61 protein-coding genes and 1 tRNA gene (2 of these 62 cut by a window edge) are annotated in these 54161 nt (G+C 56.7%); 15 read left to right on the plus strand and 47 right to left on the minus strand.

Features of this window, described 5'->3' with window-relative positions; translation table 11 throughout:
• From IEY52_RS10165 to IEY52_RS10185, 5 genes are all read right to left on the minus strand, one after another.
• A protein-coding gene (locus tag IEY52_RS10165) for a DUF58 domain-containing protein (protein WP_189002576.1) crosses the window boundary here: on the minus strand, positions 1-790 show its 5' portion. Its footprint begins 311 nt before the window's first position; the window shows 790 of its 1101 coding nt (coding positions 1-790); its start codon is at positions 788-790; the stop codon falls past the left edge of the window.
• Entirely contained in the window at positions 787-1716 is a 930-nt protein-coding gene (locus tag IEY52_RS10170) for an AAA family ATPase (protein ID WP_189002577.1), read from the minus strand. The genes IEY52_RS10165 and IEY52_RS10170 overlap by 4 nt, the downstream gene beginning before the upstream one ends.
• Positions 1713-3074: a DUF4129 domain-containing protein gene (locus IEY52_RS10175; protein WP_189002578.1), complete on the minus strand. Its 1362-nt coding sequence runs from the start codon at positions 3072-3074 to the stop codon at positions 1713-1715. Before IEY52_RS10175 ends, IEY52_RS10170 begins: the two co-directional genes overlap by 4 nt.
• Before the next feature lie 84 nt (positions 3075-3158).
• The gene (locus IEY52_RS10180) at positions 3159-4082 is read right to left on the minus strand and encodes a phosphotransferase family protein (protein ID WP_189002579.1); all 924 of its coding nucleotides are present in this window, start codon (positions 4080-4082) and stop codon (positions 3159-3161) included.
• Between the two features lie 35 nt (positions 4083-4117).
• Positions 4118-4753: a pentapeptide repeat-containing protein gene (locus IEY52_RS10185; RefSeq protein WP_189002580.1), complete on the minus strand. Its 636-nt coding sequence runs from the start codon at positions 4751-4753 to the stop codon at positions 4118-4120.
• 123 nt (positions 4754-4876) lie between these two features.
• Here IEY52_RS10185 and IEY52_RS10190 point away from each other — a divergent pair, with 123 nt between their 5' ends.
• On the plus strand, positions 4877-5374 hold the full coding sequence (locus tag IEY52_RS10190) for a hypothetical protein (RefSeq protein ID WP_189002581.1): 498 nt from the start codon (positions 4877-4879) through the stop codon (positions 5372-5374).
• A gap of 64 nt (positions 5375-5438) precedes the next feature.
• On the opposite strand, the gene pyrF is transcribed toward IEY52_RS10190, so the two are convergent.
• Entirely contained in the window at positions 5439-6257 is an 819-nt protein-coding gene (gene pyrF, locus IEY52_RS10195) for an orotidine-5'-phosphate decarboxylase (protein ID WP_373289851.1), read from the minus strand.
• A gap of 158 nt (positions 6258-6415) precedes the next feature.
• Between pyrF and IEY52_RS10200 the strand changes: the two genes are divergently transcribed.
• Together IEY52_RS10200 and IEY52_RS10205 are read left to right on the plus strand one after the other, a co-directional pair.
• Positions 6416-7486 carry an oxidoreductase gene (locus tag IEY52_RS10200; RefSeq protein WP_189002582.1) on the plus strand — a complete coding sequence of 357 codons (1071 nt, stop codon included), beginning with the start codon at positions 6416-6418 and terminating at the stop codon, positions 7484-7486.
• Positions 7483-7977, plus strand: a complete 495-nt coding sequence (locus IEY52_RS10205; protein WP_189002583.1) for a heme-degrading domain-containing protein — start codon at positions 7483-7485, stop codon at positions 7975-7977. Before IEY52_RS10200 ends, IEY52_RS10205 begins: the two co-directional genes overlap by 4 nt.
• A gap of 66 nt (positions 7978-8043) precedes the next feature.
• On the opposite strand, the gene rplT is transcribed toward IEY52_RS10205, so the two are convergent.
• Together rplT and rpmI are read right to left on the minus strand one after the other, a co-directional pair.
• Entirely contained in the window at positions 8044-8406 is a 363-nt protein-coding gene (gene rplT, locus IEY52_RS10210) for a 50S ribosomal protein L20 (protein WP_189002584.1), read from the minus strand.
• Positions 8406-8609, minus strand: coding sequence for a 50S ribosomal protein L35 (gene rpmI / locus IEY52_RS10215; protein ID WP_146888349.1), 204 nt, complete (start codon positions 8607-8609; stop codon positions 8406-8408). Before rpmI ends, rplT begins: the two co-directional genes overlap by 1 nt.
• 262 nt (positions 8610-8871) lie before the next feature.
• Between rpmI and IEY52_RS10220 the strand changes: the two genes are divergently transcribed.
• Genes IEY52_RS10220 through IEY52_RS10230 form a run of 3 tightly spaced genes read left to right on the plus strand, consistent with a single transcriptional unit; the run spans position 8872 to position 11139 of the window.
• Positions 8872-9063 carry a hypothetical protein gene (locus IEY52_RS10220; RefSeq protein WP_189002585.1) on the plus strand — a complete coding sequence of 64 codons (192 nt, stop codon included), beginning with the start codon at positions 8872-8874 and terminating at the stop codon, positions 9061-9063.
• Positions 9048-10130: a phosphotransferase family protein gene (locus tag IEY52_RS10225; RefSeq protein WP_189002586.1), complete on the plus strand. Its 1083-nt coding sequence runs from the start codon at positions 9048-9050 to the stop codon at positions 10128-10130. The genes IEY52_RS10220 and IEY52_RS10225 overlap by 16 nt, the downstream gene beginning before the upstream one ends.
• Positions 10131-10140: 10 nt before the next feature.
• Complete coding sequence (locus IEY52_RS10230; protein ID WP_189002587.1) at positions 10141-11139, plus strand: methyltransferase domain-containing protein; 999 nt, start codon at positions 10141-10143, stop codon at positions 11137-11139.
• A 63-nt stretch (positions 11140-11202) separates the two neighbouring features.
• Here the strand turns inward: IEY52_RS10230 and IEY52_RS10235 are convergent, their stop codons facing one another.
• Positions 11203-11607 (minus strand): hypothetical protein, encoded by a 405-nt coding sequence (locus tag IEY52_RS10235; protein WP_189002588.1) that lies wholly within the window; start codon positions 11605-11607, stop codon positions 11203-11205.
• Positions 11608-11731: 124 nt separating this feature from the next.
• Entirely contained in the window at positions 11732-12319 is a 588-nt protein-coding gene (gene infC / locus IEY52_RS10240) for a translation initiation factor IF-3 (protein ID WP_189002717.1), read from the minus strand.
• Between the two features lie 562 nt (positions 12320-12881).
• On the opposite strand from infC, the gene IEY52_RS10245 reads away from it, so the two are divergent.
• From IEY52_RS10245 to recR, 3 genes are all read left to right on the plus strand, one after another.
• Entirely contained in the window at positions 12882-13565 is a 684-nt protein-coding gene (locus tag IEY52_RS10245; RefSeq protein WP_189002589.1) for an NUDIX hydrolase, read from the plus strand.
• A 137-nt stretch (positions 13566-13702) separates the two neighbouring features.
• Positions 13703-14002, plus strand: a complete 300-nt coding sequence (locus IEY52_RS10250; RefSeq protein WP_189002590.1) for a YbaB/EbfC family nucleoid-associated protein — start codon at positions 13703-13705, stop codon at positions 14000-14002.
• 1 nt (position 14003) lies between these two features.
• The gene (recR, locus tag IEY52_RS10255) at positions 14004-14597 is read left to right on the plus strand and encodes a recombination mediator RecR (RefSeq protein WP_189002591.1); all 594 of its coding nucleotides are present in this window, start codon (positions 14004-14006) and stop codon (positions 14595-14597) included.
• Between the two features lie 104 nt (positions 14598-14701).
• Here recR and IEY52_RS10260 read toward each other — a convergent pair whose 3' ends face one another.
• A complete protein-coding gene (locus IEY52_RS10260; RefSeq protein WP_189002592.1) occupies positions 14702-15175 on the minus strand; it encodes an NUDIX hydrolase in 474 nt (157 codons plus the stop codon).
• Positions 15176-15590: 415 nt separating this feature from the next.
• On the minus strand, positions 15591-18047 hold the full coding sequence (locus tag IEY52_RS10265; RefSeq protein WP_189002593.1) for a BamA/OMP85 family outer membrane protein: 2457 nt from the start codon (positions 18045-18047) through the stop codon (positions 15591-15593).
• 342 nt (positions 18048-18389) lie between these two features.
• On the opposite strand from IEY52_RS10265, the gene yedA reads away from it, so the two are divergent.
• Entirely contained in the window at positions 18390-19283 is an 894-nt protein-coding gene (yedA, locus tag IEY52_RS10270) for a drug/metabolite exporter YedA (protein ID WP_189002594.1), read from the plus strand.
• On the opposite strand, the gene IEY52_RS10275 is transcribed toward yedA, so the two are convergent.
• The 14 genes from IEY52_RS10275 to IEY52_RS10340 all read right to left on the minus strand — a co-directional run bounded on the left by IEY52_RS10275 (position 19219) and on the right by IEY52_RS10340 (position 32169).
• The gene (locus IEY52_RS10275) at positions 19219-19779 is read right to left on the minus strand and encodes a Rieske 2Fe-2S domain-containing protein (RefSeq protein ID WP_189002595.1); all 561 of its coding nucleotides are present in this window, start codon (positions 19777-19779) and stop codon (positions 19219-19221) included. The two genes, yedA and IEY52_RS10275, sit on opposite strands and share 65 nt — an antisense overlap.
• Complete coding sequence (locus IEY52_RS10280) at positions 19776-20816, minus strand: c-type cytochrome (RefSeq protein WP_189002596.1); 1041 nt, start codon at positions 20814-20816, stop codon at positions 19776-19778. Before IEY52_RS10280 ends, IEY52_RS10275 begins: the two co-directional genes overlap by 4 nt.
• Positions 20813-21298, minus strand: coding sequence for a cytochrome c-type biogenesis protein (locus IEY52_RS10285; RefSeq protein ID WP_189002597.1), 486 nt, complete (start codon positions 21296-21298; stop codon positions 20813-20815). Before IEY52_RS10285 ends, IEY52_RS10280 begins: the two co-directional genes overlap by 4 nt.
• Entirely contained in the window at positions 21295-21807 is a 513-nt protein-coding gene (locus IEY52_RS10290) for a TlpA family protein disulfide reductase (protein WP_189002598.1), read from the minus strand. Before IEY52_RS10290 ends, IEY52_RS10285 begins: the two co-directional genes overlap by 4 nt.
• Positions 21804-23780, minus strand: a complete 1977-nt coding sequence (locus IEY52_RS10295) for a heme lyase CcmF/NrfE family subunit (protein ID WP_189002599.1) — start codon at positions 23778-23780, stop codon at positions 21804-21806. Before IEY52_RS10295 ends, IEY52_RS10290 begins: the two co-directional genes overlap by 4 nt.
• A complete protein-coding gene (ccmE, locus tag IEY52_RS10300) occupies positions 23777-24238 on the minus strand; it encodes a cytochrome c maturation protein CcmE (protein WP_189002600.1) in 462 nt (153 codons plus the stop codon). The genes IEY52_RS10295 and ccmE overlap by 4 nt, the downstream gene beginning before the upstream one ends.
• Positions 24239-24341: 103 nt before the next feature.
• Positions 24342-25040 (minus strand): cytochrome c biogenesis protein CcsA, encoded by a 699-nt coding sequence (gene ccsA, locus IEY52_RS10305; RefSeq protein ID WP_189002601.1) that lies wholly within the window; start codon positions 25038-25040, stop codon positions 24342-24344.
• A 168-nt stretch (positions 25041-25208) separates the two neighbouring features.
• Positions 25209-25874, minus strand: coding sequence for a heme exporter protein CcmB (locus tag IEY52_RS10310; RefSeq protein WP_189002602.1), 666 nt, complete (start codon positions 25872-25874; stop codon positions 25209-25211).
• Entirely contained in the window at positions 25871-26485 is a 615-nt protein-coding gene (gene ccmA / locus IEY52_RS10315; RefSeq protein ID WP_229684718.1) for a heme ABC exporter ATP-binding protein CcmA, read from the minus strand. Before ccmA ends, IEY52_RS10310 begins: the two co-directional genes overlap by 4 nt.
• Positions 26486-26487: 2 nt before the next feature.
• Positions 26488-27174: a cytochrome c biogenesis CcdA family protein gene (locus IEY52_RS10320; protein WP_189002603.1), complete on the minus strand. Its 687-nt coding sequence runs from the start codon at positions 27172-27174 to the stop codon at positions 26488-26490.
• A 6-nt stretch (positions 27175-27180) separates the two neighbouring features.
• Positions 27181-27591 (minus strand): penicillin-binding protein, encoded by a 411-nt coding sequence (locus tag IEY52_RS10325; RefSeq protein WP_189002604.1) that lies wholly within the window; start codon positions 27589-27591, stop codon positions 27181-27183.
• On the minus strand, positions 27588-29777 hold the full coding sequence (locus IEY52_RS10330; protein WP_189002605.1) for a transglycosylase domain-containing protein: 2190 nt from the start codon (positions 29775-29777) through the stop codon (positions 27588-27590). The genes IEY52_RS10325 and IEY52_RS10330 overlap by 4 nt, the downstream gene beginning before the upstream one ends.
• A 162-nt stretch (positions 29778-29939) precedes the next feature.
• On the minus strand, positions 29940-30338 hold the full coding sequence (locus tag IEY52_RS10335; protein WP_189002606.1) for a response regulator: 399 nt from the start codon (positions 30336-30338) through the stop codon (positions 29940-29942).
• Between the two features lie 142 nt (positions 30339-30480).
• Entirely contained in the window at positions 30481-32169 is a 1689-nt protein-coding gene (locus IEY52_RS10340) for a long-chain-fatty-acid--CoA ligase (protein WP_189002607.1), read from the minus strand.
• A gap of 262 nt (positions 32170-32431) precedes the next feature.
• Here IEY52_RS10340 and IEY52_RS10345 point away from each other — a divergent pair, with 262 nt between their 5' ends.
• On the plus strand, positions 32432-33496 hold the full coding sequence (locus IEY52_RS10345; protein WP_229684720.1) for a zinc-binding dehydrogenase: 1065 nt from the start codon (positions 32432-32434) through the stop codon (positions 33494-33496).
• Between the two features lie 6 nt (positions 33497-33502).
• Here the strand turns inward: IEY52_RS10345 and IEY52_RS10350 are convergent, their stop codons facing one another.
• The 5 genes from IEY52_RS10350 to IEY52_RS10370 form a co-directional block, all read right to left on the minus strand.
• Positions 33503-34396 carry a substrate-binding domain-containing protein gene (locus IEY52_RS10350; protein WP_189002608.1) on the minus strand — a complete coding sequence of 298 codons (894 nt, stop codon included), beginning with the start codon at positions 34394-34396 and terminating at the stop codon, positions 33503-33505.
• Between the two features lie 37 nt (positions 34397-34433).
• Positions 34434-35093: a phosphate signaling complex protein PhoU gene (gene phoU / locus IEY52_RS10355; RefSeq protein WP_189002609.1), complete on the minus strand. Its 660-nt coding sequence runs from the start codon at positions 35091-35093 to the stop codon at positions 34434-34436.
• A gap of 52 nt (positions 35094-35145) precedes the next feature.
• The gene (locus tag IEY52_RS10360; protein ID WP_189002610.1) at positions 35146-36087 is read right to left on the minus strand and encodes a sensor histidine kinase; all 942 of its coding nucleotides are present in this window, start codon (positions 36085-36087) and stop codon (positions 35146-35148) included.
• Between the two features lie 26 nt (positions 36088-36113).
• Positions 36114-36803 carry a winged helix-turn-helix domain-containing protein gene (locus IEY52_RS10365; RefSeq protein WP_189002611.1) on the minus strand — a complete coding sequence of 230 codons (690 nt, stop codon included), beginning with the start codon at positions 36801-36803 and terminating at the stop codon, positions 36114-36116.
• Positions 36804-36864: 61 nt separating this feature from the next.
• A complete protein-coding gene (locus tag IEY52_RS10370) occupies positions 36865-37512 on the minus strand; it encodes an MBL fold metallo-hydrolase (RefSeq protein ID WP_189002612.1) in 648 nt (215 codons plus the stop codon).
• A 39-nt stretch (positions 37513-37551) separates the two neighbouring features.
• Here IEY52_RS10370 and IEY52_RS10375 point away from each other — a divergent pair, with 39 nt between their 5' ends.
• The 3 genes from IEY52_RS10375 (at position 37552) to IEY52_RS10385 (ending at position 39278) form a co-directional block, all read left to right on the plus strand.
• Positions 37552-38304 (plus strand): metallophosphoesterase family protein, encoded by a 753-nt coding sequence (locus IEY52_RS10375; RefSeq protein ID WP_189002613.1) that lies wholly within the window; start codon positions 37552-37554, stop codon positions 38302-38304.
• A 69-nt stretch (positions 38305-38373) separates the two neighbouring features.
• Positions 38374-38553 carry a hypothetical protein gene (locus IEY52_RS10380; protein WP_189002614.1) on the plus strand — a complete coding sequence of 60 codons (180 nt, stop codon included), beginning with the start codon at positions 38374-38376 and terminating at the stop codon, positions 38551-38553.
• A gap of 194 nt (positions 38554-38747) precedes the next feature.
• Positions 38748-39278, plus strand: a complete 531-nt coding sequence (locus tag IEY52_RS10385) for a hypothetical protein (protein ID WP_189002615.1) — start codon at positions 38748-38750, stop codon at positions 39276-39278.
• 10 nt (positions 39279-39288) lie between these two features.
• Here IEY52_RS10385 and IEY52_RS10390 read toward each other — a convergent pair whose 3' ends face one another.
• Positions 39289-40659, minus strand: a complete 1371-nt coding sequence (locus tag IEY52_RS10390; RefSeq protein WP_189002616.1) for a cytochrome P450 — start codon at positions 40657-40659, stop codon at positions 39289-39291.
• A gap of 128 nt (positions 40660-40787) precedes the next feature.
• Between IEY52_RS10390 and IEY52_RS10395 the strand changes: the two genes are divergently transcribed.
• Positions 40788-41444 carry a TetR/AcrR family transcriptional regulator gene (locus IEY52_RS10395; RefSeq protein ID WP_189002617.1) on the plus strand — a complete coding sequence of 219 codons (657 nt, stop codon included), beginning with the start codon at positions 40788-40790 and terminating at the stop codon, positions 41442-41444.
• A 218-nt stretch (positions 41445-41662) separates the two neighbouring features.
• Here the strand turns inward: IEY52_RS10395 and IEY52_RS10400 are convergent.
• The 15 genes from IEY52_RS10400 to IEY52_RS10470 form a co-directional block, all read right to left on the minus strand.
• Positions 41663-41738 (minus strand) — tRNA-Trp (locus IEY52_RS10400).
• Between the two features lie 72 nt (positions 41739-41810).
• Positions 41811-42395, minus strand: a complete 585-nt coding sequence (locus IEY52_RS10405; RefSeq protein ID WP_189002618.1) for a TetR/AcrR family transcriptional regulator — start codon at positions 42393-42395, stop codon at positions 41811-41813.
• A gap of 153 nt (positions 42396-42548) precedes the next feature.
• Positions 42549-43658 carry an ABC transporter permease gene (locus IEY52_RS10410; RefSeq protein WP_189002619.1) on the minus strand — a complete coding sequence of 370 codons (1110 nt, stop codon included), beginning with the start codon at positions 43656-43658 and terminating at the stop codon, positions 42549-42551.
• Entirely contained in the window at positions 43655-44545 is an 891-nt protein-coding gene (locus IEY52_RS10415) for an ABC transporter ATP-binding protein (RefSeq protein ID WP_189002620.1), read from the minus strand. Before IEY52_RS10415 ends, IEY52_RS10410 begins: the two co-directional genes overlap by 4 nt.
• Positions 44546-44671: 126 nt before the next feature.
• Positions 44672-46006, minus strand: a complete 1335-nt coding sequence (locus tag IEY52_RS10420; protein ID WP_189002621.1) for a rhomboid family intramembrane serine protease — start codon at positions 46004-46006, stop codon at positions 44672-44674.
• Entirely contained in the window at positions 46006-46794 is a 789-nt protein-coding gene (locus IEY52_RS10425) for a PSP1 domain-containing protein (RefSeq protein ID WP_189002622.1), read from the minus strand. The genes IEY52_RS10420 and IEY52_RS10425 overlap by 1 nt, the downstream gene beginning before the upstream one ends.
• A 256-nt stretch (positions 46795-47050) precedes the next feature.
• Positions 47051-47785: a YebC/PmpR family DNA-binding transcriptional regulator gene (locus IEY52_RS10430; protein ID WP_189002623.1), complete on the minus strand. Its 735-nt coding sequence runs from the start codon at positions 47783-47785 to the stop codon at positions 47051-47053.
• A gap of 210 nt (positions 47786-47995) precedes the next feature.
• Entirely contained in the window at positions 47996-49186 is a 1191-nt protein-coding gene (locus IEY52_RS10435; RefSeq protein WP_189002624.1) for a low temperature requirement protein A, read from the minus strand.
• On the minus strand, positions 49179-49379 hold the full coding sequence (locus IEY52_RS10440; RefSeq protein WP_189002625.1) for a hypothetical protein: 201 nt from the start codon (positions 49377-49379) through the stop codon (positions 49179-49181). The genes IEY52_RS10435 and IEY52_RS10440 overlap by 8 nt, the downstream gene beginning before the upstream one ends.
• A 68-nt stretch (positions 49380-49447) precedes the next feature.
• On the minus strand, positions 49448-50848 hold the full coding sequence (locus IEY52_RS10445; protein WP_189002626.1) for a cytochrome b: 1401 nt from the start codon (positions 50846-50848) through the stop codon (positions 49448-49450).
• Entirely contained in the window at positions 50848-51492 is a 645-nt protein-coding gene (locus IEY52_RS10450; protein ID WP_189002627.1) for a QcrA and Rieske domain-containing protein, read from the minus strand. The genes IEY52_RS10445 and IEY52_RS10450 overlap by 1 nt, the downstream gene beginning before the upstream one ends.
• 15 nt (positions 51493-51507) lie before the next feature.
• The gene (locus IEY52_RS10455) at positions 51508-52371 is read right to left on the minus strand and encodes a c-type cytochrome (RefSeq protein WP_189002628.1); all 864 of its coding nucleotides are present in this window, start codon (positions 52369-52371) and stop codon (positions 51508-51510) included.
• A 157-nt stretch (positions 52372-52528) separates the two neighbouring features.
• Positions 52529-53350, minus strand: coding sequence for a serine hydrolase (locus IEY52_RS10460; protein ID WP_189002629.1), 822 nt, complete (start codon positions 53348-53350; stop codon positions 52529-52531).
• An 11-nt stretch (positions 53351-53361) separates the two neighbouring features.
• Positions 53362-53586, minus strand: a complete 225-nt coding sequence (locus IEY52_RS10465) for a hypothetical protein (RefSeq protein ID WP_189002630.1) — start codon at positions 53584-53586, stop codon at positions 53362-53364.
• 28 nt (positions 53587-53614) lie between these two features.
• Positions 53615-54161: the 3' portion of a response regulator gene (locus IEY52_RS10470; RefSeq protein WP_189002631.1), read on the minus strand. The gene runs 101 nt beyond the window's last position; only the last 547 of its 648 coding nucleotides appear in the window; its start codon lies beyond the right edge, outside the window; it ends in the stop codon at positions 53615-53617.

Consider the following 54161-nt stretch of genomic DNA (forward strand, 5'->3'; position numbering starts at 1 on the left):
GTTTTTGTTCTTCCGGGTTGTAGCGGGCCAGGAAAAGCAAGCAGGATTCCAGGGTTTTCTCTGAACTGCTCCCATTTCCACTGACACTGACGGTCAGGCCAGACTGCGCAGCTTCCAGCACCAGACTGCTGGCCAGCACCACGGCATGTTCAGTGAAAACCTCACCCACATCTGGGTGCAGATGAATGTGCACATGGCTGGTGGTCATGAATTCCCATTCCCGCACCATGGGGATGCCCCTTTTGGCCGTTTGCAGCCAGTGCAGGCGGTTGATGGGGTCTCCGGGCTGGTAGGGCCGGATGCCCCGCAAACTGGCCACATCTTCCAGTCCCAGCGTGGGGCTGTGTCTGCCATCCAGCAGCAACGGACGGATCAGGTCTGGCAGCAGCAGGGGATGGGGCTGGGGGTAAACCACCACCTCGCTGTGCACAGGAACTTTCAGGGTGCGCCAGAAGAGGCCCAGAGGATCGGCGTAACGCACCGTGACTTCTCCCCAGGAGAAAGATCCCCTTTTCTGGGGCCTGATCTGGGCTTGCAGGTGCACCTGTTCTTTCCCCCAGACCATGCCTTTCCAGTCCAGAAGTCCCTGCAAAACCAGAAAGCGGGGTGGCGCATCCTGAAATTCAATGCGGTAAGGCAGAGTTGCCCCAATGCTGCATTTCAGGGACACCCCAAAAGGAATGCTCAGCCCACTCAAAGGGGCATGTTCCCTCACCATTTCCAGTTGTGGTGGCCTGCGATAAAGCCACCACAGACCAGCCACCAGCAGCAACAGAAACAACAGGGTCATGCTTCTACAGGCACCGGGGTTCTGGAAAGGATGTCTGCAATCACATCCAGCGCCCGGATTCCGCGCAGTCGGGCTTCCAGGCGCACCTGCACCCGGTGGGCCAGCGCAAAAGGAGCCAGCAATTTCAGGTCATCTGGCAAAACAAAACTTCTGCCCTGAATGGCTGCATACGCCTGTGCGCAAGATTGCAAAGCCAGACTGGCCCTTGGGCTGGCCCCCACCTGCAACTCTGGATGCTGGCGGGTGGCCTGCACCAGTTGCACCAGATAATGCCGCAGATCTGCATTGATTTTGATGTGCCGCACTGCTTGCTGGGCCTGCAGCAGTTCCTGGGGTGTGGCCACGGCTGGCAAGGTGTGGATGGGATGCTGGGCCACCAGCTGTTCCAGCATGTGCTGTTCTTCTGCCGCGCTGGGATAACCCACACTGAGCTTCAACAGAAAGCGGTCCAGCTGGGCTTCTGGCAGGCGGTAAGTGCCTTCCTGTTCAATGGGGTTCTGGGTGGCCAGCACATGAAAGGGACTGGGCAGGGCGTGGGTTTTGCCCGATTCTGTGACCTGATGTTCGGCCATGGCTTCCAGCAAGGCGCTCTGGGTTTTGGGGGTGGCCCGGTTGATTTCATCGGCCAGCAGAATCTGGGTGAAGATCGGTCCTGGCTGGAACACAAATTGATGGTCCAGGTACATGCTCACCCCGGTCAGGTCGCTGGGCAGCAAATCGGGTGTGAATTGCACCCGCTTGAAGTCCAGGCCCAGGCTCCGGCTGATGGCACGGGCCAGCATGGTTTTGCCAGTACCGGGAGCATCTTCCAGCAACACATGGCCTCCGGCATAAAGGGCACTCAGGACCAGTTCGGTCACCTGTGCTTTGCCCACCAGTACGGTGCTGACATTGTCCATGATTTTCTGGGAAAACGTTTGAATCATGGTGTTCCTTTCTGGAAATGTTTCTGCAGGTGCATCAGGGCCGTGTGGGCCTGTTCAAAACTGTTCTGATCGGGCAGGTCTCCATAGCGAACCGGCAGGTAGGCTGCGGTGATGGCCTCCACCCAGCCCCGCATTTCAGGGTGCTGCACACCGATCTGAACAGCGTATTCTTTTGGTGTGTTGCTGGGAAGGCGACCCAGACCCTGTGTTGCCATCAGGTCCAGAAAGTCATGGTAAAGCTTGCGCACCCCCTGCAAGGTCACCTGAGCAGGGAGAAGGTGGGCCCTGTGCTGTGCAGGTTCCTGTCTTGCACTTTGACGTCCAGATCGTGCTTTCCACAGGATCCAGCCTGCCAGCCCCACAGGGATCAAAAAAGGCCACCAGGGGAAACCTGCATTGTTTTGCTCAGGCTTGGCAGGAAGGTCAGCAGGTTCTGGGGGTGCTGCCAGCTCTTTTGGTTCAGGTTGCAAATGTTCGGGAGGTCGGAACCTGTCTTCCACAACTGCACCTTCTCCAGAAGCACTTTTGCGGTTGTAGAGCTGGCTGTAGACCACTGCAGCAGCCAGGACGCTCAGCAGGGCCAGCATCAGCAACAGATCTGAAAGGCTGCGATGCCGCTTGCTGGACACGTTTCCCATCAGGAGCAACCCGACAGTGAACAGCAGAAGAAAAGAGAACAGCACAAGCTGCTGGACGCCCCAAAGCCCTGTGATGCGAGGCATGGTGTTTCTGGAAGCAGGAGCATTCTGGGCGTCTGGGCCTGCAGGCGCTTCTGAGGCCTCCACTCCTGATGGTTCAGCTGGTTGGTTCAAGGACTCGGGCTGCCAGATGCGGAAATTCAGTTGCTGGGCCAGCCAGCGTGTGGGAGGAGCAGGCAGCAGGGTGGTCAGGGGAATCAGCATTATGAGCACACCTGCCATCAGCAGGGGAATGCGGCCCGGGCGGCTGTTCATAGTGTTCTTTTCTGAACGGGCAAGGGCAGCACAGAACAGCCCCACTGTGCCCATCATGGAGGGAAAAGCCGCCCACAACAGGGCCAGGCCCACCAGGGAAGGAAGGCTGCCCTGCAAGATGTTGTGGCTCAGCCGGACCAGCAGCCATCCTGAAAACGCAGCAACCAGAAAAGCTCCGCTCATGCGCAGAGGATCCGGGTAAAGCAAAGCAGCGGGCAGGAGGGCAGCCACCACAGGCAGAGAGCCATACAAATGCAGGTGCTCTGGGTGAAACCTCTGCAGAAACAGGCCCACCAGCACCAGCATCCAGGGGAGCCACCAGGGCTCCAGCCAGCCCGCACCCACCAGCGGAACAAGCACAGCCAGATGGGTCCAGGACAGATTCCAGCGCTGTGTGTTTTGCATTCATCCCCCATGATCTTTCAAAAACCAACACATTGGATACAGCATTATGGCATGTGGGTGCAGCAGCGCACAGGTCTGGCTGCCTCAGAGAAATTTTTTCCAGTTTCCAGAAGTCAGCAGATTCACATGGCGCACCATGTCCAGCCAGCGGCTCATGGGCCGTTCGGCCCAGCTCACCTCTTTCAGGGCAGGACGGGGGATCAGGAAGCACAGGTGTTGCAGGTTCATCAGCAAAATGCGGGCTTCGGCGGTTTCATCGTCTGGCAAAGGCTGAATTTTGCGGTAGGCTTCCAGCATGTTCTGGCTGGCTTGCAGCGGCACCCCCACCAGATCGTGGGCAGGATCTCCCCATCCGCAGGCTCCCCAGTCGATCAGGGCAGCAAATTCCCCCTTGCTGTCCACCATCACATTGGTGCCCTGCATGTCCCCATGTCGGAAGGTGTGGTGTTCTGGCGGCAAGACATACGGCTTGAGCCGGGCCACCCAGCTTTGCAACCAGCGGGCTTCTTCCAGCGTGAAATGCCCATCGGTGGCAAAGCCTTCAATCCAGTCTTCGGGAGATCCCACATCTTCAAGGTGCAGCCCCTGGACTGCAGTGGGATCCGGCAGATGATGCACCTTGACCAGTTCACGTCCCACCTGTTCCCAGACCTCAGCATTTTCTGCAGGGGAACGCTGCAGGGATTCCAGATTCACCCCATTCACTTTTTCATAAATGCTGTACGGTACGGGCAGAATCTGCAAAGAGCCATCAAAAAACCGCAGCTCAGGGGTGGTCACTCCGGCAGCAGTCAAGGCGGGGACAGCCACAGATTCCTTGGTCAGGGCCTCAATGAACGGCGGGGCATTTCTGGGAATGCGCAGGATCCACTTTCCTCCCAGGTCGTACACCCGATTGAAAATCCCGGTCTGGGGAAGGGGGGTGATGTCCAGTCCAGCCAGTTGATGCTGCTCCAGCAGAGATTGCAGGATTTCAGGGGTCAGGTCAGGAAAATCAGGCAATTGCAAATGAACCTCCAGAAGTGCAGTTCAAAAGGACTGCTTCAGGTTTCAGGAGCATCATTCACCACCACACCCAGCAAATGGGCCAGTTCGGGAAGCTGGGCGGTTTCAATGATGGCTCCCTGCAGGTTTTGCACCTGCACCCGAAAGCCAGAAAGCGTACTGCCCCTCAGGTCGGTTTCTTCCAGTTTGCATTCCCTGAGGTTGGTTTTGCTGAGGGTGCAGTTCCTGAAAACAGCCTTGCTGAGGTCCACCCGGTCAAAGCTGGCATCTGTGAAGTTGGTGTCCTTGAAGTGGGCCTGCTTGAAATTGCCCTGCCAGAAACTGAGTCGGGCATCACAGCCCTCCAGAATCAGATGGGCAGATTCCAGGCCTGTGAACTGGGCTCCCAGCAGCCTGCACTGGTACATGCGGATGCGAGTCAGGCCGGCTTCATGCCACCTGAGGCCCGACAGATTGCAGTGTTCCATCAGCACATCTTGCATGCGGGTCCATTCCCAGAGGGTTTCACTCAGGTCGCTGTCCTGAAAGAGCACCCCCTGAAAAGTCACCCCATGCACTTCGGTGCCAGACCAGTCGGTTTCCAGCAGCAAAGATGCATAACTGCTTTCTGAGAGCAGGTCGGGGGCATCGGGATTCAGTTTTTTGGGCAATTTGGGGAGGGTCAGTCTGGTCATGGTGGTTTCAGATGAAGCAGAAATGGGGTTCTCTGTTCCACTGTAACTGAATTTTTTGCCGGAGCTGTCAGGTTTGCAGAAGATGAGAGGTTTATACTGAAAGGGCACCAACCGGAGGAAAACATGAAAAAAGCTGTTTTGTTGCTGTCCACTTTTGCTGTTCTGGGGCTGGGATCTGCTCTGGCTGCTGCACCCGAAGACAACCTTGCTGGCACAGAGCTGTGCATCGACAACAACTCCTTCACTGCGCAGGTGGGCAGCCTGGGAACCACCTCCCAGAAAGTGGCGCAGGGACTGTATGACTATTTTGTGGCCACCGCCACTGCCAGCAAGATTCCCTTCAAAGAGATGGGAGACCAGTCTTGTGTGAATTGGGCCGTGAATTTTGCTGTGGAAGCCACCAACGGCAACCCCAGGGCCTGGGTCACCACCCTGACGGTCAGTGATGATGGGGCTTATGCCAGCCTGAACAAGGACGATCTGTACACCTATCCTGTGGTGATCTGGTGGGATTATTACTTCGGATACTCTGCCAGCAACGATGGTCTGGGACAGTACCTCATTGATGGAGGCAAAGAGCTGATTGATGAACTGCTGGAAGCCTACATCAAGGTGAATTGATTCAGCGGCACACCCAGCGGTACACAAGGGAAAGACCCCCAACTGGGGGTCTTTCCCTTGTCTGTTACTTCTGAGCAGCCTGATTCAACTGGTCTTTAAACCTGATGGCCGCCTGCACTGCTGCCTCCACACCCAGGTCTGCACTGGCGTACTGGATGCCTCTGGAGGCACTGACCACGGCACCAGAACCGTCTTCATGGAAAGCATCTACCAGATCTTCTGCTTTTGCCCCCTGAGCCCCCAGGCCGGGCAACAGCAGGGTGGCTCTGGGCATCAGATCCCGGAACTTTTTCAGTTCTGCCGGGTGGGTGGCTCCCACCACTGCCCCCACACTGCTGAGCCCTTCTCCTTCTTCTGCACCCAGGCTGTCCAGGGCTTTTGCCACCACTTCGGCCAGCAGGCCATCCGGGGTGGAAAGGTCCTGCAGGTCTTTTGATCCAGGATTGGAGGTTTTGACCAGCACAAAGACCCCGCCTCCATTTTTGCGCCCTGCATCCACAAAGGGCCTGAGGGTTTCAAAACCCAGGTAGGGATTGACGGTCAGGGCATTTCCGGCGTGCTCTCCGGTCATCCAGGCCTGGGCGTAGGCTTCTGCAGTGCTGCCAATGTCTCCGCGTTTGGCGTCCAGCAGCACAGGCAAGTCCAGGGTGCGGGCCAGTCGCATCAGTTCGATCATGAATTCAATGCCCTGCAGGCCCATGGCTTCATAAAAAGCGGCCTGGGGTTTCACACAGGCCGCGTGGGGAGCAACACCTTCCAGCACCGCCAGCGTTTGCCTTTTCATCTGTTCAAAACTGCCGTGTGCAGCCAGCCTCGGGTCCAGGCCCAGGCACAGGCGGGTGTTCTGTTTTTCGCTTCGTTCCCTCAGTCTCTGCTGAAACACAATGTCCTCCACACTGCTCTGAAAGGTCCAGCCTCTCAGGAATCAACACAGGATAACCCCTGCTGCAGATTTCAGGGCATAAAGTCTAAACGGGTGCAGATCGTTTTTCCTCTGGACAAACTCACCCCCGATCTGGAAATTCGCGTTATAAAGAACGCATGACCTCGAGACCCCTGAATGTGAAGCCCCTGAATGTGGCCCTGCTCGGGTACGGATTTGCAGGCAAGACCTTTCATGCACCCCTGATTGCCAGCGTGCCAGAGCTGAAATTGCATGTGGTGTCCTCCAGTCAACCTGAAAAAGTGCATGTGGATTTCCCGGATGCTGTGGTGGAAACAGATCCCTATGTTGCCCTTGCCAGAGAGGATGTGGATCTGGTGGTGATCGCCACCCCCAACACCACCCACTTTGATCTGGCCAAAGCGGCTTTGCTGGCAGGTAAACACGTGGTCGTGGACAAGCCTTTCACTTTGACCACCGTGGAGGCCAGAGAACTGGACACCCTGGCAGCCCGCTCTGAACTCCTGCTCTCGGTGTTTCACAACCGGCGCTGGGATGCAGATTTCCTGACCTTAAAGCAGCTTGTTGCAGAGGGCACCCTGGGACGCATTGTGCATTTTGAATCCCATTTTGACCGTTACCGTCCCAGTGTGGTGAACCGCTGGCGGGAACAGGATTTGCCCGGAAGTGGTTTGTGGTACGACCTCGGACCGCACGTGCTGGATCAGGCGGTGCAGCTTTTTGGCTGGCCTGAAACCCTGCAGGCAGATCTGGCGGTGCAGCGCGATGGAGGTCAGGCCACTGACTTTTTCCATGTGACGCTGGGTTACGGTTCCCTCAGGGTCATTTTGCATGGTTCCATGCTGGTGGCTGCGCCCAATCCCAGGTTCATCGTGCATGGAGCGTCTGGAAGTTACATCAAATATGGGCTGGACACCCAGGAAAGTGCCCTCAAAGCAGGAGACAAGCCCGGAGATCCCAACTGGGGCCATGACCCTGAAAAAGGCACCCTCTACACCCAGCAAGACGGCCAGATCCAGCAGCAAACCGCAGAAAACCAGAGCGGCACATACCAGACCTACTATCAGGGCATCGCTTCAGCTTTGCAGCAAGATGCTTTCAATCCAGTGACCGCAGAGCAGGCCATCTGGGTGATGGAACTGTTGGAACGTGCAGAGGAATCTGCCCAGACGGGAAGCCGTCTGGTACTCGAAAGGAAAACCCCATGAATTTGCAAACCGACATCCAGCGCATCCAGCAGCAGGAAGAAACCCTGCGCTTCGAGGCTTTCGATTTTGACACCGCCTGGGAACTGGGCAACGCCATCCGGGAAATTGCCCTGCAGGAAGGCAAAGGGGTGGTCATTGACATCCATCGCTTGGATGGCCTGCAACTGTTCTTCACAGCCCTCCCTGGCACCAACCCCGACAACCTGAACTGGGTGCGCAGAAAAGCCAATGTGGTCAGGCACTTCCAGAAAAGCTCTTATCAGATCGGTCAGGACCTCAAGGCCAGAAACACCACCGTCACCGAAGCCCACGGTCTGTCTGATGCGGACCACGCCACCCACGGAGGCGCTTTCCCCATCGTGCTGAAAACAGGGGAGATGGTCGGGGTGGTCACGGTTTCTGGTGTTCCCCAGCGGGAAGACCATGCTCTGGTGGTCAAGGGGCTGTGCAAGGTGCTGGATCAGGACCATGACACCCTGAAACTGGATTGAGCGAACCGATTTGAGCAAGCACAAAAAAACAGCCCCTGAATTTCAGGGGCTGTTCTGATTTGAGGTTTAAGCGCTGGCGAGAGCGTTTTTGGCGGTGGTCACCAGACCGGCGAACACCTGGGGTTCACGGGCGGCGATGTCGGCCAGGATTTTGCGGTCCAGGGCGATGCCAGCTTTTTTCAGACCGAACATCAGGCTGGAGTAGCTGATGTCGTTGAGGCGAGCGGCAGCGTTGATGCGCTGGATCCACAGGCGACGGAAGTCGCGCTTCTTGTTGCGACGGTCGCGGTATTCGTAGGTGGCTGCGTTCAGCAGGGTCTGGAAGGCGTTCTTGTACTGCTTGGAGCGTGAACCCCAGAAGCCTTTGGCGCGTTTCAGAACCTTCTTGTGACGGCGGCGGCGGATGATACCAGTCTTGGCGCGTGGCATTAGTTGCGTCCTCCGGGGAACATGAGTTTCATGCGGGCCCACTCACTCTTGGCCAGCACAAATCCGGTGCCTTTGTTGGCGATTTCTTTGCCAGATTTGCCGGTGTTCTGGTGGCGCTTGCCACTTTTGAACGCCATGACTTTGCCGGTTGCAGTCACTTTGATGCGACGCACAGCAGCCTTTTTGGTCTTTTGCTTGGGCATTTTAAAGTCCTCCTGAGGTTTTCCCCTTGGGGTAAACCTGGAAGTCCGGTCGCAGGCCTTTCAGCTTGCAGTGTTCCCGGCTTCACTTCAGCCTTATGAATATACTTGAAAGTCTCCCATTTGTCAAAAAATCCTGGTGCAGCACCGTGAAACCGCTGGACCTGCAGGGGGTGAACCTGCAGGAACGGGAACGCCATGAAAAGTGAAACCGTAACACTTCCCAAAGACCCGCCCCATTGGGCAGGGTACAACAGGAGGCAAGATGAGCAGTTTTTCCGCGGGTTCTTTTTCCATTGGTTCTTTCATTGGCTCCCATTCCCATTCGCACCGCCGCCACCGCAGGCACAGGCACCACCGCCGCAGAGGATGCCTGAATCTGGGCATCGGTTGTGCCGTTTATGCGGGCATTTTCATGGTGGGTGCATCCTGGATCACCTGGTGGGTGGTCAGCTGAGCACCCTGCTGCAACGTCTGGGGGTGGTGGGTGAAGTGGTACGCAGTTTGCTGGGCCAATCTGAACCCATCACCTGTCCAGTCATGCTGAAACCCGCCCTGAAAGCGGTGTGGCCAGACCTGAAAAGCATGGAAGTCTGGAAATTCGGAGAAGGGGAGCGGGCAGATTATGCTTCGGTCCGTCTGGAACGCGCAGGAGGCAGTGAAGAGGTTTTTGTGAAGTACCGTCCCATGTGGGATTTCAGCCCCAGACACCACCAGCGGTTCCTCAATGAGATCCTATATTTGCGTGAATTTGCTCCCCTGGTGAACATTCCCCATGCTGCCCTGAAAGGTGCACAGCACAACAGCCAGACCTTCAAAGCCCACTTGATCCTGGAAAACCTGGAAAGCCGCTGCATGCAGTGGTCTGACCTTCCCGAACCCGAGCGTTTTGCACGGGTGAACAGGGTGGTGGAATTGCTGGCCAGCTTTCATGCCCAGTGGATGTTGCATCCCAGCCTGAAGAAACATCCCAGTCACCCCTGGGGAGACCATTTGCCCAGACTGTTGCAGAAACACCGCACTGCCCTGAAACAGCCTCCAGAAGGCATCGCTGCAGAAATGCGAAACACCGTTTTGCAACTTCTGGAACCAGGACGTCTAGAAGAAATTTATGCACCTGCACGCCACATCACCCTCTGCCATGGGGATTTTCATTTTGGGCAGGTGCTGGTGGACCGCCTGAACCGGGACCGCCTGTACCTGATCGATTATGAACACACGGCAGTCACGCCCCTGGGATTTGACCTCGCCCATTTCCTGGGGGTGAGGTTCAACTGGTTTGAACGCACCCATCTGGAAGCTGCATTGCTGGACGGCTATCTGCACGCTTTACAGCAGCATGGGGTTTTGCTTTCCAGAGAAGAACTGCTGCAGGAATACCGTGTGGGATTGCTGCACAATTTTTTGTTGATGTGGTCCCGCTGCCAAAAAGAGCCCATTCCCATGTTTCATGAGCTGTTGCAGCGCCTGTGGGTGGCTTTGCAAGAACATCAGGTTTTGCAGCCTGCTGCTGTCTTGCGGTAAGCTTCTAAAAATGCAGACGTACCAGCTGGACCTTCTCGAAGGCCTGACCCCCTTCGTGCTGAATGAACTGAAACCCCTGAATGCCAGAATCCTGACCAAAGGCAAGGACTTCTTGCGCATTGCTTTTCCTGGGAAACCCCTTCCACTGTTGCAGCTCAGAACTGTGGTGGCAGTGTCCAGAATTGAGCAGTTTGAGGTGCCCAGACCCAAAGCCTTGCTGGGCCACCAGCACCTCACCCGACTGCTCAGCATCATTCAGGACACCCAGAAACTGGGGGTTTTCTCTTCTTTCCGTTTTGCAGCTGCAGGCAGTGATTCCAGTGTGTTTCAGCGGTTGGCAGAGGAGATCAGCAAGCAGAGCAAACTGAAACACGACCCGGAAGAAGGTGAACTGGTTTTGCGGTTCCTGAAGGCAGGAGCAGGCTGGGAAGTGCTGGTTCGCCTGTCCCCCAGACCGCTTTCTGCCCGGCCCTGGCGGGTGGCCAACATGGAAGGAGGCCTCAACGCCACCGTGGCTTCTGCCATGCTGCAACTCGCCCACATTGAAAAACATGATGTGGTGTACAACCCAATGTGTGGCTCGGGAACCCTGATGATCGAATGCGGTCTGATTTACGGCAACAGGAAGGTGTCAGGCTGTGATCTGGATTTCGAGCACGTGGGATTTGCACAGGTCAACCTGCAGGCTGCAGGGCTGGATTTCCCTGTGGAACTGGCAGATGCCACCCATCTGGACCAGCCAGCGCAAAGTGTGGATGTGATTGTCTGCGACCTCCCCTGGGGAGACAACGTGGGCAGCAACACCGGCAACCTTTCGCTGTACCCCGAATTCTTCCGTGAGATGACCCGCATTGCCACGCCCGGAGCACGCATGGTGCTGATTTCCCACGAGGTCAAACTGATGGACCGTCTGGTCAAAGGCCAGACAGACTGGAAACTGCTCCGGGAAGACCGGGTGTACCATGGCGGGCATTTCCCCCGCATTTACACCTTCAACCGTTCACTCTGACTCAGGTCGAAAGCAGAACAGCAGGGGTTGTGCGGATCCCTGCTGTTCTGCTGTTTGAAGCATTTAATCTTCCAGTTCGATTTCAAATTTTCCGCTGTTTCCCTCGCGCTTGACGGTCAGGCGAACCAGGTTGTTCTCGTATTTGTAGGCGGCTTCCACACGGTTGGGACGGGTTTCCATGCCAGCTCGGATCCAGCCTTTCTTCTTGAACTGGCTGTCATAGTGCTGAAAAACATCATCCAGGTCCCGTTTGCCCAGGCTGAACTCCACTTTGTTGGCTTTGACTTTGACATTGCTTGCGCCTTCAGGCAGGGTGTAATCCCCCAGGTTTGTGCTGGGTGGGGTTTTGGGCTGTGCCACCACAGTCTGGGGCACGGTCTGGGGTCTGGGTTGCACCGAAGTCTGGGTGGTGACGGTGCAGGCCGAAATCAGGGTGGAAAGAACCAGAAAAACCACAGCATGTTTCATGTCTGCATGTTAACAGTACATGAGAAACAGCGCAGCAGATGGACAGTTGAGGGATTTCTCACCTGACAGTCAGTTCTGCAACAAAAAATCCTCCCGCAAGGGAGGACCAAACAACCCGGAGGGCTCAGGCTTCCGAGGCAACGGTCTCGGTAACCGTGTCAGAATCTTTATCGGAGTCCTTTTTCTTGACCTTGCCCGGGACAGGCGCAACGATCATGTTCATGTCCATGCCAGCAATCGAAGGAGAACCTTCGGGGGTTCCAATGTCTTTGATGGCTTCTGCAACCCGTTCCAGGATGCGTTCACCCAGTTCGGGGTGGGTGCGTTCGCGGCCACGGAACATGATGGTGACCTTGACTTTGTTGCCTTCTTCCAGGAAGCGGCGCACGTGGTTGGTTTTGGTGTTGAAGTCGTTGTCATCGATTTTAATGCGGAATTTGATCGACTTGACTTCCTGGGTGCGTGCACGACGGCGGTTGTCTTTTTCGTTCTGTTGTTGCTCATAACGAAAACGCCCGTAATCCATGAGTTTACAGACCGGGGGAACAGCAGTAGCGCCAACCATCACCAGATCCAGGCCTTTTTCCTGGGCGACACGCAGGGCTTCCCTGGTATCGATGATGCCAACTTGGCCGCCCTCGTCATCAATCAAACGGACTTGCCGAACCCGAATCTGCTCATTGATCTTGTGCTCTTTAGAAATTACAACCACCTCCAGCACGCCCCGTTCTCGGGGATCGTGGACATTCTGGGTAGGAACATCAAATCTTATTTTACACCACTTGCGCAAGGTTCGCCTATGCTGTAAGGCTCAAAGACCTGCTTCCTGTCTGCCTCATCCAGCTTTTTTTCCTCTCTGCAGCGCTTCTTTAGCGTATGCTTATTCTGCTTTGCGCAGCTTTTCATGTCACCGGGGAAAACCCTGACCTGGATGGTCGTGCCAGAAAATCTGGAAACAGGTTGCCAGAAACCTCTGCTTTTGTTGTCAGAAAACAGGAGAGATCTGGCTGCTCAGGACCAGAACATCCTTTTTCCTGAAGCTGTCTAGATCTGAATTTGTGTAGCGGTTTGGAGGGCGGGGTCTGTCAGAAGCCTGATGAAATCAAGCAGGGAGAGCCTTCCAAAAGGGATTCCAGAATGTTTTCGGACTGTTGCTTGCTCAACAAACAAATAAAGTGGTCTTTAAGTGAAAAAGCGCACGAATGAATTGGTGTAGATGACTTTTGACACAAATTCATTGACTTGCCTGTCAAAAACAAATATATTTAAGTGTGATGTATACACTAACACTGCCTCCTTTCGCTGCTCAAGTGGGTCTAGCAGTGGATGTGGTGGCCTTTGCCATGCACAAGGGCCAGCTGCACATCCTGCTGGTTCGCCGTGGTCTGGAACCCCACTCCCAATCCTGGGCGCTTCCCGGGGGTTTCGTTCAACACGAAGAAACCCTGGCTGCTGCTGCCCTGAGGGAACTCCGTGAAGAGACCAGTGTGGCGCTCTCTCCCAACCATCTTGAACAACTTTATACTTTTGGCAATCCTGGCCGTGACCCCCGTGGCCGCATTGTTTCCGTGGCCCACATGGCGGTTTTGCCCCACGGAACCCCTGCTGTGCACGCCGGAGGCAGCACGGTGGGTGCAGCCTGGTTTGTGGCCCACGATCCACCTCCGCTGGCTTTCGACCACGCGGACATCCTGTCCCGTGCCATCCGCAGGCTGCAAACCCGCCTGGAATACGCCAACCTGGCTTTTGAATTTCTGCCCGAGCACTTCACCCTGCCTGAACTGCAGGAAGTGTATGAGGCGATCCTCAACCAGAAGCTGGACAAGCGCAACTTCCGCAAGCGCATCCTCTCACAGGGGTTGCTGGAGCCTGCAGGAGAGCGCCGCAACGGTGTGGGCCGTCCTGCGCAGGTGTACCGCCGCACCAAACGGGTGAAATACCCCGGATCTGCCCTCTGAAGTTTGCTTGCTGTACCAGGTGCAACATCAGCTGAAAATGCTGATGTTTTTTCTTTGCAGGACGCGTGCTTTTCGGGTCCTGCCAATGCCAATCAACCCACCATCCTCACCCCCCAAAACGTTATAAAATGGCCTTTATGGACATGAAGAAACTGATGAAGCAAATGCAGCAGGCCCAGGTCGCTGCACAGAAAATTCAAGACCAGCTTGCTGGGATGACCGTGACTGGATCGGCCAGTGGCATGGTGGAAGTGACCCTGAACGGTCAGGGCAAACTGCAAGCCCTCAAGATCAACCCCCAGGCTGTGGATCCGGACGATGTGGAAGCCCTGGAAGACCTCCTGCTGGTGGCCTTCAAAGATGCCCAGGAGAAAGCCGACGCGCTGCAACAGCAGGAAACGCAGCGCAGCATGGGCTTCCTGGGCGGCCTGATGTGAAATGAAGTACCCATCCAGCCTGCTTCAATTGATCCGGGAACTGTCCAGATGGCCGGGCATTGGCCCCAAAAGTGCCCAGAAACTGGCCTTTTACCTGTTTGAACAGCCCCAGGAAGACATCGAACGGATTGCCAGACTGCTTTTAAGCGCCAAGGAAGAACTGCACCTCTGCCCCCAGTGCTTCAACGTCACCGACAAGGAGCTCTGCGAGGTGTGCAGCGACGCCACCCGTGCCCAGAACCAGATCTGTGTTGTGGAAGACCCCGGTGATGTGCTGGCCATTGAACGCTCTGGTGAGTACCGTGGCCTGTACCATGTGCTGCACGGCGCCATCAGTCCCATGCACGGGGTCGGGCCGGACAAGCTGTACATCAAGCAACTCCTGACCCGCGTGACCCCCGACCATGAAGTGATTCTGGCCACCAGCACCACTGTGGAAGGGGAAGCCACCAGCATGTACCTGCAACGGCAACTGGCCCCCACCAATGCCACGGTCAGCCGCATTGCATATGGGCTGCCTGTGGGTGGAGCCCTGGAATATGCAGATGAAGTGACCCTGGGACGGGCCATTTCGGGGCGTCAGAAAATCAAATAAGCCCACCCTCCCCCCTGTCTTTCGCGCTGCTCAAGACTGTCCCCCCGAAATGGGGGGACAGTTTCGAACGAAGTGAGAACAGGGGGTGAAGAAGGTCAGGCATCTCAGATGGGGTAATACGCCTTCGGAGTCCCGGCCAGGAAATCCTGGGTGGGCACCCAGATCAGCGGGTTGCGCTCCTCGAATTCGGGTGGAGGACCAAAGCGCACCAGTTGCATCACCTTGTCAAAAGGAATCCACTCCGCAGAGAGCACCTCGGGATCCATGGGTTGCAGTTCCCCTTTGCATTTTCCGGTGAAGCGGGCGAAATTGGCGTAGTGTGCGTGTTTGGTCATGGAAAGCATTTCCCCTTCCAGCAGGGAGATGAATTCGATGTCGAACAGGTCCAGGCCTGTTTCTTCTTTGACCTGCCGGATGGCGGCATCGGCCAGAGATTCACCGTCTCTGGCTTTTCCACCGGGAAGGCCCCAGAAAATGGAACCATCGTCCATGCGTTCGGTGACCAGAAGCAGGTGTCCATCTTGCACCAGATAGACGTGTGCGGCGCGTTTGAGGGGAATGACCCGAGAAATCGGCATGGCCTATTATACTGATTTCGTCAAATGCTGGATTTGAGCTGTTTTTCGGTGGAGGTGCCGTGAAAGGATTGCAACATGAGGCAAAAGGTCTCTGGGAGCGGGTCTGGCTGGAGGCTGGATTGCTGGCTGCACCGAAATGCTGGCTGTCAAGATCAAAAAAAACAGACACCCGAACAGTAACAGTCTATAGGACTGTGACCGGTTAAGATTTGAGTGACAGAAAACCTGTTACAGTGAAACAGACCAATGGAGTGTGGCCCTCGAATGCAAATTCGGGGGTTAATTTTTTGATTTTGCCTGATCACAACAGCTCCTGGCTTTGCTGTGCAAAAAGCAGCAGGGTTTAACCCTGCTGCTTTTTCTTGTGCACCTGTCAGGCAACAGCCAGCAGAACACCTGCCTGGTTGTAAGCGCTTCAGAACAAAAAGCCCAGTTTGATGGAAAACTTCCCTTTTGGATACAGGTTGGAAAAAGCGTAATCCACCCTGAGGGGCAACACGAAGCTTTCGGTTCCCAGTTGCGCCTGCACGCCCAGACCATAGCCCAAATTCATGTTGAAGTCGTTCTGGGTCCAGGCATCTCCTGCATCCAGGAACGCCAGAGCGTAAAGGCCTTGCAGGAAGTCGGTTTTCACCCCAAAATCTGCACGTGCTTCCACGCCTGCAGTGAAGAAATTCTTGCCAGAGAAGCTGCTTTCGTCAAAGCCCTTGAGGCTGAAACGGTCGTCGAACTGGCTGCCCCCCACCCGGAAGAGGGCAGATTCAGGGGCCTGACCCACAATGGCTCCGGCATCCACCCGGCCTGCCAGCACCACGTTGACCGGGCTGTCTGCCGTGAGGTCCAGGTAACCGCGCAGTCCGCCAGAGAGTTTTCCCCAGTTCAGGCTGGTTTTTTCGTATCCAAAGCCATAACTGCCATTCACCGAAGCACGGAATCCGCTGGTGGGAAAGGTGGCACTGTCCGAAAAGTCGCTGTTCAGGCTGGAGAAAGCCTGCACTGTCCAGCCTTTCCCTGGAAGGTTCTGGCTGACTGCAGGATCACTGTCTGGCAGGCCTGTGGAGTCTCCAGGCTCCAGGTAATACTGCTTCAGTTCGCCTTGTAAGCCACCACTGAGGGAGGTGTGATCGTCCAGGCTGGTCCCAACCTCCAGGGTGGCCTGATTGGTTCTTTCGGAATAATCCCGTTCGGTGTCTGCCGTGCCGTTTTTGATGGGCAGGTTGGGGGTGACGTTGCTGGCCAGGGTGATTTTGGCGTTGATGGGCTGTTCGGGAGCACCCAGGTAGGGGAGGCCGTAAGCGATGGAGCCACCCAGCACCTGACCTGCAGCATTGGGGGCAAAATTCAGACTGGCGGTGAGTTGATGGCCCAGTCCAAAGAGGTTGGTGTCGCTGATCTGCAAATCGCCAGCAAAACCTTCTTCTGCAGCGTAAGTCAGGCCAGGGCTGACATTCAGGCTGGGCACCTCCTGCAAAGTCAGGGCCAGACGCACCTTGCTGGGGTCATTGGTCTGGACGGGTTGTACGTTCACCACTTTCAGCACCCCGCCCTGTACCAGTCGGGTCAATTGTTTGCGGAAAATGTCTGCGTTCAGGGCACTGCCTTCTCTGGGCAACTGGGAACGCACAAAATCCTCGCTGGTGCGCCGCTCGCCTTCCCATTTGAAGTCGTAGCCTGCAATGGTCACTTCGGTGAGCTGGAAGGTCAGGGTTTTGCCATCAAAGCGCAGTGGGTTTTCGGGCAGCAAAACATCATAGCCACGATCCCGATACAGGCGTTGCAGGGTCAGCACATCTTCCTGGGCCAGCGGAAAGCTGAAGGTCTCTCCCACTTTTGATTTCAGTGCCCCGGTCAATTCCTCATCGGACAGGACGGTGTTCCCTTCGACCTGAATGCTGGAAATTTTACCTGCTGGAACGTCGGTCACCACCAGTTGCACATCCACCTTGCGCGGGTCAGAGGGGTTCTGCTGGTACTGCAGGGTCACGGTTTTCCCGAGCTGCTCACTGATTTTTTGCAGGTCTGCACTGAAATCTGCGGGCCTGAACACCTGGCCTTCCTGCACGGAAAGCACGGGTACAGGATCAATCAGGCTGCTGTCGATGCTGCCAATGGTGAGTTCCACCACCGGAATGCTGAGGATGCCGTTGTTCAGCACGGCCTTTTGCAGATCTGCACCACTGCCCAGATAACCCGCCTGCTGGTACGCTGCTGCAAGGTTGCGCAAAGACAGCTCGTAAAGGTCTGAGCTGAAGGTGCCCTGTTTGAGCAAATCTGCAAAAGCATCCTGGGCCACCTGCGCTGGGATGCTTTTCAAGCCCTGAAACACCACCTGTTTGATGGGTGCATTCTCCTTGACCTGAAAAGTGATGGTGGTGCCAGCCGTGCTGTCCTGCAGGGAGGTGGTGACTTCGGGCAGGAAAGGCAACCCCTGGTCCCGCAGGGCCTGCCGGAATTTTGCACGGGCCAGTTCAAGCTGACTGGTGTTCAGCACTGCACCTTTGACAATTCCGTACTGGTCCTGCAGGGTTTTCAGGAAGGCCTGCTGATCGGTCAGGGTGGTCCCTGTGACCACAATGTCAAGAATTTTAGGGTTTTCCTGCACTTCAATCAGCAGTACAGGCCCTTTGTCTTCGTTCTGCACTTTGATTTGTACCACCCTGAAAATGCCCAGACGGGCAATGGCGGCACGGATGGCTTCTTCTTTGACCTCACTGACTCTGGATCCCTGGTAAATGGGCAGGCGGCTCTTGATGGTGCTGGCCTGCGAGGAGGAAACACCCACAATGCGAATTTCCTGCAAAGTGTCCTGGGTCTGGGCGATGGCAATGGATGGAAAAGCAAGCAAAGCAGTCACAGTAAGAACTTTTTTCATGGCACTGAGAACCATGCTACGGTTTAACCTGAGAAGATTGCTGCAGTTTCCCTGACAAACGTGAGAACCAGCCAAAATCCAGCAAGGCAAAAAAGTGTGTTTTCTTGCAGCTCAGGCTGCTGTAGGTTTCCTGAAGAGGAGCTCTTTACCAATGGCTCATGGTGGGCTCAGGAACCCCCACCGAAGCCAGATCCCACCCTTTTCCTCAACACCTTCAGGTGCAGCGGGACATGCTTCCAAAGCACCCAGGCCGATCGCTGAGGGATGGATGCTGAAAGCTCTCCCATTAACTGCTTTCGCGTATTGCTTTGTGCACAATGGGCGGGTTAGGCTTGGCCCAACATGACCCCGACTGTGCTGTGGTCTCTGATCTCCCTGTACCTGATCTGGGGGTCCACCTATTTTGGAATGCGGGTGGCCCTGACCGGGTTCCCTCCGTTTTTGCAGGGGGGCCTGAGGTACATGACGGCTGGCCTGCTGCTCCTGCTCTTCCTCAAATTGCGCAAAACCCCCTGGCCTTCTGGCAAGCAGGTGCTCAATGCTGTGATGGTGGGGGTCCTGCTGACGGTGGTGGGACATGGCATGGTGCTGTATGCCGAACAGGATGTGTCCAGTGCAGTGGCGGCCGTTGCAGTGGGCGTTTCGCCCGTGTGGGCCGCCATCTGGAGTGCTTTGTGGGGCAAAGCGCCAAAAGGCACAGAATGGGTAGGGTTGATCCTGGGCGTGGTGGGCATTGTGGTGCTGAATTCGGGCAAGGAGTTGACGGCTGCCCCCATTGCCATGGTGGCCCTGATTGTGGCCCCCATGAGCTGGTCTTTTGGCACGGTCTGGAGCAAACACCTCAGCATGCCCGAAGGGGTGATGAACACCGCCCTGCAGATCTTCTTTGGAGGGATTGGCAGTGCGCTGGTGGGTCTGCTGTTGGGCGAAAAAATCACCCATGTGCCCGGTCCAGCCTGGGTGGCTTTCTGGTACCTGGTGGTTTTCGGCTCGATCATTGCCTACAACGCCTTCATGTACCTGGTGCGCAATGTGAGCACACCTCTGGCCATGAGTTACGCCTACGTTAATCCCATTGTGGCCCTCTTTGTGGGGCATTTTCTGGGAGGAGAGACCATCAATTTGCAGAGCATTCTGGCCTGCGTGCTGATCCTCTTTGCTGTGGTGCTGCTCACCCGTCCGAGCCGGGAGCAGGCTCCAGCCCAGACGCAAAAATCTGACGTCCCTTCAGACTGAGTTTCAACCGGGGCAGGGGATACAGGGCCTTGCCAAAGACGCTCTGGCCTTCCTGCAAGGGGTCAAAAATGCTGTAGTGGCATGGACAGCCCAGCATCGGGTGGCTGATGCGGTAATTGAAGGTGAGGGCTGCGGCCTCCGGGTCCCGCAAAGGCTGCACACTGCAGCCCAGATGGGTGCAGACCCGTGAGAAAGCTGCATAATGCAATCCATCCAGTGTGACGCTGCTCTGGGTGGGGTTGGGCAGGCGCAGCAGCACACAGGGAACTCCTGCATAGGTGAAATCCAGGCTGTCAAAGTCTTTCTTGAGCTGGGTGGTTTCGGCCACCAGGGTGACAGCCCCGGCTTTGAAGTTTGGAGCCGCCACCTGTTTCTTGCCAAAAGTCACCCGTGAGGCATACCAGAACATCCCTCCAAAAGCCCCGAAGGTGCCCGTGACCGGAAGCACCCACCAGTATTCCAGCAGTTTTCTGCGGTTGATGGGTGCCTTGCTCATGGCTTCAGGGTCTTCACATGCTGAACCAGGGCGTCCAGTTGTGCCTCTGTCAGGTTGGGAAAGGCTGGCATGGAGCCCACACCTTTCTGGATGATGGCCTTGAGTGCAGCTTCATTGCGGGCTGCGCTGCTGGACAGCAGGCTGGGAGCGGTTTTGCCTTCCCCTCTGCTGCCGTGGCAAGAGGCGCAGTTCTGGGCAAACAGTTCCTCACCAGAAGTGTCTTCTCCCAGTGCCGCCCGCAGCTGTGAAATTTGCTCGTCGGCTTCCAGACTGCTGGGGTTCAGGTCCCGGAACTTCAGGAAAGCCTGCAGGGCTTCTTGCGCTGCATTGTTGTTCATGTAGGCATAACCCAGCAGCAAGTGGCCTTCTGGCTCTTTGGGCTCCAGCTGGACGGCCATTTGCACAAATTGCAAACCCTGCTGGCGGTACTGCTCATTGGTGGACAGAAAGACCCCCAGACGGCGCAGGGCTTCTGCATCCTGGGTGTTTTTGGTCAGGTTGAGCAGGTCTCCATAAGCCTGGGCAGCCTCCTGAAATTTTCCTGCATCAAAAGCGGCCCGTGCGTAGGTTTTGATGTCTTCAGGTTTTTTGGTGAGGCTGGCTTTGCTCTGAAGTTCCGGAAGTTTCAGGACGTTTTGCAGCTGTCTGGCTTCTGTTCCGCCCACCCCGGAGTAACGCCAGGTCTGGAAGAAGGAAAATCCGCCCACAATGAGTACGGATGCGCACAGCAAAGTGGTCAGCAATGCAGGCAGATGGGCCGGTCTGCTGAGGGCAGTGGCTGGAGGCGCAGGGGGCAGGTCATCCAGGGCTTTTAACACACGGGCCAGACGGGCCTTGAAGGTCAGTTCTGCCCGTTCTTTTTCTTGCGGAGGCAACCCCTGGGTGCTGAGGTCCTTCAATTCAGTGACCAGCAAATCCCGCTCTTCCAGCAAATCGTTGCGCTGGCTGTCTTCTGGGGTGGTGAGTGCTTTTTTTGAGGTGGGCAACAGCACCAGAATCAGCATCACTGTGGCCACGGCCAGCATCAGGTAGATCATGGTTTCTTCCCTTGCAGGTACTGGCTGACCCGCTCCAGGTCTTCACTGGACACTTCGGGCGTGCGGGAAGCGTTTCTCAGGTAACCCAGCAAAGCCCAGCCTGAAAGAAGCAGTACAGCCACAGGGGCAAGCCAGAGCAGCCAGTTGATGCCTTTTTTGGGTGGGTTCAGCAGGATGGTTTCTCCATAACGGGACACCATGTACCCCACCACCTGGTCCCGGTCTGCACCGTTTTTCACCTGGGTCTGGATGTCCAGGTAAATTTGCCTGGAGAGGTCATTGGAACTGGTCAGGATGGATTCTCCACGGCACACCGGGCATTTGATTTCACCGGCAATGGAACGGGCCAGTTGCTCCTGCTGCGAAGTCAACGCTACGGTTTCGGTGACGTTCACTGCGTTCTGGGTGGGCGCTTCTGCATGTGCCACCAGCCCAAAAAGCAGCACCAGACAGAGCAACAAGGGGCTGAACAGAGACTTCAAATCTTTACCCCGAGTTTGGCCAGCACGCCCTGCATGGTGGGCAAATCCACCTCGCCGAGGTGACGGTACACGATGGTGCCTTGCTGGTCCAGCACCAGCGTCACCGGAATCTGTCCGATCCCGTAATTGATGGCCACCTGGGATTTGGGATCAAGCAGGGTGGGGATGTCCAGCCCGTATTCTTTCAGGAAAGCCCTGGCCTTGATGGGATCGTCGTTGAAGGCAATGCCCAGGTAATGCACCTGGCTTCCAGTGGTCTGGGTCAGTGCACGGTACACCGGGGCTTCAGCACGGCAGGGCAGGCACCAGGAGGCCCAGAAGTTGATCACCACAGGTTGCCCTTTCAGGCTGCTGAGCTGGTACTGCTGACCGTCCATGCTTTTCAAAACAAATTCTGGAGCAGGTTTGCCTTCCAGAGGGCTTCTGGGATCCTCGTCTTCTTTGAGGAGGCCATAACCCAGCAAGACCAAAACCAGCACCACCAGCACTGGACCAATAAAGCGTTTCATGCGGTCACCTCCTGAGGGCGGGTGCGGGTTTGCACGCTTGTTCCGGGTGCCTGCAGGCTGATGAAACTGCCCAGCACCATGATCAGGGTGCCGACCCAGATCCAGGAGACCAGCGGGGTTTCAATCACCCTGACGGTGGCCCAGTTTTCTTTCTGTTCGTAGGCCAGCAGCGTGACGTAGGTGTCTTTGAGGGGATGGTATTTCACGAACGGCATGGCCACCGGTTGTTGCGGCTGGTTGACGTAGGTGTTGAGTCTGGCATAGGTGTCTTCGCTGTCCAGCACCACATGGGCTTCCACAGAACGTTTGTCCAGCTGGTCTTTGATTTGCAGGCTTTTCAGCACAGCGGTGCGGCCCATGACCTGCTGGGGCTGGTTCAGCCTGAGGGTGAGTTCTTTTTCCTGCTTGTAGGCTCCAGAAAAAGCAATCCCGCTGGCAATGGCCACCAGACCGATGTGAGCCACATAAGCCCCGTACCGTCTGGGATGGATCTGGAACAACTCAAAGGTTTTGTGCAGCCCTCCGCGTTCCAGGGCAGCTCTGGCGGTCAGTTTGGCCAGTCCAGCAATGTTGTAGGCGCACAGCAGCAGGGTCAGCAGCACAGCGATGTCCCGCACACCCAGCAGCAGGGCCATCAGGGCCACCACCACACCCGTTCCTACGGGGATTTGCATGGCTTTCAGCAGGCTCTCGTTGTTCTGGCGCTGCCAGGGCAGCATCGGTCCAATGCCCATCAGGAACAGCAAAAGCAAACCCAGCGGAATGGCAAACTGGTTGAAGAAAGGAGGACCAACACTGGTTCTGACGTTGCGGATGGCCTCAACCAGCACAGGGAACAGGGTGCCCAGCACCACCATCACAGCAAAAGTCAGAAAAACGATGTTGCCTGCCAGAAAAGCGCCTTCTCTGGACAGTGGGCGGTTGATGGTGTGGTCATCGCGGATCAGGGGAGCCCGCACAGAAGCCAGCACAATCCCGATCAGCATCAAAACAGCGAAAAACCCAAAGAACACCGGCCCAATCGGTCCGTTTCCGAAGGCGTGCACGCTTTCCACCACGCCAGAGCGGGTCAGGAAGGTGCCCAGCACGGTGGTGGCGTAAGCCCCGATGATCAGGTAGACGTTCCAGGTCTTGAGCATGCGGCGGCGTTCCTGAATCTGGATGCTGTGCAGGAAAGCTGTGGCCAGCAACCAGGGCACAAAAGAGGCGTTTTCCACGGGATCCCAGGCCCAGTAACCGCCCCAGCCCAGAATCTCGTAGGACCACCATCCGCCTGCCACAATGGCTGCAGACAGGAACATCCAGGCGCTGAGCAGCCAGCTTCTGGTCTGGGTGATCCAGGACTCCCCGAGTTTGCGGGTGATCAGGGCCGCTACAGCGTATGCAAAAGGCACACTGAGGCCCACAAAACCCAGGTAAAGCAGGACCGGGTGCACGGCCATCATCCAGTGGTTTTGCAGCAGGGGGTTGGGACCCTGGCCTTCGGTGGCCCCGTTGATGTTGGGAGTAAAGGGGCTGGCCACGGTCAGGTTGATGCCCACAAAGAACAGCAGGGAAAAGAACATGCTGGCCATCACCCAGGGCCTCAGGGCGTCATTGCGCACGCTTAAAGACACCAGAAAGGTGTAAAGCGACAGAACCCAGGCCCACAGCAGGATGCTGCCTTCCAGGGCAGCCCACAGGGTCACAAATTTCACCCAGGGCTGCGAGACCGTCATGGAGTGGCGGTACACATAGCGCACGCTGAAATCATCTTTGAAGATGGCATATTCCAGCACAAAAAGCGCCACAGAAACAAACAGGAACACGGCCCAGGCACTGCGCCTGCTGCTTTCTGTAAAGCGGGGATCGTTCTTGATGCCCCCCAGCACCCCCATGGTCAGGCCGTACAGCACGAAACCCAGGGCCAGCAACAAAGCCAGGGTGCCGTAGCCCCCCAGTTCACTGAACCCCAGGCCCAGAAATTCGGTCATTGGGCTTCCTCAATGAGTTTCTTGTAGTCAGTGCTGTCGCCAGAATGGGGCGCACGGTATTCCTCGCTGTGTTTGACCAGCAGGGATTTGCCCACGAAAGTGCCGTTTTGCATCTGGCCTTCCACCACCACACCCTGATTGGCTTTGAACAGATCAGGCAAAGCGCCGTTGTACTGCACGGGAATCTTTGTCACTCCATCGGAATCCATCATGGTGAATTTCAGCTCCAGGGTGTCCGGGTTGTAGTCGGGACTCACCACCAGACCGCCCATGCGCAGGGTTTTGCCTGCGTACTCGCTGGCTTTCTGTTGGTATTCTGCAGGGGTCACAAAGTACACCAGGCTGTTCCCGATGTTGCCGTACACCAGATAGCCAATGGCCCCCAGCAGCACCACCAGACCGATCAGGTACTTGGTGGGGTTCTGTTTGCGCCGTCTGGCGGTGGGCAGGGTGGTCACAAATCACCTTCTGTGTCTTTGAGTTGTTTCAACCAGTAGCCCACATACGCAATCAGCAGCACGAACGTGAAGGCATACACCCAGATCACAAAGTCGATGAGCATCAGGCCCTCCTCTCCTGCAGTTCAGCTTCCAGCAGGCGGTCTTCGCGGGCTTCCACCCGTGCAGCCACAGTGGCACGCACCCGCAGCAGGTACAGATACATCACCGTGAAAGCCACCGTCATGATCGACAGGGCCAGAATCATGGTGGGATCTGCAGCAATGTGGGTTTTGCCCAGCAGCTGGATGGTGGGGGTCTGGTGGATGGACCTCCACCAGTACACCGACATGTAATTGACCGGAATGTACAGGGTGCCTGCAATCCCGATCACTGCAGCCACACGGGCACGGCGGTGAGGGTCTTCGATCAGGCCGCGCACAATGAAGTACCCGATGTAAATCAGCAGGCCAATGGCGGTGGTGGTCAGGCGGGGTTCCCACACCCAGTAGGTACCCCAGGTGGGTCTGGCCCACAGGCTTCCGCCAAACAGGGTCAGGATGGTCATCAAAACCCCGAGTTCTGCGCTGGAGTAGGCCAGACGGTCAAACTTGCGGTTCTTGCCCACCAGGTACACCAGCGAGAACACCATGGTGCCAAAGTAAGCGATATAAGAGGTCCAGGCACTGGGCACGTGCAGGTACATGATGCGCACCAGGTCCTTCTGGTTGGCATCCGGGGGAGAGGTGAGGGCAAAGTACAGCCCTGCCGCAACGCCCAGCAGGGTGAGGAGACCTAAACCGAGGGTGATTTTATCCTTCATTCCTTCCTCCACTATCGAAGGTTTGCGCCTGTCATTTGTCCCGATCCGCCTGTTCCGATTTGCTCTGCAAGCGGGGGTTTCTGGGATGCTCTATTATGCTACCCGCTGTGCATGAAAAGTCACAGTGGTGAGGTGCCCCATGTCCAGCTTCGGCACTTCATGGGTTTCTCAGTTTTCCAGGGCATGGGGAAACAGCAAAGTCGCCACCAGCAGGGAAATCACATCGAACCCTGCCAGCAGTTGAAGCCAGCTGTACAGCTCATCCATCATGCCGTTCTGGGTCAGCACCCTGGTGGCCGAGACCGCCCCAATCACCACGGGAATGCAAATGGGGAACATCAGGACCGGAAGCAGGCTCTCTTTGGCCCGTAAATTCACGGTGATGGCAGCATAAAACACGCTGACAATGGAGAATCCCAGCACCCCCAGCAGCACAGTCAGAATCAGGTACGGAAGATGCGTGTAGTGCAGGTCGTAAATCAGGCTGGCCGTGACCAGCGTGACTGCTGCCAGAACCAGCATCAGCAGGTAGTTGGCCAGCAGTTTTCCCACAAAGACCCATTCGTGGCCTCCGGGGTACATCAGCAGGCTTTCCAGGGCACCGGATTCCTGTTCGCTGCCAAAGGCCCGCTGTGCAGCCAGAATGCTGGCAAAAGCCAGGGCAGCCCACAGCACCCCTGGCGCAGATTCCCTCAGGCGGGTGGTGTCCGGTCCCAGGGCAAACCCCATGATCAGCACCACCAGGGCAGAGAAAAACACCGTGGTGGTGAGGATGTCCTTGCTGCGGCCTTCTAAACGCAGGTCCTTGAGGGCAATGATCCAGGCCTGCTTCACGCGAAAGCTCCGCCTTTTAAGGTGTAGTGCACAGAGGTGAGCTGCAAGGCCAGTGCGGGTTCATGGCTGGTGAAGATCAGGGTCTTGTTCTGCTGCTGGGCTTCTTGCAGGATTTCCAGCACAAACTGTTTCCCGGCTTCATCCAGGTTGGCAAAAGGCTCATCGATCAGGAGCAGAGGGCTGGGGGCCAGCAACATTCGGGCCAGCAGGGCGCGTTTGCGCATCCCTGAACTGAGCTCTCTGGCGCGTTTGTGACCAGCCTGTTCCAGGCCCACCCTTTGCAATATGGTTTTCAAATCAGACCTGACCCCGTACATCTGAGCTGTGAAGCTCAGGTTTTCCAGCACGGTCAGGTCGGCATACAGGCCCTGGTCGTTGCTCAGAAAAAAAGCATGGTCCCGCACGCTGCGCTGGTCTTTCAGGTCATACCCAAAGATGCGCCCCTCCCCCCGGTGTGGGCTGAGCACCCCGGCCAGCACGCGCAGCAGGGTGGTTTTACCTGCACCGTTCTCTCCGAACAGCACCACCGTCTGACCTTCCTCCACAGAGAAAGAGATGTCCCTGAGCACCCAGGATCTGGCGAAACGGCGGGCCAGTTGCAGGGTTTGCACGGCTACAATAACTTCACCATCCAGTCGGGCATGGTGTCCAGGAAGAACCGGCTCAGTTCGGTGAATTTTCCGGTGAGGATCAGGATGCCCAGCAGCACCAGAATGCCTCCCCCCACTTTTTCAATGTAGGGGGTGTATTTGTTGAGGTGCCGCACGTTGATGCGCTGCCAGAACAGGGCTGCTGCCAGAAAAGGCAGGGCCAGTCCGAGGGCGTACATGCTCAGGAGCAGCACCCCGGTTTTCAGGCTGCCCTGCTGGGTGGCCAGGGTCAGAATGCCGCCCAGCACAGGACCGATGCAGGGACTCCAGCCCAGGGCAAAGGCCGCCCCCAGCACCACCGGGCCGTACTGGCTGGCCTGTCCCAGACCCATGCGGTAATCGCCCATCAGGGCCGGAATGCGGATCACGCCCAGCATCACCAATCCGAAAAACAGGATCAGGCTGCCACTCAGCGGATTGAGCCACATCTTGTTGGTCACCAGAAATTGCCCGATCAGGCTGGCCCCGGCCCCCAGCATGATGAACACCAGCGAGAACCCCAGCACAAAGCCCAGTGCACGTTTGAATGGGGCCTGTCCTCCGCCCAGCACACTCAGGTAAGAGGGAAGCAACGGAAGCACACAGGGAGAAAGAAAGGAAACCAGCCCTCCAAAAAGGGCCACGCCGAGACTGGTGGTGGGTTCTGCCATGCGTTCCTATTGTACGGTCTGAAGGCCCAGACGCTCAGGGATAGAGGTCCCATTTGGCTCCCACACGCCCACCACCACACCATCTTCAATGAGCAGCAGGGTCGGATAAGTTGTGACTTTGAGGGTGCGAGAATACTGGGTGGCTGCTTCCCCCTGCAGGAGCAGGGTTTCTTTTGGAGCAGGACTGGGGATGCCCTCTGCATTGACGGCCAGCACAGGCAATTTGAAGGACAGCACTTCTTTCCACAAATCGGTCAGGTCGCCACAATCGTGGCTGTAGAGTGCCACCAGATAACGCCCTGACAGCGGCTGGGTGAGCTTCACTTCAGGAGCAGGATTTCCCAGTTTGGGGGTGGCATGACCAAAGCCCAGCAGCCCCAGCATCAGGCAGCCAAGCACCCCAAAAAGGCGTTTCATTGAAGGAATCCTGTGTCATCCCCGGAAACCCGACGCAGTTTCACGCGGTCAGGAGGGGTGAATTCATCTGCCAGTTTTCCGGTGCGGGTGTCAATGGCCACCACACTGGTGCTGTAATCCTGGGGCAGGCTTTGCACGCTGGTGTAGACCGGAGCCTGGGGTTCGCTGTCTGGTCGGACGGCACGGGTGGCCCGTTCGGTCACAAATGCAGCTTTGTACCCGTCCACGGTCTTGTAGGTGATGCCGTCAGGCTGGGCGAAAGTCACTGGAGGTTTCCCGGAAAGGTACCCCGCCATCATGTTCTGCCAGATGGGCGGGTTGACCGTCCCTGAGTAGAAGTTGGCAGGCATGCCGCCTCCTTCCTGTTTCCCGACCCACACGGCTCCAACAGCCACCGGGGTGACTCCCACAAACCACAGGTCTTTCTGCTCGTTGGTGGTTCCGGTTTTCCCCCCCACCTGCCAGCCGGGAATCCTGGCTTTGAAGGCCAGGTTGCCCTGCTCTGGGCTCAGGTCATTGACCACCCCCTGGATCATGTCCAGGCCCACGTAAGCCACCTGGGGACTGAACACCCGGCGTTTTTCGGGACGGTCACGCCAGCTGTCAAAGAGGGTCTGGCCGTTCTGGGCTTCCACCCGCCGGATGTAGCTGGGCCTGTACCAGATGCCTCCATTCACAAAAGTGGCGTAAGCAGCAGCCATCTTCAGGGGACTGGTTTCCAGCGTCCCGATGGCCAGACTGAGGCCCACATCATCAGGGGCATTGAGGTCCATGGTGCGCAACTTGCTCATGAAGTTGTTGAGGCCCACCTTCTTGGCGAGTTTTAAGGTGGGAATGTTCAGACTGTGATCCAGCGACCACCGCAGGGTCAGGTCCTTGTAAGAGTATTTCCCCCCGAAGTTTTGCGGTTTGTAGTTGCCGAAATCGGTGGGCTCGTCAAACTCGGTGTGGGACTGCGGAATGCCCTGCTCAATGCCAGTGGTGTACAGCAGGGGTTTGATGCTGGAGCCCACCTGCCGTGCCCCTTGCGCTGCATTGTTCCACTCTGAGGGGGCTTGACTGGGTTTGAGTTTCTGACCCACCATGGCCAGCACCTCTCCGGTGTAAGGGTCCAGAATCACCATGCCCAGGGTGGCTCCAGGGGGAACCTGGGCTTCGATGCTGGCTTTTTCTGCACTGACCTGGGCTTTGGGGTCCAGGGTGGTGTAGACGTTCAGGCCGCCCGAACCGTACACCTTTTCCCGCCCGAATTTGGCAATCAGTTCGCGCTCCACCTGCTGCAGGAAGTGTGGAGCACGCTCGGTCACCACGGAAGGGAGGTTTTTGGCTTTTTCATTGACCAGCCTGGCTTCCAGAACGTTGCCTTTGTTGTCGTATTTGACTTTCCAGCCTCTGGGTTGCAATTTTTCCTGCCAGGCAGCATCGCGCTCCTGGGGGGTGATCCAGCCATCTTCCACCATGTCGTCCAGCAGGCTTCGCATCAGGCCACGGATTTCCTTGTAATGGAAGTAGCGGGCAGGTTGCGGAATCAGACGGGTCAGGTAAACGCTTTCTGCCAGGGTCAGGTCTCTGGGCAACTTGCCCAGGTAGGCCCTGGCGGCACCATGCACCCCCAGGATGTCCACGGGACCCCCACGCCCCCAGTAAATCACGTTGAGGTAGTGGTTCAGCACCTCTTCCTTGGTGAAGGAGCGCTCCACCTGAATGCTGAGCACCCACTCCTGAATTTTGCGCTGCAAGCCTCCGGGTTCGGTGCGTTTGTCGGCCAGGTTGGAGAGCAGGGTGTTCTTGACCACCTGGTTGGTGAGGGTGGAACCCCCTTCCAGGCGCTGTCCTTTCACAATTTTGTAGACCCCACGCAGGATGCCCAGCACATCCACCCCATAGTGCTCAAAAAAGCGGCGGTCTTCGGAGGTGATCACCGAAGCCTGCATGTAGGGGCTCACCTGATCGAGGTCCACCAGGGTGCGGTTGATGTGGCCTCCGTTGCTCATGGTGGGGCTCAGGATGCCCACCAGACTGCCATCCCGGGCATACACCTTGGTGGTGCTGCCCAGCGTCAGGGAATCCAGCTCACGGTAGTCCGGGAGGTGGCGCAACCAGTACACCACAAAAGGGCTGAGGATCCCCAGACCCACCAGCATCACACTGAAAATCAAGGCAAAAAGTGCACGGAAAAATTTCATTCCGGTTTCCTCTGGCGGCAAAAACTCACGCCCTCCATTAAAGCATGCTGCACGTGAAAGCATGTGAGGAACCTGATCCCTGCAAACACATGCCATGAAAACGCAAAGAAACGCAAAGAGAGGACCCACAGGTCCTCCCGCTGCAAATCTGATGTTATGGGTTCAGGGTTCGGGTTCAAAGCCCTGGGCGGTGCCTTCGATGATGCTTCTGACCCGGGTGCGCAGGTTCTTGCCGCTGAGGGGCTTGTAGATGATGCCGTCTGCACGGGCCAGTTTGGCTTCCCGCTGGGTCTGCTGGTCGTCCATGGCGGTGAGAAGGATCACTGGAACACCCTTGAGGCGCGAGACACGCTTGACCCGGCTGCATATCTCCAGACCGCTGATGTCTGGCATGCGCACGTCGAGCAGAATGGCGTCCGGGGTGTTGTTCTTGAGGTATTCCAGGGTCTCACGACCATCGCTGACGCTGATCACTTCGTGACCATCAGCGGACAAGATCATCTCAAGCATGGTGCGAATGCTGGTTTCGTCGTCTGCAACTAGGATCTTGTAGCTTTTCATGGGTCGCTGCCTCGAGATGGAAGTCTGACACTTACAGCCTAACACGCCACTGGTCTGGGGTGCCTGTTCTGGAGCTCACAGTTCTGTTTTCACTGCTGACTGCTAAGCATCATGGTAGACCTTTCTTCAGAGGCATGCAAGTTCAGCTGTTTTGTGGAGCCTCCTGGCTTTCCGCAAGCGCCCGGCGCAGGATTTTCCCCACGGCAGTCTTGGGAAGCTCGGTTCTGAACTCGATTTCGCGGGGGACTTTGTAAGGGCTCAGCTCTTTCCGGCAGTATTGCTTCAGTTCTTCAGGGCTGATGGATTTGCCCATCTTGAGCACCACCACAGCCTTGACCGCTTCACCCCGGTAAGGATCAGGCACGCCCAATACAGCAGCTTCCTGAATGTCCGGGTGGGTGTAAAGCACCTCTTCCACTTCTCTGGGATACACGTTGAAGCCGCCCGTGATGATCACGTCTTTTTTGCGGTCCACAATGCGGAAATAACCGTCCGGGTCCATGGTGGCCATGTCTCCGGTGAACAGCCAGGTCTGACCATCCAGCACCTTCAGGACCTGCTGGCTCTCAATAGGTCTTTCCCAGTACCCCAGCATGATGTTGGGACCAGAGACAATCAGTTCCCCGATTTCTCCCGGAGGAAGCTCTTTGCCGTTTTCATCCGCCACACGGGCATCCACTCCAGGCAGGGGCACCCCGATGGAGCCTTCCCGGTGCTCTCCATACACAGGGTTCACGTGCGTCACCGGGCTGGTTTCGGTGAGGCCGTAGCCTTCCACCAGGTTGGCCCCCTGGGTGATGCGCTGGAAGGTGCGCGCGGTTTCCACGGGAAGCGCTGCACTGCCGGAAATGCAGGCCTTGATGCTGGTCAGGTCGTGTTTGGGGGTGTCCGGGTGGTTGTTGATGGCGTTGTAGAGGGTGGGCACCCCTGGAAAGATGCTGGGCTTCATGCGGTCAATGGTCTTCAAAACCATGGGTATGTCGCGGGGGTTGGGAATCAGGGCAATGGTGGCCCCGATGGCAATGGAGAGGTTCATGCTCGCGGTCATGCCATACACGTGGAAGTAAGGAATGGCCCCCAGTGAGACCTCTTTGCCTTCCTGCAAATCTGGAAGCCAGGATTTGGCCTGGATGCAGTTGGCCACCAGGTTGCGGTGGGTCAGCATGGCCCCTTTGGGGGTTCCGGTGGTGCCTCCGGTGTACTGCAGGAGGGCCACATCTTCGGGTTTGAGGTCCACGGGCTGCACATTGTGGTTGTGGTGTTTCAGCAGGTCCGGGAATTTCTTGACTTTCTCGGTGGGTTTGACCTCGACCCATGATTTCTTTTTCTTTTCCAGCATGGGAAAGATCATGTTTTTGGGAAAAGGAAGGGCATCTGCAATGGTGGTGACGATCACCCGTTTCACCGGAGATTGCCCTTCAATTTCCTGGTAGCGGGGAAAGAAGCTGTTGAGGATCACCAGGGTTTCTGAGCCGCTGTCCTGAAGCTGGTGCTGCAGTTCACGGGCCACATACAGTGGGCTGGTGTTCACCACAATGGCTCCAGCCAGGCTGGCCCCGAAGAAGGCCACCAGTTGCTGTGGGCAGTTGGGCAGCATGATGGCTACCCGATCTCCCTTTTTGACCCCCCAGGATTGCAGGGAGTGGGCAAAGCGCCGGGCCTGTTCCAGCAGCTGTTCATAGGTCAGGGTGTAGCCAATGAAATGGACGGCCACCCGTTTGGGGTATTTCTGGGCAGACTGGATGAGGAGGTCGTGCAACAGCATGGAGGGAATCTCCACACCGTGGGGCACACCCTTTTCGTAATGGGCAAACCAGGGTTTTTGGGTCATGGGGGAACCTCGTGCTCTCTTTTTGTACCAGGTATACGTTTGAACCAAGTATAGCGAGTTTGCGGGAACCTGTACAGTTCCCTGGAAAGGAAGGTGCTCCCGTTCTGTCCAAAAAGATCGGTGTTCTGGGCTTTCAGACAGAAGACAGCCTGGCAAGCACAACGATGGTCTGTACACAAATTATGACAGAATTGCTGAAAACAGATTGCAAAAAACACACAGCAAAAATCAGCTTGCAAAAAACAGCAGGAAAGGACCTGACATGACCCCACCAGACAGCATCAAAATCCCGGCCAGCATGCACAGCATGGCATTGACAGGCAGAGGAGGCCCTGAAAACCTGCGATCCACCCGACTTCCCCTTCCGGAACTTCATCCCGGACAGGTGCTCATTCGGGTGCAGGCCGTGGCTTTAAATCATCTGGATGTGTGGGTCAGAAAAGGGGTGGCCAGCCCAAAACTTCCCCTCCCACACCTTCTGGGCTCTGACATTGCAGGAGAGGTGGTGGCTGTGGGAGCAGGGGTGCAGGATGTGCCCATTGGCAGCAAAGTGATGCTGAACCCTGGCGTGTCCTGCGGCCACTGTGAACGCTGCCTTTCCGGGCATGACAACCTGTGCCACCACTACCAGATTCTGGGAGAGCACCGCTGGGGAGGGTACGCACAGTACATTGCTGTTCCCAGGGCCAACGTCTTGCAGATGCCTGCAGGCATGGACCCCATCGCGGCGGCCTCTGTTCCCCTGGCAGCCCTGACCGCATATCAGATGGTCTTTGAGCGTGCCCGGATCCAACCCTGGGAAACCGCTGTGGTGCTGGCTGCAGCCAGTGGGGTCAGTGTCAACCTGATCCAGTTCTGCAAACTGGCCGGGGCCAGGGTCATTGCTGTGGCAAGCACACCAGAAAAACGCGCCCTGGCCCTCAAACTGGGTGCAGACGAGGTGCTTTCTGCACACGACGATCAGGTGCAGGCCATCAAGGGACTGACCCAGGGTGAAGGTGCAGAGGTGGTCTTTGACCACACTGGAGCCGACAACTGGCAACACAGCCTGAAAAGCCTGAAATGGGGAGGCCGGCTGGTCACCTGCGGGGCCAGCAGCGGCACCGAGGCCATGACCCCCCTCAACTGGGTGTTTTTCAAACAACTCAGCATCCTGGGCTCCACCATGGGTTCCAAAGCAGATTTATACAGGATCCTGCAGTTTTTGCAGGAAGGCAAATTGCAGCCGGTGGTGGGCCATGTGCTCACGCTGGACCGGGCCAGAGAAGCCCACCAGTTGCTGGAAGCCCGGCAGGTGCTGGGAAAGGTGGTTTTGAAGGTGGAATAAAACCCATCACCAGAACGGCTTGCCGTTGTAATACAGCCTGGGCACCTTCACCCATTCCTGAGGCATAAGGGCCTGTCCTGGTCCAGCGGTGATGCTGAGAGAGTACAGCAGATCACGCAATTCTCGGGCCTGTTCCTTGCTGCGGTTCCGGTAAGCCTGCTCTTGCATCACCATGGCCCAGACCACGCCCCTCAAGGGATAAACCTGCACTTCATTCACGGGCGGCAGGGGCTGGAAAGGACCTGCAAAGGGTTCTTCCTCAGGGTTGGCTGCATACCCATATCCCAGGTTCTCGGGACCCAGGTCCAGATCCCAGCTTTTCAGCTTTGCCGTGCGCAGCCCTTCCGGCAAATTTTCTGGCACAAAGATGCTGAAGGTTCCCGTCTGGCCCATGGCTTTTTGTTGTTCTTGCAGGGTTTTGACCTTTAACGTGCTTTCGGCCTGCCAGTTGCTTTTCATGCCAATTTTTTTGAACCTGGCATTGATGCCCATGCAAGTCTGGGACAGCACCCAGCTTGCAGAATTGGGTTCCAGCCTCACCACACTGAAAATGGGCAGCCTGGGCAAATCTGGTCTGAGCGAGGACCATTCCAGAATGCGACCTGAAAAAACATCACAGACCTCCTCCAGCGTGAGGGTCAGGTCCACGGGCAGGTTGTAGGCCACCACCACTGGAAAGACCGACACCGGATAAAACAGGGCCTTGCCTGCACCTTTCGGGGTTTTCATGGGGGTGCGCACCAGAGCCACATCGGCCCGTCCTGAAAAGACCTCTTTCTGGGCGTCCAGTGCACCCATGGACACGTATTCTGCTGTTCCAGCCCAGGGTTTCAGTCCAGCCACCCGCAAAGCGAATGCGCTGGTGGACATCAGGCACACCAGCGCAAGGATTTTCAGCATTCTGTTCAGCACAGGGTTCAACAAGGGGTTCAGCACCTCATTGGGCATTCGAAGATTCGTGCCTGTGCCCCGTCACCCAGTATTCCAGGCGTTCTGCAATGTTCTCGATGTGGTCCCCGAAGCGCTCTAAAGAGCGTCCGACCCGCATCAGGGTCATGGCCTTGGTGATGGTGCGGGGGTCTTCGATCATGTAGGTGACCAGTTCGCGCTGGGTCTGCTCGTAGAGTTCATCCACCTCGTTGTCCATTTCCAGCACCTGCTGGGAGATGCTGAGGTCACGGTTCTGGATGGCCTTCTGAATCAGTTCCAGCATCTGGTCCAGCCTGGAGATCATCTGGGCCAGATTGACGTATTTCTTGAGGGGAGGCTCCTGGGCCAGGATGGCTCCATCTTCGGCCACGTGCACGGCGTAATCGCCCATGCGCTCAATGTCCGAGAGGTTTTTCATGAAGGTGCCCACCAGACGCAAATCGCGGGCGACCGGTGATTGCAGGGCAATCAGCTTCAGGCATTGTTCTTCAATCTGGGTTTCCAGCTGGTCAATTTCTTTGTCGGCTGCAGTGACCACCGGGAGCAAATCGGTCTGGCGGTCCACCAGCACGTCGTGGGCCTGGGTGAGCATCACCCGCACTTTGGCCAGCATGGTTAAGGTTCCGGTGACCACCTGCTGCAACTGGGCTTCAAACGTATCGCGCATACACCCTCCAATGCCTCGATTATACGGGCTGTCAAAAAAGGATGCCGGTACCTTACAGCGGTACAGACACCCTGAACTCGTTGCCACTGAACGGTTGTGTGGGGTCTTTCCTGTAACGCCCTTCTGCCACCCCTCCCCAGGATTCTGCAATGGAACGGATGATGTAAAGGCCCATTCCACTGCCATACCCTTTGGCGCTGGGGCCACGCTGGTGGGGTTTGAAAATCACCTCGTAGTCCTGCAAAGCCTGTCCCTCGTCCAGCACACTGATCCAGACCTGTTTTTCTTCGGGGGTGGCTTTCAGCACGATGGTTCCAGGGTTGGGGCCGTAACGGATGGCGTTTTCGGCCAGATTGAGCACCACCTGCAAAAGCTTGTCTGCGTCGGCATGCAGCAGGGTGTTTTCTCCTTCCACCAGCAAAGTGACTTTGTTGCGGGAGAGTTCAGGCTGCAGAAGTTTTTCTGCCCGTCCGGTCACATCTTTAAAGGACACATCCCGCAGGTTGCTGACCCGGAAACCCACGGTCATGTCTTCCACCAGACGGGTGAGGCGCCGGGTTTCCAGCAGACCCTGAGACACAAAATTGTCCCGCATTTCTTCAGGAAGGTCGTATTGCAGGGCTTCCAGCACCCCCATGATGCCTGCCACCGGGGTGCGAAACTCATGGGACAGGATGGCCATCACTTCCCGCAGTTCGCGCTGGGCCTGGTTTTTCTCGGTGATGTCCTCGCAGATCAGGGCACCAGGGGTGCTGCGGCACAGCAGTTCCCGGCCTCCGATCAGGAGTTCGAGCTCACCGCCTTTTTCCACCAGTTCATCCAGGGTGTGCCTCCTGAGCACCTCAATGATGCGCCTGCCTTTTGCAGTGTGGTTTTCCACGTGCCACAACTCACGGGCGGCCCGGTTCAGGAACAGCACCTTGCCCTGGTCGTGCAGGATGATGGCCTGGGGCAAGGCGTCCAGCACCCTTTGTTCGTCAGAGGCCCTGTGCATGACCACCATTGTGCCTCAATCCTGTTTCAGGCACTCGCATGCTGGCGCATGCGGTACCCCTTGCCCCGCACGGTTTCAATGAAACGGGGCTCGTGCAGGTCTTCTTTGAGGTGCGACCTGAGCTGGGTGATGTGCTGGTCCACGGTGCGTTCTCCGCCCAGAAAATCCGGTCCCCACACCTTGTCCAGCAAATCCCCCCTGGAATACACCCGTCCGGGGTTCTGGGCCAGGAAAGCCAGCAAATCAAATTCACGGCGGGTGAGTTCCAGACGCTGGCCTTCCAGCAACACCTCGGCAGCATCCAGATCGATGGTGAGCTGGCCATTGAGCAGTTTGCCCCCGGCTTGCTGGGTGTTCAATCTGCGCAGGATGGCCCGCACCCGTGCCACCAGTTCTGCAGCAGAGAAAGGTTTGGTCAGGTAATCGTCTGCACCGGATTCCAGTCCCTCCACCCGGTCCACTTCAGAAGCACGGGCAGTGAGCATCAGGATGGGCAGGTGTTTCAGATCAGGGTTCTGGCGGATGCGCCTGAGCACACTGATGCCCGGCTCCTGGGGCAGCATCCAGTCCAGGATCAAGAGGTCCGCCTTGGCAAGTGCGTTCCAGGCGGGATTGGGCTCACTGAAGCTGGTGACACTCAGCCCCGCCCGCTCCAGGTGGAATTGCACCACATCCCGCACGGTCCGTTCGTCTTCAATCAGCACAATGTTTGTCATCTCTTTGTATTCTTCTCTTCAACGTCAAGGCTGTGTCAGGAAGTCCGCAGGTGGCTGGGTTTCAGGAAAGAAAGGGGTTTCTGAGGCGCTCCAGCCCAATGGTGGTTTTGTCTCCGTGCCCTGAAAGCACCACGGTTTCATCTGCCAGGGTCAGCAGCTCACCCCGAATTTTCTCCAGCAGCAAGGCGTGGTTGCCTCCGGGCAAATCCGTGCGCCCGATGCTGCCCTTGAAAAGGGTGTCTCCAGCCAGCACAAAACCACTTCCCACAAACACCACATGTCCCGGAGCATGACCGGGCACGAAGCGCACCTCCAGCTGGATGGCTCCGGCTTCAATGACCTGTCCATGATGCAGGCTGGCATCCGGGGCAGCAGGTTGCTCCAGCGGCAGGTTCCAGCGGGCAGCAGAGAGGGCTGCATTCTGGAAGATGGTCAGGTCTGCGTCATGCAGGTGCACCGGAATCTTCAGGGCCTCCCGGATGGGTTGCACCGCTCCAATGTGATCAAAGTGCGCATGGGTCAGCAAAATGGCCCTGACATTCAGGGCTTTTTCCTGAACGACCGCCAGAATTTCGGGGGCATCTGCGCCTGGATCGATCAGAAAAGCATTGGAGAGGGCGTCATGAACCAGGTAGGCATTTTCCTGCAAAGGCCCGGTCACAAACCACTCGATGGTCAGGTCATCAAATTTCAGCGAGGAGATCCACATATGCCTGTTATATCATCGTGTTAGGATCAGACAAACATTATGAAACTTGCTTTCGTCACGGATGTTCACGCCAACCTGCCCGCACTCAGGGCAGTGTTTTCTGACATCCAGAAAGAGGGCTGCAAGCAGATCTACTGCCTGGGGGATGTGATCGGGATTGGACCGTACCCCAGAGAAACCGTGGAACTGTTGCTGGCCACCCCCAACATCCGTTTCATCATGGGCAACCACGACCAGTGGTACGCGCTGGGCCTGGAAAACCGTCCCATGTGGATGAGCGTTGGAGAGTACATCCACACCCGCTGGGCGCACCGGCAACTGACCCCGGCCTACAAGGGCATCATGTCCCGCTGGGAATACCAGCGCCATGAAGTGCAAGAAGGGGTGAGGATCAGCATGATCCATTACCCCCTGCGCGAAGAAAAAGACGGCCTGGGGAATCCCAGGTTCAAAAAATTCATTGGGCATCCCACACCAGAAGTGCTGGATGAACTGTTTCAGGACATTCTGCAAGAGCACCATCCTGATGTGCTGTTTTACGGGCACCACCACCCGTTTTCTGATCTGCAGGGCAAGGCCAGATACCTCAATCCTGGCTCTCTGGGCTGCCACACCGAGCCCGTTGCCAATTACACCCTGCTGGAAGTGCAAGAAGGCAAGTATCAGGTGACCCACAAGCGCATTCCCTACGACCAGACCGGGCTTTTTGAAGCCTATGAAGCCAGACAGGTGCCTTCCAAGGAATTCATTTACAGGGCGTTTTTTCTGGGCCAGTTTGACCGCAAAGAGTGACCTTGCCCTGAACCCTGGCGTTCAGACACCCCAAATCGAAGGGTGCTGACAAACCGTTAGACTGGAAGCATGCAGAACAAATCCATGCGTAAAATCTTCATGGTTGCAGGAGCAGTGGCCATCATTGTGCTTGGCCTGTTTTTTCTGATCTCAGGAGACAACACAGGCTGGTTGATCGTGGGTGCTGGTGTTGTGGAACTGGTCATGTTGCCCATCATCCTCAAGAAGATGGAAGACATGAACCGCTGACCAGCAAGCATGTTCGATTGTGTGATGAATTGCCGTCAAAAAGCAAGTCATCTTGCGGTTTTTTTCTCCTGAAGTCAAACTGTTGAGAAAACCAAGGCTTTCTTTTGTTTTTCTTTTTCTGAAACTGAATTTTCTTAATTCATATCTCAGGGTCTTTCACTCAATGAAGGCGCACATGCAGAAAAATAAGAGGCATGAAAAAGATGCTTGCTCTGATTTTACCTGCAGCCCTGGTGGGTTGCACCCTGTCCAGTGATTTGCGCCTTGTCCTCACCAACCAGAATGCCAAAACCGAGTTCTACACCACCGAGTTTGCGCCAGTGGGCAACAAGGTTCCGGTGGCCTGTGAGAACCTCAATGGTGTGCCCACCTCCACCCAGGTCACCATTGGCTTCAACTACACGGGCAACTTCAAAGAAGCCCACATCGTGCTTTCTGATCCTGCATCCAACAACTACAACAGCGGTGAAGTGACTTTTGCCAAGGACAGCGAGAACCTGGGTTTTGACAAGGGTTACTACAATGCCCTGTTCAGCCTGAACAGCATCAAGCCTGTGCCCACCAAGTATGCCAGTGCACGTGCTCCCAGAGAAGTGGTGGTGGGCAGTGCTGCCAAGGTGGGCTCCTTCAACGGGCTGGTGTGGGCCTACTCTGACACGGGAAGCCGCACCCCGGATGCCCGCACCAACCAGATCGACGTTTACGAGAACTGCACCCTGAAATAACCATAAACCCTCACAGCTCAGCCCGTCTTTGTGCCCGCATGAAGATGGGCTGTTTTGGCCGCAACGTGACAGCAAACTCATGGCCAATTTTGCCTGCGGGCAGAGGTTGCAGGTCAAATTTCTGCAATACAGAGGCCAGAATCAGCACAGCTTCCATCATGGCCAGGTTGTTCCCGATGCACATTCTTGCTCCGGCACCAAAAGGCATGAAGGCCAGACGGTGGCGTTTTTCCTGCCCGGCCCCAAAGCGCTCTGGATCAAAACGTTCTGGGTTTTCCCAGAAGTCCGGGTGCCTGTGGATGTTGCGCACACAGGTCAGCACCCGTGAATTGCCCTGCAGGACATGGGATCCCATGTGGGTGTCCTGCTCAATGCGGCGGGGAATGAGGGGTGCTGCAGGATAGAGGCGCATGGCTTCCTGAAAGACCTGGGTGGTGTAAACCAGGGCTGGCAAATCTGCAGCTGTAGGCATCCGGGAGCCCACAACGCTTTGCAGCTCAGCATGGATGCGCTGAACCACTTCCGGGTGCTGTCCCAGCAGCATCCAGGTCCAGGCCAGCGAGTGTGCGGTGGTCTCATGTCCAGCCACGAAAATGGTGACCAGTTCATCCCGAAGTTGCTGCACGGACATGCCTTCTCCGGTGTCTGCGTCGCGTGCCTCGAGTAGCATGTCCAGCAGATCTCCATGTTTTCCGATGTGGGGTTGTCTGTCTTCAATCAATTTGAAAATGATGCGGTCCAGGGTCGCCATGGCCCGGTGAAATTCCAGATGGCTGGGCAGGGGCAGTTTGAGGGGCAGTTTCAAAGGATTGACGATCCTTCTGGATGCGAAATGAAGGGCCACACCAGAGGCGTGTGCCGCCTGCCCTGCACTGCTGTGGATGTCGCTGCTGAACATGGTGCGGGTGATGATGTCCATGGTGACATAAAGCATTTCCTGATCCATGTCCAGGGGTGCAGTGCTGCTTTCCCAGCGTTGTAGCATCTCCTGAACGGCATCCGCCATTTTCTGCCCCATGCTGGCCAGTCGAGCTTTGTGAAAGGTGGGCTGCATCATGCGCCGCTGGATCAGCCAGGATTCGGTGCTGGGGTTGGTGACCAGCCCATTTCGGCCCACCAGTCCCAGACCCACAGGAGGTTTCCCTGGACGTTCCATTTTCAGGAATTCTTTGCTGCGGTCCACCAGCACCTGCTGGGCCAGCTCAGGGTTGGAAATGCCGTAAATGGAAATCTGGGCAATCTGGTAGCGCACCACATCTCCATATCTGTTAAAACCGTTTGCCAGGGTTTGAATCGGGTCTTTGCGAAATTCAGGGGCATTGCCCAGCACGGGAACACCGGGCATCTGGGGAACAGCAGAAGCATTCATCAGGGTGGTCATGTTTCCTCCTAACCAACTGGTTAGATGGTATATGATGGTGAAGCCCGAGTCAAACACCCAGAGCACCCTCGGGTACAATGCAGGGGAGAACCTTTGCAGAAATCCCTTCTTTCGCTCAGAAAGTGTCTATGACTGCCCAACAACCCTCCAGAACCCGAAATGCAGAACACACCCGCCAGGCCCTGTTGCAAGCTGCAGCAGAGGTGTTCGCCGAGGCTGGATTTGCCGGTGCACGGGTGGACGACATTGCCCGCAAAGCGGGTTACAACAAGAGCCTGATCTTCCAGTACTTCACCGATAAAGAAGGCCTCTACAGCGTGGTCGTGGACAAAATGCGCGAAACCAGCGACCACCGCTATTACGAAAACGTGCGCCCGGACCAGTACCTGGAAGGCGACCTCACCCGTGAACGCCTGGAAGAATTCATTGACCGCTCTCTGGAATGGGTGTTCTCCGACTGGCTGACCGACCCTCAGAAACTCAAACTCATCACCTGGGAAATGGCCGAAGGTCACCCCATTTTTCAGCTGCCGGACCGTCCCATCTCAGGCACCCGCAATGCCTGTCTGGTGCTGGCAAAAGCCATCCAGCAGGGCTACATCCACAGTGCCATGGACCCGGTCATGCTGGTCAAAACCATGATGGGCCTTCCCCTGATCTACCTGACCTCTGTGGACCGAACGCTTCCCAGAGAGCAGCACCTGACCATGCTCAAACACATGTGTGAAAAAGTGCGCATCATTTTGTATTCGGGGATTTTTCTGCAGGGTGCCGATGGGCAATAGGTTTGATGGGGGTCAGGGGAAGGGCGAGGCATGCCTCGCCCCTACATGATTTCTTGATATTGGCGCAAAAAAACCCCTCCCGAAGGAGGAGTGGTTTGGCGGGCCCTGAAGGACTCGAACCTGCGACCCTGCACCGGTTGTTGGGGTGGAGACGCATGTTCTGGGCATGCCTGAGGGACTGGGGAGCAAAAAAAACCCCTCCCGAAGGAGGAGTGGTTTGGCGGGCCCTGAAGGACTCGAACCTACGACCCTGCGTTTTGGAGACGCATGCTCTACCAACTGAGCTAAGGACCCATGCCTGAGGCAAGGGGAATAATAGCATGGTTTTTTTGAGCTTGCAAGATGTGCGGGGGTAGTTGATCAGGCTTAATGCTGGGCTTCTGGGGAGGGGTTCTGGCGGCCTTGCAGGAAGTTTTGCACGATCTCAACAGGGTTGACCTGTGGGCGTGGGAACTCCGGGGGCAGCAACCGCTGGGCAATCGCCATCACAATGATGGGAGCAATCAGGGAAACAGCCGTCTGGAAAGGATGCTCGGGTCTCAGTTTTCCTTCCATCTGGTAACGCAGGACCATGCCCATGCCGCTTTGCAGGATGCCGAGGGGAGCTTCAAAGGCTTCCATCAGTTCGGGATGTCTGGGCAGTTCGGACATCAGCACGTTGATGAGGCCGGGTCTGCGTTCCACCAGTTCGATGTAGCCTGTGACCACACGACCCAGGTCATCTTCCAGGTTTCCGGTGTAGCGGATGTCGTGTGAAGCGACCTGTTCGGCTTCGCGAGAGATCACGGCCTTGAGCAGGTTGGTTTTGTTGCCGAAACGCCGGAACAGGGTGACCTCGTTGATCCCTGCTTTTGCAGCAATGGCCTTGGTGGTCACCCCGGTGAGGCCCATCTCGAAGATGCAGTCCAGGGCAGCGTCCAGGATTCGGTTGTGGGTGTCGGGTCTGGTCATGGCGGTGAAGGGTGATGCTGGGAGCATTCTATCCCGGTTTTGCAGCTCTTACAGTACACAATCCAGCAAGAGGAGATGCAGGAGGCCAGAAAAGAGCGGGAAGGCAGCAGGACATGCACCGCTGCCTTTGCTTTGATGGGGAGAAGTGAGGGCTTACAGGGTTTTTCTGAAACGCAGGCTGGCCAGCAGAACCATCAGCACAGCGAAGATGCTCAGGCAGGTGAACTGCAGCCACAGGCTGTCCAGTCCGGTGCCCCTCAGCATCACTCCACGCATGATTTCCAGGAAGTACTTGAGGGGCACGGCGTAACTGAGGGCCTGGAAGAAGCGGTTCATGCCCTCGATGGGGAAGAGCATTCCCGAAAGGAAGATGCTGGGAAACAGGATGGCAAAGGAGCCAAACATGGCCTGCACCTGGGTTTTTGCACTGCTGGAAATCAGGATCCCGATGCCCTGAGACACCAGCACAAACAGGAAAGCCGCCAGAACAATCAGGCCCAGATTGCCCACCAGGGGCACCCCGAACACCCAGTGTCCCAGGGCCAGAATCAGGGCTGCATCAAAGAGACCCAGAATGAAGTAGGGAAGCATCTTGCCCAGAATCACTTCTGAAGGCCGGATGGGGGTGGCAATCAGGGATTCCAGGGTGCCCACCTCGCGTTCCCGCACCACCCCGATGGAGGTGAGCAGGGTGGTGATCTGGGCCAGAATCAGGCCCACAATTCCTGGCACCATGAAAACGGCTGTGCGGTTGTCGGGGTTGTAGAGGGTTTCAAAGGTGGGTTCCACAGGGGCACTGATGTTCTCGGTGAGGGCGCGTCCAGCCAGGGCTTTTTTGGTGAAGTCCTGCATGGAGGCACTGGCCTGTGCCCGGATCTGTGCGGTGATCTGGGGGTCAGACCCATCAATCCTCAAAGTGAATTTGATGGGTTTGTTGTCCCTGAGGGCTTTCAGTGCACCTTCTTCCACCTCCAGAATGCCGTGGGTTTTGCCGTTTTTGACCTCTTGCAGAGCAGCTTCTACCGTGCTGGTCGGGATGAGCCTGAAGCGGTTCTCTTCGGTGAAGTACTTCAGGAAGATGGCACTCACCCGGTCTGAGGAATGGTCCACCACGCTGAGGGGAATGTTTTTCAGGGAGGTGTTGAGGGCGTACCCGAACAGGATCAGGAGCACCACCGGGAGCAGGATGATCAGCCTGAGCAGCACATGGTCGCGCCGGATCTGCAGGAACTCCTTGTTGGCCAGGGCCAGGATGCGGCTCATTTGCGGACCTCCCTTGCCAGTGAGACAAAGACATCTTCCAGGGTGGGAGACACCCGTCTGGCGTTTTTCCCAAGCTGCTGCAGGGTTTCAGGACCGAGGGGCTCCTTGCTGCTGACCCGCAAGTTGCTGCCGGTGATCCAGGCATCCTGCAACCCCAGGGTTTTGGTTTTTTCCAGGGCCTGCATCAGGTTTTCGGGTTCCAGTTCGTAGTGGTGGCCCTGCAGGTTGTTCCTGAGCTGTTCCGGGGTGCCCTGGGCCAGAATCAGGCCAGAGTGGATCAGGGCGATTTCGTGGCAGCGCTCGGCTTCATCCATGTAGTGGGTGGTCACAAAGACGGTGGTTCCTGCCTTGGCAAGGTCGTAGATGCCATCCCACAGTTCCCGTCTGGCGATGGGGTCCAGTCCGGCGGTCGGCTCATCCAGAAACACAATTTTCGGGCTGTGAATGATGGCTGTGCCAATGGAGAGCCGCTGTTTCCAGCCTCCAGAAAGCGAGCCTGCCAGGGTTTTGAGGTGAGGTTCCAGTTTCAGGAGTTTCACGGTGCGCTGCACTGCTGCAGGGATGTCCTGGGGTTTCAGGTACATGCCTGCCTTGAATTTGAGGTTTTCCTCGACGGTCAGGTCGGTGTAGACGCTGGCTGCCTGGTTGGCATACCCGATTCGGGCCTTGATGTCCTCGGGGCGCTTCAGGGACACGCCTGCAATGGTGGCTGTGCCACTGGTGGGGGCCAGCACACCAGAAAGCATGCGAATGGTGGTGGTCTTGCCTGCTCCGTTGGGTCCCAGGTAGCCAAACACAATGCCTTCTGGCACGGTGAGGTTGAGGTTTTTGACCACTTCCTGGGTGCGGTATTTTTTGCTGAGGTTTTCGGTCTGTATGGCGGGCATGGAGGCCTCCTGTATGCAAGCAAGTGCTTACTTACATTTTGTGCTTTTGCAGCCCGGCTGTCAATGGTGCAAAAGCACACCCACCGATCAGAACCTTGCATCGGTGGGTTGAATTCAGAAAAGTGGTTATCTTGACATCAAAAGACTGATGACGCCCCAGGCAATGATCCCTGTAGAAATCAGACCCATCATGGCCTGTTCTGTGCGGCTGGGTGCACGGTAACTCAGGCCCAGCAGCAAACCGGTCACCAGACCGCCCAGGTGGGCCCAGTTGTCGATGTTGGGGATCAGAAAGCCAATCAGGAACATGGTCAGCAAAGATCCCAGATTGGCCTGCAGCTTGCGCAAACGCTGTTGCAGGTTGCCACGGGTCAGGGTGTACTCCAGGGCCACCAGTCCAAAAAGCCCACCACTGGCCCCAATGGAAACAGCATTTCCTGTGCCCAGCAGGGAACTGAACACGCTGCCCACCACCCCGGACAGCACAAAAGCAAAGATCAGGGCACTGGGACCAATCTTGCGCTCCACCTCACGGCCCATCTGCAGCAAATAAAAACTGTTCAGGCCCACATGCAGCCAGGAGCCATGCAGGAAGATGCTGGTGACCAGCCGCCAGTACTCTCCGCTTTGCAGGGTCTGGGAACGCAGGTTGCCTCCCAGATCATAGAGGGCAGAGGGGCTGTTCAGGGCACCTGCTTCCAGTTCCCACAAAAAGAACAATCCGATGATGCCCAGCAAAGCAAAAGTGGCCGGGGTGTTCTGGGTGCGGGCCAGAAAAGCCTCCCGAAGGTTCAGTCCGTAAGGAGACAGCAAAGCCTCTGCGTCCAGCAGTTTCCAGGCGAACAGATCCTCCCGCACGTTCAGGCTGGACAGCATGCGCTGCGCTCCCAGTTGCAGGTTCACATTGTCCTGGGTTTGCTGGCCCTGCAAGAACATCGCCCGCCCCACCCAGTAACCGGAATCCAGCTTGAGTTTCCGGGAAGCGGCGTAGGTTTCTGCCGGGTCAGGGGAGAGCAGGGAAGTCAGGGTGTCCAGCGAAGACGCAGGCTGCAGGTTCTCCCTGAGGCTCTGCATGCTGGCGTTGTGCAGCAGGTGCTGGATGTCTCCCCGCAGGGGATGCTCTGGCAGGGGAAGCTGCCTCAGGCCCCGCCACTGCAACCACAAACGCTCGAAATGGGTGCGCAGTGCAGGCGTGAACACCCCCAGACGGATCCAGTTTTGCAGGTGGTCATGCCCATAAATCACCCGCCAGTGAATGAACAGCAAAAGCAGGGCCTGGGCCAGTCCCAGCACGCCCAGCCACCAGAAATCGGGTTGCCAGTAGGCCAGAAAAGCCAGGATGCCTGCCAGCACAAACCGGATGCTGGCCTCTGCAAACTTTGAGAGCACTGCAAAAGCCAGATAAACCATCACCCCGGCAACCAGCAACCAGCCCCAGGCGTCAATGGTCCCGAAATCCATCACAGCTTGCTGAACTCCTCGGGTTTGCCTTCAATCATGCTGCCGTCTTCGGTCAGCAGTTCCAGGGTGCCCCTGAGGGGACTCAGTTTGACCACCTTGCCGCAGGCCCCGGATTCGGTGTGGCACATCTTGGCGTTCTTCCTGGGCAGTTCTGAGAGCAGTTCCTGGTACATCTCGTGTTCATATTGCAGGCAGCACAGCAAACGCCCACAGGGACCGGAAAGTTTTTCCGGGTTGAGGGGAAGTTGCTGGTCTCTGGCCATGCGGATGCTTACCGGAGCAAACTCCTGCAGGTGGGTGCTGGAGCAGGACTCCCGACCACACATGCCCAGTGCGCCCAGGGTGGCGGCCTGCTCTCTGGGACCCACCGCAAAGAAATTCACCTTGGCAGGGGTGATGTGCCGGAGGTCGGCAATCAGGCTGGACAGTTCCACCCTTTCTTCTGCGCTGTAGGCCATGGTCAGCAGGGACTGGTCCAGTGTGAATTCTACGGACACGATCTTGACGGGCAATTTGCGGGCACGCACCTTGGCGCGCAGGTACCACTTGACCTCCTCGGCCCGTTTCTGGTTTTCTTCACGGGCCTGCAGGTCTTCCGGGGTGGCAGAGCGCAGGATGCTGCCCCCATGGTCACGCCGGGGGGTGTCCTGGTGTTCTGTACGCACCAGCGCCACTTCCAGACCACGTCTGGACTGGACAATCACATGGGAATTCACCGGGTACAGCGTCTCGGTGGACATCGGGTGGAGTTTGGGACCATTGTCAAAGCGAACAGCCTGGGTGAACATGCGTACTCCTGTGGATTCAGATCCTGCCTGTTCTGTTGCATCTGTTGCAGAAAGGCAAGATGGTCTTGAAGACATCACATCTGAAAGCGTCCTGTGTGGATGTTGCATTCAGAGTCCATGCCATTGTACCTGTCCGGGGCTGTGTGGAATGTAAACCGTGCAGTGCTGCATGAGAGCATCCCCTGGCCCAGAACGGGCACAAAACCGGCACAAAACAAAAAGACCGGACCCATGTCCGGCCTGAACAGCAAGTTTTTTACTCTTCCAGAGCGCTGAAATCTGCGTTGGAGGTCACGGTCTGCACATCGTCAAGGTCTTCTAAAGCCTCGATCAGCACCATCAGCTTCTCGGCATCTTCTGCAGAGAGGGCCACGGTGTTCTGGGGAATGTTCTGCAGGCTGGCCTCGGTGACATCGAAACCGGCACCAGAGAGGCCTTCAGAGACCGTGAACAAATCTGCACGGGCGGTGTACACCGTGAGGGTGCCGTCCTCGTTCTCCTCGATGTCCTCTGCACCAAACTCAATGGCAGCTTCCTGGGCTTCAGAAGTGTTTTTGCTCACCTGGATGATGCCTTTTTTGTCAAACTGCCAGGCCACAGAGCCGCTGTTGCCCATGTTGCCGCCCTTTTTGTTGAACACCGAGCGCACCTCGCCCACCGTGCGGTTCACATTGTCGGTGAGGGTTTCAATCAGGATGGCGGTTCCACCCTGCCCGTAACCTTCATAGGCAATTTCTTTGTACTCGGTGGCCCCGTCACTGTTGCCCACAGCCCGTTTGATGGCATTCTCAATGTTGTCCACTGGAACGGTGTCTGCTTTGGCAGCGGCAATGGCATTCTTGAGGGACAGGTTTCCAGCCGGGTCTCCGCTTCCTCCGCTGCGCACAGCGTTGGTGAGGGCACGGATGTGTTTGCTGATGGTGGCGCTGCGCTTCTTGTCGTTGGCGCCTTTTTTGCGTTTGATCTGGGACCACTTGCTATGACCTGCCATGGTTGCACCTCTTGGGATTTTCAGCACATCGGGTTCTGTTCTGGGAATCTTCCCAAAATGTCCCGGTTGTTGTGTGTGAGTCAGCCTTTTCAGGCTCAGCAGGGGTATTGTATCAAAAAAGCATCCGGTTGGCCTGAATGAAAAACCCTGAACGCTGCTGTCAGGTTCAGGGTTTGAGGGAAAGTTCAGCTCAGAGGTTCTGACTGGTTTTCAGTGGTGGGCATGTCCTGGCTGTGAATGGGGGCTTCTGAACCACCAGATCACCCCGTAAAGCATCACCACCAGATTGAGCACGCACAGCACTGCGAGCACGCCAATGGGCGTGGAAACCAGCAGTCCTGTCAGCAGGGCCAGTGCCGCCAGTCCGATTTTCAGGCCAATGGAAGTCCCGGCATGGACCACCGGAGGGTGTTCTGGGGCCATGGTGTACTCGATCAGGGCCATGGAAAGCATGGCCCCCGCATAGCCCACACACAGCAAAGTCAGGGTGATGGGTTCGGGGTGCTCGGTCCCAATGGCATGCGCAATCAGGGCACCAATGGACACCGCAAAAATCAGAAACGGCAAATGGCTGTAACTCCAGGTGAGGGACAGGCTGATGTGTGCCCGATTGGGGCGGCGGCGGCCAATGAAGTCAAAGTACACCCACCACAGCCCGAAACACACCAGGGCACCCAACAGGTATCGCATGAACACGGTCAGGTTCAGGTCGTGGGCATCGGCCAGACCGTTGACCATGCCCACTATGCTTTCACCCAGCACAATCAGCACCAGCAATCCAAAACGCTCAGGCATTTTGTGGCCAGACAGCCTGGGCAGTTTGGCCTGATCTTTGATGGTCCAGACGGGGGTCAGGGTGTCAAACACCAGACCGATGCCCTTGAGCAGAATGCTCAGGCTGCCATCCACCTGGGTGCTGATGGCCCATAAAATGGCGCTGGCCCCAAAGCCCAGTGCAAATTTGGTGGTCATGGGTCTGGCAATGGGATTGTGCCTGCCGGCCCTCAGCCACATCCCAATGATCAGGATGCGGGCCGCCACATAACTCCAGGCGTAGGCATCTGCATATTTCCCCAGACCATAAGGCGCAAACACGGCCATGACACCCACAATCAGCAGCATCACAAACATCAGCACCCGGTAACTCAGGTCCTCGGTTTCAAAGCGGTCGGTGTAAACCGTTCCGGCAATCCAGATCCACCACACCGGAATGAACAGCAGGGCCAGTTCTCCCAGCCCAGCCCAGCTTGGATGTTCACCAAAATGGTGGGCCAGCCTGGAAATGATCACCACAAAGACCAGATCAAAAAACAGTTCCAGCCAGCTGACCTTGCGTTCCTCTTCTCCCCCAAGGTGCCTCAATTTGGGGGCATGCCACCACAGACGGTAATTCTTAAGCATCTCCACCTCTTCCCGAATACTCGGTGTAACAGCCAATCCCATGGGTGTCTTCCAGCAGTCCCAGGGCGGTAAGTTCCTGCAAAACCTGTGCTGCAAATGTCCTCAGGGTTTCTGGATGGGCATTTTGCAGCTGGCTCAGGTCCAATTGCAGCGTTCTGGCCTGCTCAGCGAAATACCGCAGTGTTTCCGACATGTTTCCTATGTTATGAAAAAAAAGAAGCGGTGCAGTGTGCACCGCTTCAGGGTTGTGTAGGGCAGGGCTCAGTCGTCGTGTCCGTGGGCACTGGCGGCTTCGCGGGCCAGCAGTTCCTGGTGGGCTTTCATTTCACGGGCATCGGTTTCACGGCTGTTTTTGATGGCACGCACAATCCCGAAGGTCAGGATGTACATGATCACTGGAACCACCACAATGGCGGCGTACAGCATCATTTTGACCAGCTCTTCAATCTGCACTTTGGCAATGGAAGCAGCTTCAGGAGCCATCTGACCCACACCACGGGCAGTTTCAAAAGCAGTCTGAATTTCGGGTTTGTACCCGGCCACGGAGAGCACGATCATCAGGGCACACCAGGCCAGACCAAAGGCCAGACGCTTGGGGTGCTCGGTGGGGCTCTCAGCGTAGTACAGGTTCTCTTTGGCGCGGTCAAACAGGGGGGCCAGGAACACCGGGCCCAGGATCAGACCGGGGATCAGCATGGCACCAATGAACTCGGGGTTGAAAATGGTGGCCAGGGTTTGCTGGGTGCTGGTGATCAGGGTGGGGTCTTCTGGCAGCTTGATGAACTCGGGGGGCATGATGGCCAGAATCCCGAAGATCCACAGCAGGTACCAGTCAGGTTTGATGGTGGGGGTGGAGTCGCTGGGTGGGCCGTACACTTCCACGGGGTGAACCGGGATGTAGGCGCTGAACAGCACGATGATGGCGGCCATCAGCACCAGCAGGATGATCATGATGATGCTCTGCTGGGTGGAGAGGGGCACCCCCACGATCTTCTTGTAAGCGATCTTGGCTGCGTAACCGGGCTGGGTGTGCTTCTGTTTGATCATCAGCAGCATGTGCACAGCGGTCAGGCCCAGCAAGATGCCGGGCAGCAGCATGATGTGGTAGCCGTAGAAACGGGACACGATGCCAGGACCGGGGAAGGGGCCAGCGAAGAACAGTTCGGCCAGCCAGTTGCCAATGAAGGGCACGCTGCTGGTGATTCCGTAGATCACTTTCAGGGTGGCGAAAGCAAACTGGTCGTAGGGGAGGGAGTAGCCGGTCACGGCAGTCAGGGCGCTGAAGACCAGCAGCATGAAGCCGATCCACCAGTTGATTTCACGGGGCTTCTTGAAAGCACCACTGAAGTAAATGCGGAACATGTGGATCACGGCTGCGCCCACCATGATGTTGGCGGTCCAGTGGTGAATGCGCCTCAGCATGTCTCCGAAAGGCATGCTGTTGATTTTCAGGATGCTGGCATAAGCCGCAGGAACACCATCCACCAGTTTGGTGCTGGGTTCATAGGTGAAAGCCAGCAGGATGCCGGAGATGATCAGGATCACCAGGGCAAACAGGGTGATTTCACCCAGGAAGAAGCTGTGGTGTACAGGGAAAGCCTTGCGCAGGAACTTGTCGTTCAAACGGCTGATGTGTAAACGTTCGTCAAGCCACTGGTTCATCAAGCGCCTCCCTTGCTGGCATCTGCCCGGTTGGTCTGCCAGTCTGCCACCGATTCACCGTATCTGGGGCGGACGTAATATTCCTTGACCACCAGAACCCCATCTTTCTCTTCGACGGGCAACTGGGCCAGCGGACGGGGAGGGGGCCCACCGATCACTTCGCCGCCTGCTCGGGGATCGTAAGCACCAGAGTGGCAAGGGCACAGCAGGGTTCCGTCGTCTTTCTGGTTGACCTGGCAGCCCAGGTGCTGGCAGATGCCCCCATAAACGATGACGCCCTGAACGGTGTCTTCCACTTTGGCGGGTTCTTTGAGCACCCCATCTGCATAACGGAAGAGGATCAACAGGTTGTTGTCGTTCTTGTCCTTGAGGACTTCGCCTTTGGGCCAGGCTTTGACCATCAGGCCATCGGCTTTGAGGTCTGCCACCTTGATGGGCTGGTCTTTGTTGGTGCCACCGGCGTAAACCAGCACGTCTCCAGCAGCCGGAGGTTTCTGTTCAGCGGTGGGCGGACGTTTGGCGGGTTTCAGTGCACCAACCACGCTGGCCAGCGACAGCACCCCAACACCAGCCGTGACCCCGAGTGCGCCGGTCACAAACTTGCGGCGACTGATTTCACCTTGTGGGAGTTTTTCATCACTCATAGTCTTGTCCTTCGCTTACCAGGGGAATTCGCCGCTGGCGTCTTCCACGAGAGCTTCGCCGTCCATGAAGTACTTCTTGTACAGCATCAGGGCAAAGGCGAGCAACAGCAGCACCATGGCTGCGTAAGTGCCTTCAGCGGTCACATTGATAGGGAGGGCTTTTTCGGCTTCGCTGCCCTGGATGCCCATCACGATTTGCTTGACGAACAGGTAACCGAACCACAGCACACCCACCATGGACAGCACGATGCCGCCATATGCCAGGTTGTTGCTGCGCACCACGTGAATGCCGGGTTTGAGGGTTTCTCCTTCAGCCCAGGCAGAGTACAGTCCGATCAGACCGTAAATGGTCAGGATCATCACGAAGGTGGTGAGGAAGATTTCGGGCAGACCCAGGTGGTCGGGCACGAAACGGGAGCGGTTGAGGGCAGCCAGTTTGGCTTCTTCATCTCCCTTGGAGGCGAAGATCTCAGGGGTGACAATGTCGGCTTTGTTGCCCCAGCTGTTGCGGATGAAGTTCACCACATCCAGCAGCTGGGTTTCATTCAACTGGGGAAAGGCGGGCATGCTGCCTTTGCCTTTCTGGATCACGTTGATCACTGCAGCAGGATCGCCCAGAATGAAAGCATCACCCACAAACTTCTTGCCGAAGCCTCCCTCGCCGTTGGCCCCGTGGCAGCCTGCACAGTTGGCCGTGAAGACGGCCTGACCACCGGTTTTCCAGTCGCTGGCCGTGGCCGTGTCTGCAGGTGCTTCTGCGGCAGCTTCGGCCCCGTGATGGGCTTTCAGGGTGGAGTTGAAGAGGAACAGCAATATCACCCAGAATATTGCCGCCACAATCAGGGACACTGACGGTATGGTTGTATCGTTCCGTTCCATTTGACCTACCTATCTCAGGAAATCCAGCACCAAGTAGCATAACATGAGCCGCTCAGCTTCCTCACAGTCGGTGAGCCGTCACACCTACACATCCTTATATTTTATGCAACTGCTCTGGTGACGCCGGGACTAACGTCCCAAAACAAAAGGGGGACCTTCAGACGCTTTGCGTCAACCAGAAAATTCGCTCAGACAGCTCAGCAAGCCTTAAGGTCAGGGCCTGATCCGGGTGTTCCCTGAAGTCATTTGATCCTCTGGACAGCAGGCTCACCAGGTAAGGTTTTGGCGCAAAAACAATCCCCACATCATGGCGATGGGAGGGGATTTCTCCGCTTTTGCTGGCCACCTCGTAAAGCAATTCCCCATCGGATGTGCGGGGCAGACGCCGGGAAATCACCAGACGGTCCTGCTGTTTTTTCAGGAGGTTCAGGGCCCATTCGCTCAACGTTGGGGTCAGCAGTTTTCCCTGAACCAGGCTCAGCAACCACAAATTCATGTCTGCAGCACTGGTGGTGCTGCGCTGGCCTGTTTTTTGCAGGTCATTTTGCAAATTCAAAGGCATTTGCAGTTTGCCCACCAGAAAAGTGTGTTGCAGCTGAATGTGCTGGATGTGTGCATTGATGGCGTCCAGACCCAGACGTTCAATCAGGACATTGGTGGCGGTGTTGTCACTGACCACCACCATCAGGGTGAGCAGGTCCTGGACGGTCAGGGAAAGACCGGTTTCCATCTCGTGCAGCACCCCTGCTCCGGGCACCTGATTTTCTGCAGTGAGGGGCAAGCGGTCTGTCATGGCCAGCTGTCCTGCTTGCACCTGCTGCAAGGCACAACTCAGGATGGGCAACTTGATCAGGCTGGCGGCTTTGAAAATATGATTCTGCTGATGGCAAAACAGCACCTCGCCCTGCATGGTGCTGACACAGAGCGAGAGGTCGCCATCAAAACGCTGAATCAATTCATCAAGCAGGACCTGTTGCATGGTTCAAAGCCCTAAAGCTTGAGGTTCCCCAGGCTGGCAAAAGGATGGGGCGCATCCTGCAACCTGAGGGTGCAAAAAGGCTTTGCACCCTCAGGTTGCACCCGGTGAGGGCAGGTGGGACATTCCGGGAAAGCCAGCTCCAGATAGGCCAGATCAGGCTCTGCAGTGATGACTTCCCAGGTGCGCTGACAGCCTGCTTTGAAGGTGCGTTTCTGGTTTTTTGGGTCTTTTTTCATGGGCTCAGCTCAACACTCAGGTCAAACCTCATTCCAGGTTGGCAATGCCTTCACGGATGGCATACAGGGCGGCCTGGGTGCGGTTGTTCAGTTGCAGTTTGGCGAAGATTTCGGACAGGCGGTTGCGCACGGTTTTTTCGCTGATGTCCATCTTGATGGCGATTTCCTGGTTGCTGTGGCCCTGGGCCAGCAAGCGCAGGATCATGGTTTCCCGCTCATTGAGGTCAGCGTGTTTTTCACTGGGAAGCACTTCTTTTTTGTGGCGGAAATCGTCCAGAACGTTCTGGGCCAGGTCGGCGTTCAGCAGGGCCTCACCCTCTGCCACCCGGCGAATGGCATCAATGAGGGTGCTGGCATCGGCGTCCTTCAGGACGTAACCACGGGCTCCGGCTTTGAGGGCTTCAAACACATAGCTGTCCTGGCGGTACATGGTGATCATGATGACCCGGGCCTCTGGATCAATTTCCAGGATGCTCTGGCAGGCTTTGACCCCGTCCAGTTCAGGCATCTGGATGTCCATCAGGATCAGGTCGGGTTTGGTTTCTGCAGCAAAACGGATGGCCTCTCGGCCATTG

Origin of the sequence: Deinococcus roseus (assembly GCF_014646895.1) — a bacterium.
GTDB classification, from domain to species: Bacteria; Deinococcota; Deinococci; order Deinococcales; family Deinococcaceae; genus Deinococcus_C; species Deinococcus_C roseus.

What these genes read in the sequence shown, in the direction of transcription:
- IEY52_RS10220 (WP_189002585.1), top strand. Translation starts at nt 8,872, where the DNA reads ATGAGCAGTTTTTCCGCGGGTTCTTTTTCCATTGGTTCTTTCATTGGC.
- IEY52_RS10175 (WP_189002578.1), bottom strand. Translation starts at nt 3,074, where the DNA reads ATGCAAAACACACAGCGCTGGAATCTGTCCTGGACCCATCTGGCTGTG.
- IEY52_RS10190 (WP_189002581.1), top strand. Translation starts at nt 4,877, where the DNA reads ATGAAAAAAGCTGTTTTGTTGCTGTCCACTTTTGCTGTTCTGGGGCTG.
- rplT (WP_189002584.1), bottom strand. Translation starts at nt 8,406, where the DNA reads ATGCCACGCGCCAAGACTGGTATCATCCGCCGCCGCCGTCACAAGAAG.
- ccsA (WP_189002601.1), bottom strand. Translation starts at nt 25,040, where the DNA reads ATGAAGGATAAAATCACCCTCGGTTTAGGTCTCCTCACCCTGCTGGGC.
- IEY52_RS10280 (WP_189002596.1), bottom strand. Translation starts at nt 20,816, where the DNA reads ATGATCTACCTGATGCTGGCCGTGGCCACAGTGATGCTGATTCTGGTG.
- IEY52_RS10185 (WP_189002580.1), bottom strand. Translation starts at nt 4,753, where the DNA reads ATGACCAGACTGACCCTCCCCAAATTGCCCAAAAAACTGAATCCCGAT.
- yedA (WP_189002594.1), top strand. Translation starts at nt 18,390, where the DNA reads ATGACCCCGACTGTGCTGTGGTCTCTGATCTCCCTGTACCTGATCTGG.
- IEY52_RS10385 (WP_189002615.1), top strand. Translation starts at nt 38,748, where the DNA reads ATGAAAAAGATGCTTGCTCTGATTTTACCTGCAGCCCTGGTGGGTTGC.
- IEY52_RS10410 (WP_189002619.1), bottom strand. Translation starts at nt 43,658, where the DNA reads ATGAGCCGCATCCTGGCCCTGGCCAACAAGGAGTTCCTGCAGATCCGG.
- IEY52_RS10230 (WP_189002587.1), top strand. Translation starts at nt 10,141, where the DNA reads ATGCAGACGTACCAGCTGGACCTTCTCGAAGGCCTGACCCCCTTCGTG.
- IEY52_RS10455 (WP_189002628.1), bottom strand. Translation starts at nt 52,371, where the DNA reads ATGGAACGGAACGATACAACCATACCGTCAGTGTCCCTGATTGTGGCG.
- recR (WP_189002591.1), top strand. Translation starts at nt 14,004, where the DNA reads ATGAAGTACCCATCCAGCCTGCTTCAATTGATCCGGGAACTGTCCAGA.
- IEY52_RS10420 (WP_189002621.1), bottom strand. Translation starts at nt 46,006, where the DNA reads ATGGATTTCGGGACCATTGACGCCTGGGGCTGGTTGCTGGTTGCCGGG.
- IEY52_RS10330 (WP_189002605.1), bottom strand. Translation starts at nt 29,777, where the DNA reads ATGAAATTTTTCCGTGCACTTTTTGCCTTGATTTTCAGTGTGATGCTG.
- IEY52_RS10170 (WP_189002577.1), bottom strand. Translation starts at nt 1,716, where the DNA reads ATGATTCAAACGTTTTCCCAGAAAATCATGGACAATGTCAGCACCGTA.
- IEY52_RS10295 (WP_189002599.1), bottom strand. Translation starts at nt 23,780, where the DNA reads ATGACCGAATTTCTGGGCCTGGGGTTCAGTGAACTGGGGGGCTACGGC.
- IEY52_RS10450 (WP_189002627.1), bottom strand. Translation starts at nt 51,492, where the DNA reads ATGAGTGATGAAAAACTCCCACAAGGTGAAATCAGTCGCCGCAAGTTT.
- IEY52_RS10340 (WP_189002607.1), bottom strand. Translation starts at nt 32,169, where the DNA reads ATGACCCAAAAACCCTGGTTTGCCCATTACGAAAAGGGTGTGCCCCAC.
- IEY52_RS10405 (WP_189002618.1), bottom strand. Translation starts at nt 42,395, where the DNA reads ATGACCAGACCCGACACCCACAACCGAATCCTGGACGCTGCCCTGGAC.
- IEY52_RS10205 (WP_189002583.1), top strand. Translation starts at nt 7,483, where the DNA reads ATGAATTTGCAAACCGACATCCAGCGCATCCAGCAGCAGGAAGAAACC.
- IEY52_RS10250 (WP_189002590.1), top strand. Translation starts at nt 13,703, where the DNA reads ATGGACATGAAGAAACTGATGAAGCAAATGCAGCAGGCCCAGGTCGCT.
- IEY52_RS10435 (WP_189002624.1), bottom strand. Translation starts at nt 49,186, where the DNA reads ATGCTTAAGAATTACCGTCTGTGGTGGCATGCCCCCAAATTGAGGCAC.
- IEY52_RS10425 (WP_189002622.1), bottom strand. Translation starts at nt 46,794, where the DNA reads ATGTTCACCCAGGCTGTTCGCTTTGACAATGGTCCCAAACTCCACCCG.
- IEY52_RS10380 (WP_189002614.1), top strand. Translation starts at nt 38,374, where the DNA reads ATGCAGAACAAATCCATGCGTAAAATCTTCATGGTTGCAGGAGCAGTG.
- IEY52_RS10245 (WP_189002589.1), top strand. Translation starts at nt 12,882, where the DNA reads ATGTATACACTAACACTGCCTCCTTTCGCTGCTCAAGTGGGTCTAGCA.
- IEY52_RS10290 (WP_189002598.1), bottom strand. Translation starts at nt 21,807, where the DNA reads ATGAAACGCTTTATTGGTCCAGTGCTGGTGGTGCTGGTTTTGGTCTTG.
- IEY52_RS10390 (WP_189002616.1), bottom strand. Translation starts at nt 40,659, where the DNA reads ATGACCACCCTGATGAATGCTTCTGCTGTTCCCCAGATGCCCGGTGTT.
- IEY52_RS10375 (WP_189002613.1), top strand. Translation starts at nt 37,552, where the DNA reads ATGAAACTTGCTTTCGTCACGGATGTTCACGCCAACCTGCCCGCACTC.
- IEY52_RS10430 (WP_189002623.1), bottom strand. Translation starts at nt 47,785, where the DNA reads ATGGCAGGTCATAGCAAGTGGTCCCAGATCAAACGCAAAAAAGGCGCC.
- IEY52_RS10415 (WP_189002620.1), bottom strand. Translation starts at nt 44,545, where the DNA reads ATGCCCGCCATACAGACCGAAAACCTCAGCAAAAAATACCGCACCCAG.
- IEY52_RS10265 (WP_189002593.1), bottom strand. Translation starts at nt 18,047, where the DNA reads ATGAAAAAAGTTCTTACTGTGACTGCTTTGCTTGCTTTTCCATCCATT.
- IEY52_RS10235 (WP_189002588.1), bottom strand. Translation starts at nt 11,607, where the DNA reads ATGAAACATGCTGTGGTTTTTCTGGTTCTTTCCACCCTGATTTCGGCC.
- IEY52_RS10395 (WP_189002617.1), top strand. Translation starts at nt 40,788, where the DNA reads ATGACTGCCCAACAACCCTCCAGAACCCGAAATGCAGAACACACCCGC.
- IEY52_RS10465 (WP_189002630.1), bottom strand. Translation starts at nt 53,586, where the DNA reads ATGAAAAAAGACCCAAAAAACCAGAAACGCACCTTCAAAGCAGGCTGT.
- rpmI (WP_146888349.1), bottom strand. Translation starts at nt 8,609, where the DNA reads ATGCCCAAGCAAAAGACCAAAAAGGCTGCTGTGCGTCGCATCAAAGTG.
- IEY52_RS10365 (WP_189002611.1), bottom strand. Translation starts at nt 36,803, where the DNA reads ATGACAAACATTGTGCTGATTGAAGACGAACGGACCGTGCGGGATGTG.
- IEY52_RS10345 (WP_229684720.1), top strand. Translation starts at nt 32,432, where the DNA reads ATGACCCCACCAGACAGCATCAAAATCCCGGCCAGCATGCACAGCATG.
- IEY52_RS10350 (WP_189002608.1), bottom strand. Translation starts at nt 34,396, where the DNA reads ATGCTGAAAATCCTTGCGCTGGTGTGCCTGATGTCCACCAGCGCATTC.
- IEY52_RS10460 (WP_189002629.1), bottom strand. Translation starts at nt 53,350, where the DNA reads ATGCAACAGGTCCTGCTTGATGAATTGATTCAGCGTTTTGATGGCGAC.
- IEY52_RS10370 (WP_189002612.1), bottom strand. Translation starts at nt 37,512, where the DNA reads ATGTGGATCTCCTCGCTGAAATTTGATGACCTGACCATCGAGTGGTTT.
- IEY52_RS10335 (WP_189002606.1), bottom strand. Translation starts at nt 30,338, where the DNA reads ATGAAAAGCTACAAGATCCTAGTTGCAGACGACGAAACCAGCATTCGC.
- phoU (WP_189002609.1), bottom strand. Translation starts at nt 35,093, where the DNA reads ATGCGCGATACGTTTGAAGCCCAGTTGCAGCAGGTGGTCACCGGAACC.
- IEY52_RS10200 (WP_189002582.1), top strand. Translation starts at nt 6,416, where the DNA reads ATGACCTCGAGACCCCTGAATGTGAAGCCCCTGAATGTGGCCCTGCTC.
- IEY52_RS10440 (WP_189002625.1), bottom strand. Translation starts at nt 49,379, where the DNA reads ATGTCGGAAACACTGCGGTATTTCGCTGAGCAGGCCAGAACGCTGCAA.
- IEY52_RS10325 (WP_189002604.1), bottom strand. Translation starts at nt 27,591, where the DNA reads ATGAAACGCCTTTTTGGGGTGCTTGGCTGCCTGATGCTGGGGCTGCTG.
- IEY52_RS10320 (WP_189002603.1), bottom strand. Translation starts at nt 27,174, where the DNA reads ATGGCAGAACCCACCACCAGTCTCGGCGTGGCCCTTTTTGGAGGGCTG.
- IEY52_RS10275 (WP_189002595.1), bottom strand. Translation starts at nt 19,779, where the DNA reads ATGAGCAAGGCACCCATCAACCGCAGAAAACTGCTGGAATACTGGTGG.
- IEY52_RS10260 (WP_189002592.1), bottom strand. Translation starts at nt 15,175, where the DNA reads ATGCCGATTTCTCGGGTCATTCCCCTCAAACGCGCCGCACACGTCTAT.
- IEY52_RS10360 (WP_189002610.1), bottom strand. Translation starts at nt 36,087, where the DNA reads ATGCACAGGGCCTCTGACGAACAAAGGGTGCTGGACGCCTTGCCCCAG.
- IEY52_RS10445 (WP_189002626.1), bottom strand. Translation starts at nt 50,848, where the DNA reads ATGAACCAGTGGCTTGACGAACGTTTACACATCAGCCGTTTGAACGAC.